Origin of the sequence: Qipengyuania sp., assembly GCF_964227205.1 — a bacterium.
Taxonomy (GTDB): domain Bacteria; phylum Pseudomonadota; class Alphaproteobacteria; order Sphingomonadales; family Sphingomonadaceae; genus Qipengyuania.
In genome coordinates this window covers 616,668-670,378 of record NZ_CAXQVB010000002.1, presented here as the reverse complement: position 1 = coordinate 670,378, position 53,711 = coordinate 616,668, and the positions used below count along the sequence as shown (strand labels likewise).

The 53,711-nt window shown below is 65.3% G+C and carries 56 protein-coding genes, 3 tRNA genes and 1 other RNA gene (2 of these 60 cut by a window edge); 31 read left to right on the top strand and 29 right to left on the bottom strand.

Features of this window, described 5'->3' with window-relative positions:
- Together ACEQZ0_RS05215 and ACEQZ0_RS05210 are read right to left on the bottom strand one after the other, a co-directional pair.
- Positions 1-960: the 5' portion of a glutamate--cysteine ligase gene (locus ACEQZ0_RS05215; protein ID WP_370189057.1), read on the bottom strand. The gene continues 411 nt to the left of window position 1, outside the view; the window shows 960 of its 1,371 coding nt (coding positions 1-960); it begins with the start codon at positions 958-960; the stop codon falls past the left edge of the window.
- A 42-nt stretch (positions 961-1,002) separates the two neighbouring features.
- A complete protein-coding gene (locus ACEQZ0_RS05210; RefSeq protein ID WP_370189055.1) occupies positions 1,003-1,758 on the bottom strand; it encodes a 16S rRNA (uracil(1498)-N(3))-methyltransferase in 756 nt (251 codons plus the stop codon).
- A gap of 39 nt (positions 1,759-1,797) precedes the next feature.
- Between ACEQZ0_RS05210 and ubiA the strand changes: the two genes are divergently transcribed.
- The 4 genes from ubiA (at position 1,798) to ACEQZ0_RS05190 (ending at position 4,192) form a co-directional block, all read left to right on the top strand.
- Entirely contained in the window at positions 1,798-2,712 is a 915-nt protein-coding gene (gene ubiA, locus ACEQZ0_RS05205; RefSeq protein ID WP_370189053.1) for a 4-hydroxybenzoate octaprenyltransferase, read from the top strand.
- Positions 2,712-3,341: an SOS response-associated peptidase gene (locus ACEQZ0_RS05200; protein ID WP_370189051.1), complete on the top strand. Its 630-nt coding sequence runs from the start codon at positions 2,712-2,714 to the stop codon at positions 3,339-3,341. The genes ubiA and ACEQZ0_RS05200 overlap by 1 nt, the downstream gene beginning before the upstream one ends.
- Before the next feature lie 5 nt (positions 3,342-3,346).
- Positions 3,347-3,799, top strand: a complete 453-nt coding sequence (locus ACEQZ0_RS05195) for a tRNA (cytidine(34)-2'-O)-methyltransferase (protein WP_370189049.1) — start codon at positions 3,347-3,349, stop codon at positions 3,797-3,799.
- Between the two features lie 69 nt (positions 3,800-3,868).
- Positions 3,869-4,192 (top strand): ArsR/SmtB family transcription factor, encoded by a 324-nt coding sequence (locus ACEQZ0_RS05190; RefSeq protein WP_370189047.1) that lies wholly within the window; start codon positions 3,869-3,871, stop codon positions 4,190-4,192.
- A gap of 17 nt (positions 4,193-4,209) precedes the next feature.
- Here the strand turns inward: ACEQZ0_RS05190 and ACEQZ0_RS05185 are convergent, their stop codons facing one another.
- Positions 4,210-4,581, bottom strand: coding sequence for a VOC family protein (locus ACEQZ0_RS05185; protein ID WP_370189045.1), 372 nt, complete (start codon positions 4,579-4,581; stop codon positions 4,210-4,212).
- Between the two features lie 128 nt (positions 4,582-4,709).
- Between ACEQZ0_RS05185 and soxR the strand changes: the two genes are divergently transcribed.
- Positions 4,710-5,147: a redox-sensitive transcriptional activator SoxR gene (soxR, locus tag ACEQZ0_RS05180; RefSeq protein WP_370189043.1), complete on the top strand. Its 438-nt coding sequence runs from the start codon at positions 4,710-4,712 to the stop codon at positions 5,145-5,147.
- Positions 5,148-5,357: 210 nt separating this feature from the next.
- Here soxR and ACEQZ0_RS05175 read toward each other — a convergent pair whose 3' ends face one another.
- Positions 5,358-5,885, bottom strand: coding sequence for a histidine phosphatase family protein (locus tag ACEQZ0_RS05175; RefSeq protein WP_370189041.1), 528 nt, complete (start codon positions 5,883-5,885; stop codon positions 5,358-5,360).
- Positions 5,882-8,623: an ATP-dependent DNA helicase gene (locus ACEQZ0_RS05170; protein ID WP_370189039.1), complete on the bottom strand. Its 2,742-nt coding sequence runs from the start codon at positions 8,621-8,623 to the stop codon at positions 5,882-5,884. The genes ACEQZ0_RS05175 and ACEQZ0_RS05170 overlap by 4 nt, the downstream gene beginning before the upstream one ends.
- Before the next feature lie 195 nt (positions 8,624-8,818).
- Here ACEQZ0_RS05170 and ACEQZ0_RS05165 point away from each other — a divergent pair, with 195 nt between their 5' ends.
- Positions 8,819-9,775, top strand: a complete 957-nt coding sequence (locus ACEQZ0_RS05165; RefSeq protein ID WP_370189037.1) for an LPXTG cell wall anchor domain-containing protein — start codon at positions 8,819-8,821, stop codon at positions 9,773-9,775.
- Between the two features lie 69 nt (positions 9,776-9,844).
- Here ACEQZ0_RS05165 and ACEQZ0_RS05160 read toward each other — a convergent pair whose 3' ends face one another.
- The gene (locus tag ACEQZ0_RS05160) at positions 9,845-11,053 is read right to left on the bottom strand and encodes a methionine gamma-lyase (protein WP_370189035.1); all 1,209 of its coding nucleotides are present in this window, start codon (positions 11,051-11,053) and stop codon (positions 9,845-9,847) included.
- Between the two features lie 117 nt (positions 11,054-11,170).
- Here ACEQZ0_RS05160 and ACEQZ0_RS05155 point away from each other — a divergent pair, with 117 nt between their 5' ends.
- Entirely contained in the window at positions 11,171-11,620 is a 450-nt protein-coding gene (locus tag ACEQZ0_RS05155; RefSeq protein WP_370189033.1) for an Lrp/AsnC family transcriptional regulator, read from the top strand.
- Between the two features lie 63 nt (positions 11,621-11,683).
- Here the strand turns inward: ACEQZ0_RS05155 and ACEQZ0_RS05150 are convergent, their stop codons facing one another.
- A complete protein-coding gene (locus tag ACEQZ0_RS05150) occupies positions 11,684-12,043 on the bottom strand; it encodes a hypothetical protein (protein WP_370189031.1) in 360 nt (119 codons plus the stop codon).
- 231 nt (positions 12,044-12,274) lie between these two features.
- Between ACEQZ0_RS05150 and ACEQZ0_RS05145 the strand changes: the two genes are divergently transcribed.
- Positions 12,275-13,903 carry a lysine--tRNA ligase gene (locus tag ACEQZ0_RS05145; protein WP_370189029.1) on the top strand — a complete coding sequence of 543 codons (1,629 nt, stop codon included), beginning with the start codon at positions 12,275-12,277 and terminating at the stop codon, positions 13,901-13,903.
- Positions 13,904-13,907: 4 nt separating this feature from the next.
- Here ACEQZ0_RS05145 and ACEQZ0_RS05140 read toward each other — a convergent pair whose 3' ends face one another.
- Positions 13,908-14,576, bottom strand: coding sequence for a prolyl hydroxylase family protein (locus ACEQZ0_RS05140; protein WP_370189028.1), 669 nt, complete (start codon positions 14,574-14,576; stop codon positions 13,908-13,910).
- Positions 14,577-14,676: 100 nt separating this feature from the next.
- Between ACEQZ0_RS05140 and ACEQZ0_RS05135 the strand changes: the two genes are divergently transcribed.
- Complete coding sequence (locus ACEQZ0_RS05135) at positions 14,677-15,234, top strand: cytochrome b (protein WP_370189026.1); 558 nt, start codon at positions 14,677-14,679, stop codon at positions 15,232-15,234.
- 67 nt (positions 15,235-15,301) lie between these two features.
- On the opposite strand, the gene ACEQZ0_RS05130 is transcribed toward ACEQZ0_RS05135, so the two are convergent.
- On the bottom strand, positions 15,302-16,342 hold the full coding sequence (locus ACEQZ0_RS05130; RefSeq protein ID WP_370189024.1) for an RcnB family protein: 1,041 nt from the start codon (positions 16,340-16,342) through the stop codon (positions 15,302-15,304).
- 188 nt (positions 16,343-16,530) lie between these two features.
- On the opposite strand from ACEQZ0_RS05130, the gene ACEQZ0_RS05125 reads away from it, so the two are divergent.
- Entirely contained in the window at positions 16,531-17,100 is a 570-nt protein-coding gene (locus tag ACEQZ0_RS05125; protein ID WP_370189021.1) for a pyridoxamine 5'-phosphate oxidase family protein, read from the top strand.
- On the opposite strand, the gene ACEQZ0_RS05120 is transcribed toward ACEQZ0_RS05125, so the two are convergent.
- Positions 17,097-17,378 (bottom strand): acylphosphatase, encoded by a 282-nt coding sequence (locus ACEQZ0_RS05120; RefSeq protein ID WP_370189020.1) that lies wholly within the window; start codon positions 17,376-17,378, stop codon positions 17,097-17,099. The two genes, ACEQZ0_RS05125 and ACEQZ0_RS05120, sit on opposite strands and share 4 nt — an antisense overlap.
- Positions 17,379-17,412: 34 nt before the next feature.
- Positions 17,413-17,850, bottom strand: coding sequence for a peptidylprolyl isomerase (locus ACEQZ0_RS05115; protein WP_370189018.1), 438 nt, complete (start codon positions 17,848-17,850; stop codon positions 17,413-17,415).
- A 248-nt stretch (positions 17,851-18,098) separates the two neighbouring features.
- On the opposite strand from ACEQZ0_RS05115, the gene ACEQZ0_RS05110 reads away from it, so the two are divergent.
- Complete coding sequence (locus tag ACEQZ0_RS05110; protein ID WP_370189016.1) at positions 18,099-18,815, top strand: PilZ domain-containing protein; 717 nt, start codon at positions 18,099-18,101, stop codon at positions 18,813-18,815.
- A gap of 86 nt (positions 18,816-18,901) precedes the next feature.
- Here the strand turns inward: ACEQZ0_RS05110 and ettA are convergent, their stop codons facing one another.
- Complete coding sequence (ettA, locus tag ACEQZ0_RS05105) at positions 18,902-20,581, bottom strand: energy-dependent translational throttle protein EttA (protein WP_370189014.1); 1,680 nt, start codon at positions 20,579-20,581, stop codon at positions 18,902-18,904.
- A gap of 278 nt (positions 20,582-20,859) precedes the next feature.
- On the opposite strand from ettA, the gene ACEQZ0_RS05100 reads away from it, so the two are divergent.
- The gene (locus ACEQZ0_RS05100) at positions 20,860-22,077 is read left to right on the top strand and encodes a GGDEF domain-containing protein (protein WP_370189012.1); all 1,218 of its coding nucleotides are present in this window, start codon (positions 20,860-20,862) and stop codon (positions 22,075-22,077) included.
- On the opposite strand, the gene ACEQZ0_RS05095 is transcribed toward ACEQZ0_RS05100, so the two are convergent.
- The 5 genes from ACEQZ0_RS05095 to ACEQZ0_RS05075 all read right to left on the bottom strand — a co-directional run bounded on the left by ACEQZ0_RS05095 (position 22,074) and on the right by ACEQZ0_RS05075 (position 26,532).
- Positions 22,074-23,432: an MATE family efflux transporter gene (locus ACEQZ0_RS05095; RefSeq protein WP_370189010.1), complete on the bottom strand. Its 1,359-nt coding sequence runs from the start codon at positions 23,430-23,432 to the stop codon at positions 22,074-22,076. The two genes, ACEQZ0_RS05100 and ACEQZ0_RS05095, sit on opposite strands and share 4 nt — an antisense overlap.
- 34 nt (positions 23,433-23,466) lie before the next feature.
- A tRNA-Pro gene (locus ACEQZ0_RS05090) sits at positions 23,467-23,543 on the bottom strand.
- A gap of 27 nt (positions 23,544-23,570) precedes the next feature.
- Positions 23,571-23,647: transfer RNA gene (locus ACEQZ0_RS05085), tRNA-Ile, on the bottom strand.
- A gap of 56 nt (positions 23,648-23,703) precedes the next feature.
- Positions 23,704-24,435, bottom strand: a complete 732-nt coding sequence (locus tag ACEQZ0_RS05080) for a WalW protein (RefSeq protein WP_370189008.1) — start codon at positions 24,433-24,435, stop codon at positions 23,704-23,706.
- 282 nt (positions 24,436-24,717) lie between these two features.
- On the bottom strand, positions 24,718-26,532 hold the full coding sequence (locus ACEQZ0_RS05075) for a sensor histidine kinase (protein ID WP_370189006.1): 1,815 nt from the start codon (positions 26,530-26,532) through the stop codon (positions 24,718-24,720).
- Positions 26,533-26,776: 244 nt separating this feature from the next.
- Here ACEQZ0_RS05075 and ACEQZ0_RS05070 point away from each other — a divergent pair, with 244 nt between their 5' ends.
- The 3 genes from ACEQZ0_RS05070 to ACEQZ0_RS05060 all read left to right on the top strand — a co-directional run bounded on the left by ACEQZ0_RS05070 (position 26,777) and on the right by ACEQZ0_RS05060 (position 28,289).
- Positions 26,777-27,238 (top strand): Lrp/AsnC family transcriptional regulator, encoded by a 462-nt coding sequence (locus ACEQZ0_RS05070; RefSeq protein WP_370189004.1) that lies wholly within the window; start codon positions 26,777-26,779, stop codon positions 27,236-27,238.
- A gap of 8 nt (positions 27,239-27,246) precedes the next feature.
- Positions 27,247-27,663 carry a GFA family protein gene (locus ACEQZ0_RS05065; protein WP_370189002.1) on the top strand — a complete coding sequence of 139 codons (417 nt, stop codon included), beginning with the start codon at positions 27,247-27,249 and terminating at the stop codon, positions 27,661-27,663.
- A 158-nt stretch (positions 27,664-27,821) separates the two neighbouring features.
- Positions 27,822-28,289 (top strand): hypothetical protein, encoded by a 468-nt coding sequence (locus tag ACEQZ0_RS05060; RefSeq protein ID WP_370189001.1) that lies wholly within the window; start codon positions 27,822-27,824, stop codon positions 28,287-28,289.
- A gap of 128 nt (positions 28,290-28,417) precedes the next feature.
- Here ACEQZ0_RS05060 and accC read toward each other — a convergent pair whose 3' ends face one another.
- The 3 genes from accC to ACEQZ0_RS05045 form a co-directional block, all read right to left on the bottom strand.
- Complete coding sequence (accC, locus tag ACEQZ0_RS05055) at positions 28,418-29,767, bottom strand: acetyl-CoA carboxylase biotin carboxylase subunit (RefSeq protein WP_370188999.1); 1,350 nt, start codon at positions 29,765-29,767, stop codon at positions 28,418-28,420.
- A 5-nt stretch (positions 29,768-29,772) separates the two neighbouring features.
- Positions 29,773-30,258: an acetyl-CoA carboxylase biotin carboxyl carrier protein gene (gene accB, locus ACEQZ0_RS05050; protein ID WP_370188997.1), complete on the bottom strand. Its 486-nt coding sequence runs from the start codon at positions 30,256-30,258 to the stop codon at positions 29,773-29,775.
- 72 nt (positions 30,259-30,330) lie between these two features.
- Positions 30,331-30,765 (bottom strand): type II 3-dehydroquinate dehydratase, encoded by a 435-nt coding sequence (locus ACEQZ0_RS05045; RefSeq protein ID WP_370188995.1) that lies wholly within the window; start codon positions 30,763-30,765, stop codon positions 30,331-30,333.
- A 251-nt stretch (positions 30,766-31,016) separates the two neighbouring features.
- On the opposite strand from ACEQZ0_RS05045, the gene ACEQZ0_RS05040 reads away from it, so the two are divergent.
- Entirely contained in the window at positions 31,017-32,291 is a 1,275-nt protein-coding gene (locus ACEQZ0_RS05040; RefSeq protein WP_370188993.1) for an amidohydrolase family protein, read from the top strand.
- Between the two features lie 57 nt (positions 32,292-32,348).
- On the opposite strand, the gene ACEQZ0_RS05035 is transcribed toward ACEQZ0_RS05040, so the two are convergent.
- On the bottom strand, positions 32,349-32,759 hold the full coding sequence (locus tag ACEQZ0_RS05035) for a holin family protein (RefSeq protein ID WP_370188991.1): 411 nt from the start codon (positions 32,757-32,759) through the stop codon (positions 32,349-32,351).
- A gap of 109 nt (positions 32,760-32,868) precedes the next feature.
- A tRNA-Pro gene (locus ACEQZ0_RS05030) sits at positions 32,869-32,945 on the bottom strand.
- A gap of 202 nt (positions 32,946-33,147) precedes the next feature.
- Between ACEQZ0_RS05030 and yajC the strand changes: the two genes are divergently transcribed.
- The 3 genes from yajC to secF are packed head-to-tail and all read left to right on the top strand — an operon-like array spanning position 33,148 to position 36,082.
- Complete coding sequence (yajC, locus tag ACEQZ0_RS05025) at positions 33,148-33,474, top strand: preprotein translocase subunit YajC (protein WP_370188990.1); 327 nt, start codon at positions 33,148-33,150, stop codon at positions 33,472-33,474.
- An 18-nt stretch (positions 33,475-33,492) separates the two neighbouring features.
- Positions 33,493-35,091, top strand: coding sequence for a protein translocase subunit SecD (secD, locus tag ACEQZ0_RS05020; RefSeq protein WP_370188988.1), 1,599 nt, complete (start codon positions 33,493-33,495; stop codon positions 35,089-35,091).
- Positions 35,092-35,104: 13 nt separating this feature from the next.
- Complete coding sequence (gene secF, locus ACEQZ0_RS05015; protein ID WP_370188986.1) at positions 35,105-36,082, top strand: protein translocase subunit SecF; 978 nt, start codon at positions 35,105-35,107, stop codon at positions 36,080-36,082.
- An 85-nt stretch (positions 36,083-36,167) separates the two neighbouring features.
- Here the strand turns inward: secF and ACEQZ0_RS05010 are convergent, their stop codons facing one another.
- The gene (locus tag ACEQZ0_RS05010; RefSeq protein WP_370188984.1) at positions 36,168-37,358 is read right to left on the bottom strand and encodes a glycosyltransferase; all 1,191 of its coding nucleotides are present in this window, start codon (positions 37,356-37,358) and stop codon (positions 36,168-36,170) included.
- Positions 37,355-37,927 (bottom strand): helix-turn-helix domain-containing protein, encoded by a 573-nt coding sequence (locus tag ACEQZ0_RS05005; RefSeq protein WP_370188982.1) that lies wholly within the window; start codon positions 37,925-37,927, stop codon positions 37,355-37,357. The genes ACEQZ0_RS05010 and ACEQZ0_RS05005 overlap by 4 nt, the downstream gene beginning before the upstream one ends.
- A gap of 89 nt (positions 37,928-38,016) precedes the next feature.
- Here ACEQZ0_RS05005 and ACEQZ0_RS05000 point away from each other — a divergent pair, with 89 nt between their 5' ends.
- A complete protein-coding gene (locus ACEQZ0_RS05000) occupies positions 38,017-38,502 on the top strand; it encodes a DUF6456 domain-containing protein (protein ID WP_370188980.1) in 486 nt (161 codons plus the stop codon).
- An 84-nt stretch (positions 38,503-38,586) separates the two neighbouring features.
- On the opposite strand, the gene ACEQZ0_RS04995 is transcribed toward ACEQZ0_RS05000, so the two are convergent.
- From ACEQZ0_RS04995 to ACEQZ0_RS04980, 4 genes are all read right to left on the bottom strand, one after another.
- Entirely contained in the window at positions 38,587-38,940 is a 354-nt protein-coding gene (locus ACEQZ0_RS04995) for a SnoaL-like domain-containing protein (RefSeq protein ID WP_370188979.1), read from the bottom strand.
- A gap of 64 nt (positions 38,941-39,004) precedes the next feature.
- Complete coding sequence (locus ACEQZ0_RS04990; RefSeq protein ID WP_370188977.1) at positions 39,005-39,574, bottom strand: uracil-DNA glycosylase family protein; 570 nt, start codon at positions 39,572-39,574, stop codon at positions 39,005-39,007.
- Positions 39,571-41,376 (bottom strand): ABC-F family ATP-binding cassette domain-containing protein, encoded by a 1,806-nt coding sequence (locus tag ACEQZ0_RS04985; RefSeq protein WP_370188975.1) that lies wholly within the window; start codon positions 41,374-41,376, stop codon positions 39,571-39,573. The genes ACEQZ0_RS04990 and ACEQZ0_RS04985 overlap by 4 nt, the downstream gene beginning before the upstream one ends.
- A gap of 42 nt (positions 41,377-41,418) precedes the next feature.
- On the bottom strand, positions 41,419-42,978 hold the full coding sequence (locus ACEQZ0_RS04980) for an amidohydrolase family protein (RefSeq protein ID WP_370188973.1): 1,560 nt from the start codon (positions 42,976-42,978) through the stop codon (positions 41,419-41,421).
- A gap of 127 nt (positions 42,979-43,105) precedes the next feature.
- On the opposite strand from ACEQZ0_RS04980, the gene ACEQZ0_RS04975 reads away from it, so the two are divergent.
- The 4 genes from ACEQZ0_RS04975 (at position 43,106) to ACEQZ0_RS04960 (ending at position 46,392) form a co-directional block, all read left to right on the top strand.
- Entirely contained in the window at positions 43,106-43,825 is a 720-nt protein-coding gene (locus ACEQZ0_RS04975) for an SIMPL domain-containing protein (RefSeq protein WP_370188971.1), read from the top strand.
- Positions 43,826-43,892: 67 nt separating this feature from the next.
- Positions 43,893-44,198 carry a PepSY domain-containing protein gene (locus tag ACEQZ0_RS04970; RefSeq protein ID WP_370188969.1) on the top strand — a complete coding sequence of 102 codons (306 nt, stop codon included), beginning with the start codon at positions 43,893-43,895 and terminating at the stop codon, positions 44,196-44,198.
- An 87-nt stretch (positions 44,199-44,285) separates the two neighbouring features.
- Entirely contained in the window at positions 44,286-44,963 is a 678-nt protein-coding gene (locus ACEQZ0_RS04965; RefSeq protein WP_370188966.1) for a response regulator transcription factor, read from the top strand.
- Positions 44,914-46,392 (top strand): ATP-binding protein, encoded by a 1,479-nt coding sequence (locus ACEQZ0_RS04960; protein ID WP_370188964.1) that lies wholly within the window; start codon positions 44,914-44,916, stop codon positions 46,390-46,392. The genes ACEQZ0_RS04965 and ACEQZ0_RS04960 overlap by 50 nt, the downstream gene beginning before the upstream one ends.
- Before the next feature lie 7 nt (positions 46,393-46,399).
- On the opposite strand, the gene ACEQZ0_RS04955 is transcribed toward ACEQZ0_RS04960, so the two are convergent.
- On the bottom strand, positions 46,400-46,696 hold the full coding sequence (locus ACEQZ0_RS04955; protein WP_221602925.1) for a chorismate mutase: 297 nt from the start codon (positions 46,694-46,696) through the stop codon (positions 46,400-46,402).
- A 65-nt stretch (positions 46,697-46,761) separates the two neighbouring features.
- Between ACEQZ0_RS04955 and ACEQZ0_RS04950 the strand changes: the two genes are divergently transcribed.
- From ACEQZ0_RS04950 to lon, 7 genes are all read left to right on the top strand, one after another.
- Positions 46,762-47,778, top strand: a complete 1,017-nt coding sequence (locus ACEQZ0_RS04950; protein ID WP_370188961.1) for a polyprenyl synthetase family protein — start codon at positions 46,762-46,764, stop codon at positions 47,776-47,778.
- A gap of 20 nt (positions 47,779-47,798) precedes the next feature.
- On the top strand, positions 47,799-50,270 hold the full coding sequence (hrpB, locus tag ACEQZ0_RS04945) for an ATP-dependent helicase HrpB (RefSeq protein WP_370188959.1): 2,472 nt from the start codon (positions 47,799-47,801) through the stop codon (positions 50,268-50,270).
- Positions 50,271-50,378: 108 nt separating this feature from the next.
- Positions 50,379-50,657 (top strand): ETC complex I subunit, encoded by a 279-nt coding sequence (locus ACEQZ0_RS04940; RefSeq protein ID WP_370188957.1) that lies wholly within the window; start codon positions 50,379-50,381, stop codon positions 50,655-50,657.
- A 124-nt stretch (positions 50,658-50,781) separates the two neighbouring features.
- Positions 50,782-50,876, top strand: an RNA gene (gene ffs / locus ACEQZ0_RS04935) — signal recognition particle sRNA small type.
- A gap of 61 nt (positions 50,877-50,937) precedes the next feature.
- A complete protein-coding gene (locus ACEQZ0_RS04930; protein ID WP_370188955.1) occupies positions 50,938-52,764 on the top strand; it encodes a DNA polymerase III subunit gamma/tau in 1,827 nt (608 codons plus the stop codon).
- Positions 52,761-53,096 (top strand): YbaB/EbfC family nucleoid-associated protein, encoded by a 336-nt coding sequence (locus ACEQZ0_RS04925; RefSeq protein ID WP_370188953.1) that lies wholly within the window; start codon positions 52,761-52,763, stop codon positions 53,094-53,096. The genes ACEQZ0_RS04930 and ACEQZ0_RS04925 overlap by 4 nt, the downstream gene beginning before the upstream one ends.
- Before the next feature lie 488 nt (positions 53,097-53,584).
- Positions 53,585-53,711, top strand: partial view of an endopeptidase La gene (gene lon, locus ACEQZ0_RS04920; protein WP_370188951.1) — the start only. The gene runs 2,261 nt beyond the window's last position; only the first 127 of its 2,388 coding nucleotides appear in the window; the start codon lies at positions 53,585-53,587; its stop codon lies beyond the right edge, outside the window.

Here is a 53,711-nt window from a genome sequence, read left to right as displayed (position 1 = left end):
GAGGAAGCTCTTCAGGCGCACTTCGGGGAATGCGGTCGACAGGTGGTCCCACCAGTCGCTTTCGGTCGGCTTCTCGCCGGGCAGGACGGAGAGCTTGCCCTCGAGGAAATCGCGGAAGCTGAGGCCTGCGGCATCGATATACCTGCCCTCGCGGAAGACGAAATACATCGGGACGTCGAGCATGTAGTCGACCCAGCGTTCGTAACCGAAACCGTCCTCGAAGACGAAGGGCAGCATGCCGGTGCGGTGCGGGTCGGTATCGCTCCAGATATGGCTGCGGTACGACAGGTAACCATTGGGTTTCCCTTCGGTGAAGGGCGAATTGGCGAACAGCGCGGTCGCCAGCGGCTGGAGCGCTAGGCCGGTGCGGAACTTTTGCGCCATGTCGGCCTCGCTCGAATAGTCGAGGTTGACCTGTATCGTGCAGGTGCGCAGCATCATGTCGAGGCCGAGGCTGCCGACGCGCGGCATGTGCCGCATCATGATCTCGTAGCGCCCCTTGGGCATCACCGGCAGCTCTTCGCGGGTCTTGTCGGGCCACATGCCGAGACCGAGGAAGCCGACCCCGAAGCGCTCGCCGACCTGCTTCACCTGGTCGAGGTGGCGCCCGGTTTCGGCGCAAGTCTGGTGAAGGTTCTCGAGCGGCGCGCCCGAGAGTTCGAGCTGGCCGGCGGGCTCGAGGCTGACCGTTCCGTCCGCACCGCGCATGGCGATGACCTTGCCGCCTTCCTCGACCGGTTCCCAGCCGAATTCGGTGAGCGCCATCAAGATGTCACGAATGCCGCCGGGTTCGTCGTAGGAAGGGGCCTTGAAGGTCTTGCGGCAATAGACGAGCTTCTCGTGCTCGGTGCCGATACGCCAGTCGGTCTTCGGCTTCTCGCCGCGCTGCATCGGGGCGACCAGCTGGTCGCGGCTTTCGATAAAGGGATCCTCTGCCCCCGAGGTCTCGCGCGTGCTCATGGCGAGTGGCGATAGAAAGCCGATCCTTGCGAGGAAAGGAAATTATTCTTCGCCAAGCCAGTCGCCCGCCTCGGCCATCCATACCGCCATGCCGGCGATCGCCGCGGTTTCGCCGCGCAGGATACGCGGGCCGAGGCTGATTGCGACCGAAGCCGGGTGGGCGCGGATTGCGGCGCGTTCGGCATCGTCGAAGCCGCCTTCGGGGCCGACCAGCAGCGCGGCCGGTCCCTCGGCATAGCAGAAGGCATCGGCCGCCGGCTCGCCGCCTTCCTCGTCGGCGAAGAACAGGTGGCGTTCCTGCGGCCAGTCGTGCAGGAGCGCGTCGAGCTTGGTCACCGGCGCGATCTCGGGCAGCGCAGTGCGCGCGCATTGTTCGGCCGCCTCGGTGACGATGGCATCGGCGCGCTCGGCGTTGAGCTTGTCGGCGACACAGCGCCGCGTGACCACCGGTGCGATCCGCGCGACGCCCAGTTCGGTCGCCTTCTCGAGCACGATGTCGAAGCGATCTTTCTTGAGTAGCGCGGGACAGAGCCAGAAATCGGGGACCGGCTCGCGCGGGCGCAGGTGCTGCTTGGGCTCGAGCAGGACGTGACGCTTGCCCGCCTCGACCACTTCGGCTGCCCATTCGCCGCTGATATCGTCGCACAGGATCACCGCATCGCCGGGTGTCACGCGCATTACCTTGGTGAGGTAATGCGCCTGGTTGCCCTCGACTTGCACGGGATGGGCAGCGGACAGGTCCTGCTCGACGAACAGGCGGGGGGCGCTCTTGGGCGGCCATGCTGGAGTTGCGGGCATGGCTTTGCAGGTGGCACGAGCGCGGTTAGGGAGCAAGCCATGAGCGAGACCGCCACCCCCGATGTCGTACCCGACAGCGAGCACCGAGGCCTCGTCGCGCGGCTGCCGCAAATGCCGCGCGACATGGCGCAGCTTGCCCGATTCGACCGGCCGATCGGTTGGTGGCTGCTGTTCTGGCCCTGTGCCTGGGGAGTTTGGCTGACCGGTGCAGGTTGGCAGGTCCAACTGCTGGCGTGGCTGTTGCTGGGCAGTATCGCAATGCGCGGGGCGGGTTGCGTCTACAACGACATCGTCGATGCCGATCTCGACCGGAAGGTCGCGCGCACAGCGCTCCGCCCGGTGGCGAGCGGGCGTATTTCGAAGAAGCTGGCTTGGGGTTGGTTGCTCACGCTCTGCGCGGTGGGCTTGCTGGTGCTGCTGCAATTGCGGCCACTGGCGCAGGGCGTCGCGCTGGGGAGCGTCGCGCTGGTCGCGGCCTACCCCTTCATGAAGCGCATCACCTGGTGGCCGCAGGCCTGGCTGGGCATGGTCTTCACCTGGGGACTGCTGGTTGGCTGGACACAGCTGCGTGCCGACAATTGGGACGCGCTCGCGGCGATGTATGCGGGCAGCGTGCTGTGGGTGATCGGCTACGACACCATCTATGCACTGCAGGACCGCGAAGACGACGCGCTGGTCGGCATCCGTTCTTCGGCGTTGCGGCTCGGCGGACACGTGAAGGGTGGGGTGGCGCTGTTCTATGCCGGCGCGGTGGGATTCTGGGCGCTCGCCTTCTGGCTCTATCGCGGCGATTGGGTGGCGCTGCTCGCGCTGCTCCCGGCGGCAGGGCATCTGCTGTGGCAGGTTGCGACGCTCGACGGCGAGGATCCGGGCAACCCGCTCGACCGCTTCCGCTCGAATCGCATGGCGGGCGCGCTGGTTGCAGCCGCCTGTTTCGTGGTGGGCAACGCCTGATGTGCAATCTCTATAAAATGACCAAGACGACGGACGAAGTCGCCAGGTGGTTCGACGCGGTCGATGCGTTGGGCGGGGCGAATTTCGGCGACGAGGTCTTCCCCGGCTATCCCGGCGCGGTGGTGGCCGAGGGCAGGCTGATGCAGATGAACTGGGGATTTCCGCTGGTGATGAAGGGCAGGGACGGGAAGCCATTGAAGCCCAAGCCGGTCAATAACGCGCGTACCGACAAGCTCGACAGTTTCTTCTGGCGCTACAGCTTCGAGGAACGGCGCTGCCTGATCCCGGTCACCGCCTGGGCCGAGGCGGAGGGACCCAAGGGCGGCAAGACACGGAGCTGGCTCTCCCGGCCCGATGCCGAGCTGTTCGCGGTTGCGGGCGTGTGGCGCGACAGCGAGGAATGGGGGCGCTGCTATGCAATGGTCATGACCGATGCCCGTCATGGCCCGGCGGCAGAAGTGCACACGCGCATGCCCGTGCTGCTGCGCGAAGAAGACCGCGCGGTGTGGACGAACGGTTCGGTCGACGATGCGCGCGGATTGTGTGTGCCGTGGCAAGGCGAGCTCGTCCTCGACCGGACCGACCAGCCATGGGTGGGCGGCGCGGCCAAAAGCAAGCGCTTGCTCTGACACCCATGCGGATCGCCCTGTTCGAACCCGAAATCGCCGGGAATGTCGGCAATGTCATGCGGCTCGGAGCCTGCATGGGCGTCGGCGTCGACCTCATCGAGCCGCTCGGCTTCCAGTGGGACGACAGGCGCGTGCGCCGCGCCGCGATGGACTACATCGATCATGTCGAGATCGTCCGGCATGCGAATTTCGAGGCTTTTCGCAAGGCGCGCAGCAATTGCAGACTGGTGCTTTTCACGACCCGCGCGACGCTGTGTTCCTACGCGTTTTCCTATCGCCGCGACGACATTCTCCTGTTCGGCAAGGAAAGTGCCGGGGTGACCGACGAGGTGCGTGCGGCCGTGGAAGAAAGCGTGCGCCTGCCGATGCGTGCAGGAGTCCGTTCGCTCAATCTCGCTACCAGCGCGGGGATCGCGCTGGGAGAGGCTCTGCGGCAAACGCGGATGCTGCCTGGCTGACACCCCGCGGTGGACAACTCATGCCGGCCATTTGGCGCGACTCGGCAAGCGCTTCTTAACCTCGTTGCCATGACCGACACATTCGCGGCGCTTTCCGATCCTACCCGCCGGCTGCTGCTCGACCGGCTGAGCGAGGAGGGCGGGCTGACCCTGTCCGACCTCGCCGAGGACCTGCCGATGACCCGGCAGGCAGTGGCCAAGCACCTCGCCGTGCTCGAGGCGGCCGAGCTGGTCGCCTCCGAGCGCGACGGGCGTTGCAAGCGGCACTATCTCAACCCGGTGCCGCTGGCGAAAATGGCGCGGCGCTGGCTGGGACGCTTCGAGGAAGTACCGCTGGCGGCAATGGCCGGTTTTCACGGCGCCGCGGGCGCGGGGCAGGCGGCGCGAACATAGGATCGCGAGGCATCGGCTCATTCATAGCTGACCACCTCGAATTCTATTCCGTCCCAGTCGAAGAAGTAGAACCGGCGGCCGGGCTCGTAATCGTCGTGCCCGAACGGCTTGAGGCCATGCGCGATCACAACCTCCTCCGCCACATCGAGGTCGTCGACCGTGAACGCGATATGGTTGAGCGGCTGGCCCTTGGTGTAGTCGCCCGACACGTGGTCGCCGGTGTAGAGCGCGATGTAGTCATGATCGGCCCCGACATGGACCGAGCGCCCGTATCTGAGCGATGGCCCGCGCCAGCGTTCCTTCCAGCCGAGCAGGTCCTTGAGTAGGGCGGCGCTGCGCTCGGGATCGGTAACCGAGATATTGGCGTGTTCGAGTCGTCCTGTAGCCATGGTGCATCTCCTTTTGGGGGAGGCCCGCGGGCCATGGCCGGCCCGGGCATCCCGCGTTGCGATGCCCGGATCTATGCAACTTCAACTTCACTTGAGGTCAAGATTCAAAACGTCTATCAGTGAAATCGATGAACGCGAACGACCCGCTCACGATCGGCGACCTTGCGCGCCGCACCGGCCTCTCGACCTCGGCGATCCGCTTCTACGAGGACAAGGGGTTGATCGAATCCTTCCGCACGGCGGGCAACCAGCGGCGCTTCCTGCGCAGCGACATAAGGCGGCTGAGCTTCATCCTCATCGTCCAGAAGCTCGGTCTCTCGCTCGAGGAGATCGGCGAGCACCTGCGCAGCCTGCCCAAGGGACGAACGCCGTCGAGCTTCGACTGGTGGAAGATCAGCGAGGCGATCCGCGAGAGCCTCGACCGGCGGATCGAGCAATTGCGCGCCCTGCGCGACAATCTCGACGGCTGCATCGGCTGCGGCTGCCTCAGCCTCAAGACCTGCAAGCTCTACAACCCCGACGACATCGCCGCCGAGGGCGGCCCGGGGCCGCGGGTTTTGCGGTGATTTAGGTGGGGTGCTAACGGCCCGGGAGTGGAAGTTTCCCAAACCGCCTTCCCAAGGGTTGGTCCCTGACACGGTCGGCGTGGGCAGTGCTACTACGGTGCGCTGTTTGGCGGGTTCGAGTTCTGCTCGTGGGTGCGTCTATTCGTCCGCTTTACGCTTAAAGGTGATCAGAGCCTAGCAAACGCACCGCTCGCGCGATGGGCGAGCCCCTCAATACTCCGGCCCCAGCTCCGGATCGAGATCGCGCGGGCGGGCGAAGTGGGCGAGCACGCCGCAGCCGTCGCGCAGCTCGGTCCAGTCCTCGATATCGAGTTCGAACACCGCATAGGCGGCGGTGGGGAACTTGACCTTGGCTTCGTCGTAGAGCGCGTTCTCGTTCTTGGGCGATACCAGTTCGAAGAGCATGTCGCCGAGGCCCGGATTGTGGCCTGCGACCAGCAACGCATCGGCCTCGCCGCCGCTTTCGCGGATCACGTCCATGATCGTGTCGGTCCCGGCGAGATAGAGCCGCTCGTCCCACTCGGGCGCCAGGGCGGGGAGGGCATCTTCGACCGTCAGCCGGACCCGCGTGGCGGGGCTGGCGACGAGCTTGTCCCACTTGATGCCGTGCCTGGCGATATGCTCGCCGATGACATGCGCGCCGCGATGGCCACGATCGTTCAGTCCCCGGTCGAAATCGCGCTTGTCGCTCTGGCCCCAGTCGGACTTGGCGTGGCGCAACAGGCCGAGAATCTTCACGATGTTGGGTTCTCCGCTGGCGAAACTTCGGGGCTAACAACACCCTCGGCGACGCGCTGTAAAGCCTCGTCGAGTGTCAGGCGTGTGACGGGGGTGCCCTCGGGGAAGGCGCTGAGCAGCCGGCTGGGGAATGCGGGCGAGAGGACGACGAAATGGCCCGCATCCTCGCGCGTGCGGATCAGCCGTCCGAAGGCCTGTGCCAGCCGTGCGCGGATGATGCGGTCGTCATAGCGTTGCGCCCCCCCATCCTGATCGGCCGCGGCGGCGCGGCGGGCGCGGTGGAGGATCGTCGGGCGCGGCCAGGGCACGCTTTCCATGACCACGCAGCGCAGCGACCTTCCGGGCACGTCGACCCCGTCGCGCAGGGCATCGGTGCCGAGCAGGCTGGCGCGCGGATCGTCGCGGAAGATGTCGGTCAGCGTACCCGTGTCGATCGGATCGACATGCTGGGCGTAAAGCGGCAGCCCGGCGCGCGCGAGCCGGTCGGCGATGCGGCCATAGACCGCGCGCATCCGGCGGATCGCGGTGAACAAGCCGAGCACGCCGCCGTCCGAAGCCTCGATCAGCCGCGCATAGGCGCCTGCCAGCGCGGGGATGTCGCCCTTGCGGATATCGGTGACGATTAGCACTTCGGCGCGGGAGGCATAATCGAATGGGCTGTCCGCCTGTGCGGTCCTCGGCTGCAGCTCGAGATGCGGGGCGCCGCTCTTGGCCACGGCATGCGCCCAGTCGGGGCCGCTCTCGTCGCGATCGGTCAGCGTCGCACTGGTCAGCATCACGCCATGCGCGGGCTCGAGCACCACCCGGGCGAAGGGCTTCATCGGATCGAGCCAGTGGCGGTAGAGCCCGACATCGAATTCGCGCGCATCGTTGCGGTCGACCTGCAGCCAGTCGACGAATTCGGGATCGGCCGGTCCGCCAAGGCGCGCAAGCAGCGCCTCCCATGCGGCGATCAGGTCGATCCGCCAGGCAAGCGAGTGGCGTGCGCCCTCGATCCGTGCGCGGCCCTGTCCGTCGAGCCAGTCGGGCGCGTCCTCGATCACCGCCTCGAGCCGCCCGGCGAGCTTGAGCAGCGGGGTGCGGATCGCAGCGAGCGCTTGCGCCGCGCTGCCCGCCGCCTCGACCAGTTCACCGGGAAGCTGCGCGCATTCGGTTTCGATGCCGTAGCCCGCCTCGAGCCCGCTCTCGTCGCGCGCGAAGGCGGTCGCACGGACCGCGGCGAGCAGTTCTTCGAGCGGACCGAGCGGCGCGGCTTCGGCCAGCCTTCCGAGCCATCCGTCTGAGGGCAACGCATGAGCCGCCTCCACCGCCGCCTCGACCGCTTCGCCGCCCGCCTCGTCGTAGCTCGCGACATCGGCGAGCCGTGCCGAAAGTCCGCGTCGCCGCCCGCGGCTGTTCTTTTCCGGCCCGATGATCCAGCGCCTGAGCTCGATCGATTCCTGCCCGGTGAGCGCGGCGGAAAAGGTGCTGTCGGCGGCATCGAAGACATGGTGGCCCTCGTCGAAGACGATCCGCGTGGGGCGTCCGTTGACGTCGCGCCCGCGCGCGGCGTTGACCATCACCAGCGCGTGGTTGGCGATGACGAGGTCGGCCTGCGCGGCATTGCGCGCGCTGCGCTCGATGAAGCACTTCCGGTAATGCGGGCAGCCGGCATAGACGCATTCGCCGCGCTGGTCGGTCAGCGCCGCGATTCCGCGCTTCCTGAACAAGGTGCCGAGCCAGCCGGGCAGATCTCCGCCGATCATGTCGCCGTCCTGCGAATAGGCTGCCCAGCGCGCCACCAGATGCGCGAGGATCGCGGGGCGGCCCGCAAACCCGCCCTGCAGCGCGTCTTCGAGGTTGAGCAGGCAGAGATAGTTCTCGCGCCCCTTGCGCACGACCACCGGCGGCGACCCATCGGGCCGCGCCGCAGGCCAGGCGCGCGCGCTCTCGCGGCGCAGCTGGCGCTGGAGGTTCTTGGTATAGGTCGAAACCCACACGGTGCCGCCCGAGCGTTCGGCCCAGAGCGAGGCGGGGGCGAGATAGCCGAGCGTCTTGCCGATCCCCGTGCCCGCCTGCGCGAGCAGGACATGCGGGCGTTTCTGTCGGTCGCGCGGAGCGAAGACATGGCCCGCGCCTTTGGAGAACTGGCGTTGCCCTTCGCGCCGCTCGGCGCCTTCGCCGGTCAGCCGTTCGAGCTGCGCCTCTATCTCGAACTCTTCGATCAGCACCTGGCCGGGCTGTGGGCGTTCGGGCGTTTCCTCCCATTCGGGTAGGCGGCTGAAGAGCCATTTTTCGGCACGCTCGGGGCGCCGGATGTGCGGCGCGAGCACGCCCGCCCAGGGCCAGCGCAGCCGCGCGAGCGATTGCAGCGCCGACCAGGCGCCTTCGCGCTCGGCCCAGTCCTCGCTCTCGCACTTGGCGACCAGCGCGCCTGCGGCCTGCTGAAGCAAGAGCGGGACCGCAGCATCGTCGGTGGGCTCTTCGAGCCCCAGCGCATGCGCGAGGCCCTTGGGCGTGGGGACGCAGAACCGCGCCGGATGAACGAAAGCGAAGAGCTCGAGCAGGTCGAGCCCCGACAGGTCCGGATAGCCCAGCCGGCTGGCTACCAGCGGCGCATTCATCAGCAATTGCGGCGTGTCGGCGGCGGCCATCACCGCCTCGCCCTTCGAACAGCCACGCGTGGCGCCGTTTGCATCGCGCAGCCAGGTGCCGGCGTGGCTCGCGTGGAGGGCGGGAAGGGGCAGGGAGGGGCTCACCGCGCGACCATGAAAGCGAGGGAACGAAAAGTAAACAGAGGCCGACGGGACTGTGCCCTGGCGGCTTCGGTTCGTCGCAAGCGATCGGCATTTAGCCGTGAAATGAAATCGTAAAATTGCGTGAAAACAGTCGATTGGCCGTTCCTGAACAACCGTTCAGCGGAACTGTGGCGAAAACATGTCCGTTTTATCGCCATGACCAAGACACGCCATATGATCGCCAGCGCCCCCATTGCGATTGCCGCGATGGCCGCGCTCCATGTCCCCGCCGCCACCGCGCAGGAAACGCCGACCATCGTGCTCGACATGCCGGCTCCTGCACCCGCACCTGCGACGTCGCAGGCTGTGGCGCCGGCACCGATTGCCTCGCCTGCACCCATCGTGCTTCCGGCCCCGACGCCTGCGCCCATCACGATCGAGCTGCCGGAACCCGTACCCGTGGTCGATGCCCCCGCGGTCAAGGAGGCCGAGCCCGTTGCGACCACGCAGACGACGCGTCGCGCAGCCCCCCAGCCACGAAGCGAACCGGCGCCCGCTGCATCCACGATGACCTCCGAACAGGCTGCGGCCGAAGCGGCCCCTCTGCCGGTCGAAGAACCCTTCGCCAGCGCCAATAACGCCGAAAGCCAGCCGCTTGCGACCGCTGAACCCGCGACCGACCCGGCCAGCGACCCTTCGAGTGCTGCCCTGCTGCTCGCCCTGCTTGGGTTGGGCGGTATCGCACTCGCAGGAGCTTTCCTGTTGGTCCGTCGGCGCCGCGAGGAAGAGGTCCCGGTCATCGAGCGACCGATTGTCTCCCAGGCTGCGCCGGTCGATGCCGAAGCGCAGGACCGCATCTATGACGTCGAGCCGCTGCGCACTATGCGCCCCGAGGCGGCGGCTCCGCTTGCGACGAATAGCGACGCTCCGGTCGAATTGCCGACCGAGAAGCCGCGCGATCCCGCTCAGCGCGACCGCCTGCTCAAGCGCATGATCGAAGCCGAGCCCGACCGGGCCAACCCGTTCGTTTCGCACAAGGCCCGAGCCAAGCGTGCCCGACTGATCCTGCAGTCGATCGGGACCCGATTCACCGATCGCAAGCCGGGTATCGATCTGAGCCAATACACCAATGTCTGGCCCGAATTGCGCGGCTGGCGACCTGCGACAGCCTAAATCCCTCCCGACCCTCGAAAGGTGTCGCAGCGGTAGGGGCGTTCCTTCGGGGGCGCCCCTATTGCCGTCTCAGGCGGCGATGGCGACCTGTGAAGAAGCGAGTGCCTGCTCGAGGTCCGCGAGGATGTCTTTGGCATCCTCCAACCCTACCGACAGGCGCAAAAGCCCTTCACTGATGCCGTGCCTCTCGCGCTCTTCCGCCGTATAGGTCGAATGGGTCATGCTCGCCGGATGCTGGACCAGCGTTTCCGCATCGCCAAGCGAAACCGCACGGGTGATCATCCCCAGCCGGTTCATGAAGCGGATCCCCTGTTCGTAGCCCCCGACGAGGTCGAAGGCGATCATTCCGCCGGGGAGCGCCATCTGCCGACGGGCAAGTTCGGCTTGGGCGAAGCTATCGAGGCCCGGATAATGCACCCCCGCGACCTGCGGCTGGGCTTCGAGCCAGCGTGCGACTTCCAGTGCGGTCGTGCTGTGCCGCTCCATTCGCAACGCCAGTGTCTTGAGCCCGCGCATCACCAGCGTCGCCGTGAACGGGCTCATCACCGCACCGGTCATGTCCTTGAGCCCTTCGAGACGCACCTTCTGCATCGTCGCGGCGGTTCCGGCGACAAGCCCCCCGACGAGATCGCCATGGCCGCCAAGGTATTTGGTCGCCGAATGGACGACGATGTCGGCGCCGAGTTCGAGCGGACGGGTGAGGGCGGGGGTGGCATAGGTATTGTCGACCACGACCTGCGCGCCGTGCGCATGCGCGACCTCGCTGATTGCGGCGACATCGACCAGTCGCATGTTCGGGTTCGCAGGGGTTTCGAAATAGACGAGCTTGACCCTGTCGTTCATCGCTTCTTCGAGAGCCGCCGGATCGGTCAGGTCTACATGGGTAACCTTGACCCCGAACTTGGCGAGGCCGTGGCCGAAGAACGCGAAGGTGCAACCGTAGAGCGTCTGGTCGGTGACGATCTCGTCCCCCGCCTGCAGCAAGGTCCACATTACCGCCGTGATCGCCCCCATGCCGCTGGCTGTGGCGACGCCTGCTTCGGCACCTTCCAGCGTGGCGATGCGCTGTTCAAGCAGGTCGAGAGTGGGGTTGGAAATCCGGCTGTAGAAATAGCCATGGCTCTCGCCCGCGAATATCGCGCCGCCCTGTTCCGCGCTTTCGAAAGCGAAGGTCGATGCCAGATGCATCGGCGGCGTCAGCGCGCCCTGGTTCTCGATCGGATCGTAGCCGTGGTGGATGGCCCGGCTGGAAAAACCGGACAAGGTGGTGCGACTCATGTGCTGGACCTCTTGATGCGTGATTGAGGTCGATATACCGCGATGAGCCTGGCATTTTCCTGCGAACTATGCCACGATATGTGTAAAAATTGGCATATTATGCCATTGGAGGTGAAGGTGGACAAGAAGGACCGGCAAATCCTCCGCGAGTTGCAGCGCGACGGTCGGCTCACCAATGCCGAACTGGCCGAGCGCGTGAATCTGTCGCCGTCGCCTTGCCTCAGGCGCGTGCGCAATCTCGAAAAGGCGGGCGTGATCGATCGCTACGTTGCCATCGTCGACCGCGAAGCGGCGGGCTATCCGGTCACCGCCTTCGTTCAGGTCACGCTTGCCCGCCATGACCGCGAGGTGGTCGACACTTTCGAGCGCCGCGTACGGGATACGCCGGAGATACTCTCCTGCCATCTGCTCACCGGCAGCTCCGACTACCTGCTGCAAATCGTGGTTCCCGGCCTCGATGCCTATGAAGACTTCATGCGCAAGACGCTGCATACGACGCCGGGAATTGCGACTATCAACACCAGCTTCGTCTACGGCACGATCAAGGAAACGGTGGAGCTGCCATAGGGTCGGGCGCAATGAAGCGAGGCCGGCACTGGGCCGGCCTCGCCATCGGTTTCAGGCCGTTCGTCAGCACTTACCGAAAGACTTGGTCACGATCGTGACCCCGCCGACCGAGATCGTCACCTTGACCCCGGTGGGAATGCCCCAGGTGGTGCAGATGCTGAGGCAGGCCTGAGCGGCGGTGCCGTCGGGCACCGAGAGCGGAATCGGGATACACACCGATCCGATCCCCAGCGGCAGGTTGAGACAGATCTTGTTGTCGCTCACCGTCACGCTGATGCATTCGGCCAGCGCGGCATATTCCCCGCCGCCGAGAATGTTCGGCGCGCCGTCTGCCGCCTTCAGCCCGACCGTATCGTTGTGCCGGCTGGCGGCTTCCAAAGCGTTCTGGACCTTCTCTTCGTCGAAGCTCGGTAAGGATGCCATAGTCAATTCCCCTTGTCTGATCGTGTCACGGCGCGGTTCGGCCGCAGGCGAATTTGTCCGCGTTGCAGAGGGGGATTTCGACTCGAACTAGGTCCACTGCGGAGCATCGCCATCTTGCAGACTTCGTTAGTGTCGCGTGGCGGGAAGCGAGCGAAGAACGGTTTCGGACCAATTGCCCCCGGTGCAACTTGCCGCTTGCGTATAGACGCCATTTTGGCGAGAGGCGCGGGCATGAGCATGACCGATCTGATCGCCGCCGCACGCGTGTCCAAGGCCTGGCCGTTCCAGGAGGCGCAGCGCCTGCTCAAACGCTATCCCGATGGCGCGAAGCGCGACGGTTCGCCGGTCCTGTTCGAAACCGGTTACGGCCCCTCGGGCCTGCCGCATATCGGCACCTTCCAGGAAGTGCTGCGCACGACGCTGGTGCGCCGCGCCTACGAAGCAATGATCGGGGCGAGGCCCGAAGACGGCAAGACGCGCCTTGTCGCATTCTCCGACGACATGGACGGACTGCGCAAGGTGCCAGACAATGTCCCGAACAAGGACCTTCTCGAGGCCAACCTTCACCTGCCCTTGAGCCGCGTGCCCGACCCCTTCGAAAAGGGCCACGAAAGCTTCGCCGCGCATAACAACGCCAAGCTGCGCGAATTCCTCGATCGCTTCGGCTTCGACTACGAATTCATCGCCTCGAACGACATGTACAATTCGGGGCGCTTCGACGAGGCGCTCCGCCAGGTCCTGCGCAAGAACCAGGACATCCTCGACATCATGTTGCCGACGCTGCGCGAGGAGCGGCGCCAGACCTATTCGCCGGTGCTGCCGATCTCGCCTTCGACGGGCCGTGTGCTGCAGGTGCCGGTGGAGGTGCTCGATGCCGAAGCCGGTACGATCCGCTTCACCGACGAGGACGGCAGCGTGGTCGAGCAGTCCGCGCTCGGCGGCATGTCCAAGCTGCAGTGGAAAGTCGACTGGGCGATGCGCTGGTATGCGCTGGGCGTCGATTACGAAATGTACGGCAAGGATCTGACCGACAGCGGCGTGCAGTCGGGCAAGATCGTGCAGGTGCTCGGTGGTCGCAAGCCGGAGGGGCTGATCTACGAGATGTTCCTCGACCAGAACGGCGAGAAGATCTCCAAGTCCAAGGGCAATGGCCTCTCGATCGAGGAATGGCTGACCTACGGCAGCGAAGAGAGCCTCGGCTTCTACATTTTCCCCAATCCCAAGAGCGCCAAGCAGCTGCACGTGGGTGTGATCCCGCGCGCGGTCGACGATTACTGGCAGTTCCGCGAGCGGCTTGCCGAGCAGGAGCTCGACAAGCAGCTCGGCAATCCTGCGTGGCATTTGCTGCGCGCCAACGGCGGGTTCGAAGCCGAGGAGGCGCCGGGTGCGGGCGACAGCCTTCCCGTGACTTACGGCCTGCTGCTCAACCTCGCATCGGTGCTCGGTGCCGAGGCAAGCGAGGCGAGCCTGCGAGACTATCTCGAAAGCTATATCGGGGCGGGGCGGATCACACCTGAGCTCGAAGTGCTGATCGGCACGGCGGTCGCCTATACCCGCGACTACATCGTCCCCACGCTGTCCAAGCGGGCTCCGACGGCGAAGGAGGCGGAGGCGTTGCGCGCGCTCGACGCCTATCTTGCCGATGCGGCCGAAGACACCAGCGCCGAGGATCTGCAGACCGAGGTCTACGAGATCGGCAAGCGCGAGGAATACGGCTTCGAGAACCTGCGCGACTGGTTCAAGGCGCTGTACCAGACGTTGCTCGGCAGCGACCAGGGGCCGCGCATGGGCAGCTTCATCGCGCTCTACGGTATCGCCAACAGCCGCAAGCTGATCGCCGAGGCGCTCGCGCGCGGCTGACGCCTCACGTGTGCTTGCGCGTGCGGTACCATTTGGTGAGCACGTATTTCTGACCCTTGATCACCGGCGTGCCCGCGTGGAGCGTGTGTTCGTTGGGTAGGCCTTCGGGCGTGGCATTGTTCCAGACCATGAGCACGCCCGGTTTGGGCTCGATCGAGGCACCGACTTCGACGAAATGCGTGTGCCCTCCTTCCTCGACCTCGTTGAGGAAGGCCATGGCGGTCCAGCAACGCTGTCCGCCGCGCTTGCGCTCGAGATTCCAGTACTCCTGGTCGGTATAGAACCAGTCGTTGTGCGGCTTGAACTCCTGCCCCGGCAGGTAGCGCTGGCCCTGGATGCTTTCACCGACCTTGCCCGGCAGGCCGAGCGTATCGTCTATTCGCCGAGAGATGGCCTTAACGAAGGGATCGTGCGGATCGAAATTGCCCGAATAGGATGTGCGGAACTTGGCGACATAGGCGGTCTCGTGCAGCTCGCTCGGCCGCGCGACCGCGTCGATCATCCGCATCAGCCGCTGACATTCCTCGGGCGCGAGGAAATTGCCGATGGCATAGATTTCCGCCTTGTCGGTGGGGATCCTGTACGCCTGCGGGTCGGCGTCTAGCCGCTTGCGCACCATGGCGCCCACGCGCCGCAGGGCATCCTGATCGGGAACGGTTTCGGTCTTGGTCATGGCCGGTCCCTGTTAGCAATCGTTCGCGCAGCATCAAGCCAGCGGCTTGCCGGCCCGAACCAAAGCGTTAGGTAGGGAAGAAGATTTCCGGGAGAAAACAATGACCGACCCTGTTGCGCGACGCTATTCCACGGGCGCCATGCTGTTTCACTGGGTGATCGCCATCGCCGTGATCTGGAACTGGCGGCTGGCCGAAAACGCCCATGACGCAAGCGACAAGCTCGAGGCGGGGGCAATCATGGGTGATCACAAGGCTCTGGGGATCGCGATCCTCGCGCTGACCGTCGGGCGCCTGCTATGGCGCTGGTCGCATCCCACGCCCCCGTTTCCCGCCACGCTTGCGCCGTGGGAGGCGAAGCTCGCGCGCGGGCTGCATATCCTGTTCTATGTCCTGCTGATCGGCCTTCCGCTGGGCGGCTGGCTGGCCAATTCGCTAAGCGGGCGCGAGATCGATTTCTTCGGCCTGTTCACCGTTCCCTCGCTACCGGTGGAGGAGAACAAGGATCTCGGCCGCACCATTTTCGACGTGCACGGGACCGCGGCATCGATCTTCATCTACCTGATCGGCCTGCATATTCTCGGGGCGCTCAAGCATACTTTCTTCGACGGAAACGGCGGCATCTTCCGCATGTTGCCTTTCGGCAAGGTGCCGAACTGAGCCACAAGAAACACCCCCGCCGAACGCTCGGCGGGGGCTTGGTAACCTCGTTGGTCGGCGTCCGGTCTTACCAGAAGAAGTCGTAGATCACGTCGACCACTTCGCCGTTGTAGATATCGACCAGCAGCACGTCGTCGTAATAGCGGACCCAGCGATAGGGGCCGTAGACTTCGGGCAGGCGATAGCGCCAGGGATCGTTGATCCAGTAACGGCTGCCGAAGAACAGGCTGCCGATCCGGATGCCGATGTTCAACCGGCGATAGCGATAGTCCCTGTAGGGCGCATAATAGCGGCCGAGGTGGAAGAGGCTGCGATTGCTGTGGCGATAGCGCTGCCAGTCGTAACGATGGTTGGCACGCCAGCGACGATGATCCCAGCGATCATAATCGTGCCAGCGGCGTCCGTCGTGATAGCGTGCGCGCCGGTGGGCATCGCGGTAGCCCTCGCGATAGGCGTCCCTGCGCGTGCGGCGATCTTCGCGCGCGTCGCGGCGACGCTCGTCGCGGCGACCGTCACGATAGGCATCGCGGCGGATTTCGCGATGGTTGTAATTGTGACCGTCGCGCCGATCCTGATGCCGCTCGAAGCGGCGGTCTTCGCGTCGTTCTGCCCGACGCTCCGCACGGCGCTCGGCGCGGTCGCGCTCTGCCCGTTGATCGGCACGGGCGCGCTCGGCGGTGTGGCGACGGCTGTGCTGCTCCATTACGCGACGTTCCGCGCGCTCGCGGGCGGCTTCAACGCGACGCTCCGCCCGATTCCAGTCGCGGTCACCGCGCGCGCGCGCGATATCGGCCCGGTTGTCCCCGCGCGCTTCCTGACGATTGCGCACGTTGATGCGTCGTTCGCTGGCCGCGCGGCGTGCTTCGCGCGCGTCATGCTGCCGCATGCGTTTGCGCGTTTCCTCCTGCCGGGCCTGCCTGCGGTTTTCGCGGCGCTCCGAGCGCTGCTGGCGCTGCGCGCGCGCTTCGCTGCGATCGCCGCGATTGCGCTCGGCGCGTTCCTGCCAGTCGCGCGATTGCGCCTGGGCTTCCGCGGGCAGCGCAGTGAGGGCCATCGCCGCAGCGAGGGCTCCCAGCGCGCTACCTTTCATGAGCTTGGTCAGTGTCATGGAGCGTGTCCTTACTTTTGGTCCAGGGCCGCTCCACCACCCGCGGCCATTGTCGATGTCGCATCTTGTATCACAACGGCCTGACGCCAATCTGAACCGGCCTGCCGGTCTTTCGTTCATGTTTTGGCGCATTAGCCTGAATATCTTGGTTCTTGGCAGGCGAGTGGCGCCCGTGCAAGCAGAATGCCATGTACGATACTCTCGAGAAGGTGCGCGCCGACCTCGACGCGCGACTGGAGGCGGCCGCAGGTGATCGTCGCTCGCCCATGCATACACCTGTGGTCGCTACCGCCGATGCAGATGCACGGGTGATGGTCTTGCGCGGTTTCGATCGCCTGAGCTGGACGCTTCGCTTCCATGCCGACGCGCGCAGCCCCAAGGTCACGGCGGTCGAGGATGATCCGCGGATCGCGGTCGTGGCGTATGACAAAGCCGCGGGGGTCCAGTTGCGTCTGCGTGGCAGGGGGCGGATCGAGCGGGCTGGCACGGCCGTCGACGCTGCCTGGGCAGAAAGCACCAATTTTGCGCGGCGCTTTTCTCTCGGCGCCGGACCGGGCGCTGCATCGGAGGGGCCGACGTCGGGCCTGCCCCAACAGTTCGAGGGGGCGGAGCCGGACGATGGCGAGCTTCTGCCCGCCAGGCTGAATGTCGCGCTTTTGTTGGTGAAGATGGAAGAGGCCGACTGGTTCAGCCTGGCTCATACCGGCCACCGTCGCGCCCTTCTGACCCGCGACGGAGGGCAGTGGATTGCCCCCTAGCGGCGCGAAAAGCCTGCGATCCCTTGCGGTGGGATCTTGCGCTGCTCGACCCGCGTCGGCGCTGCGCGGGGCGGGCCTTCATGCATCGCGGCGATCATGCGCGCGATCGACTCGTCATCGCCCTCGAGCTGCGCCTCGACCGTGCCATCGGGCAGGTTGCGAACCCACCCCGCAAGGCCCAGCTCGCGCGCGGCGGCGACGGTCCAGGCGCGGTAAAACACGCCCTGGACGCGGCCGTGGACGATGCAGTGGCGGGCGGTCACGCGCTGATCGGCCATGGGCCGGATCGCCGCGCCGCCCGCCGGACGTGCATCAGGCGGCCTGCTTGATGTCGCGCAGGGTGATGTCGAAAGTCAGGTCCTCGCCTGCCAGCGGGTGGTTGCCGTCGGCCTTGATCGATTCTTCGCCGACTTCGACGACGTAGAGCGTCATCGGTTGCCCGTCGGGCGACTGCGCCTGCAGCGCCATGCCCGGCTGCGGTGCAGGCTCGGGCGGCAGGTTCGCGCGGGGGATGTCGATGACCATCTGCTCGTTGCGCGGGCCGAAGGCCTTGTCGCAAGGGATGGCGACGCTCTGTTCGTCGCCCACGTTCATGCTGGTCAGCGCTTCCTCGATTTGCGGGAAGATCTGCCCGTTGCCGAGCGTGATGTCCTGCGGGCCGACTTGCGCGGTGTTGCCGACTTCCTGGCCGTCGGTCCGCTTGAGGACGTAGTCGATGGTGACGGTGTCACCGCTGTTGGGAGTGGTCATTGATATCCTTTGGATTTCGTGTTCGCGGCACATGCGTGCGCCGCATGGGATATGCGCCCGCGGACCGAGCGCCTTGCCCCTGAGTCTCGCAAAGGAAGGTAGGGGGAGTCAAATGGTGCGGTCCATCCGACGTGGTTCGCCTCGCGAACGGGGCGGTTAACGGGCGGGGCCGGACGTCGTTCTGATAAGGTTTTCGAAAAAGATCGGTGCTACCGATTACTTCATGGGTCTGAGTTTGGGGGTTGATTGTGGAGCGCAGGGTCGGCCACCGTGCCACAGCAAGACAGAAGATCCATGCCAGGTTAGCCGAGACACCGCTCGAGCTGACTCTGCTCGATCTTTCGATTTCCGGCTGCAAGGCGCGCAGCCGAAACCTTGCGCTGGCGCAGGGGGCGTCCATCACACTCGTGCTCTCCGAAAGCGAAAGGATTCCCGGCAAGGTCATCTGGTGCGATGCCGGCGTCGCGGGCATACATTTCGATCGGGCGCTCGATCTCGAGAGCTTTGTGCGGCTTGTTCAGAGGGGAGTGGCGCAGGCGCGTAGCGATGCCACGCTCCGCGACGCATTCGGGCGCCGCCTGCCCGATCTGTCGTCGAACAAGGCGGCGAAGGCCAAGCCGGGAGACAAGCGCCGGGAAATTCGACGCGAACTGAAACGCGAAGCTTTGCTGCGGCTGGGATTCCAGCGTGATCTAAAGATCATGATCTACAACCTGTCGGCCAATGGCTGCCTGTTGAGGCATGGCATCGAGCAGCTGGCCATAGAGGACCGGGTCGCCGTAACGCTGCCGGACTTCGAGAGCTTTTCGGGAACCGTGATGTGGAACAGCGGGCACAAGGCTGGTGTCCGGTTCGATCGGTCGCTGCATCCGGCCGTAGTCGAACTGATTCTCACGCGCCCGCCACAGGGGCATGGCACAGGCCTTGGAGAGGATAGAACAGGCAAAGTCAGCCTGCTGATCTGAGCCTTCGGACCCTCGTCCCGGGGTTTCGCCGCAACACCGGTAACGGGTCGCAAGCCCCCCTTGGGCTTACGACCCATAGTCGCCGGTCAGCGTGTCAGCTTCTTGTAAGCCAGGCGCGTCGGCCGATCTGCAGCATCTCCGAGACGCCGCCGCTTGTCTTCTTCATAGGCTTCGAAGTTGCCCTCGAACCATTCGACGTGGCTGTCGCCTTCGAAGGCGAGGATGTGCGTCGCGAGACGGTCGAGGAAGAAGCGGTCGTGCGAGATGACCACCGCGCAGCCGGCGAAGTTCTCGATCGCGTCTTCGAGCGCGCCCAGCGTTTCGACGTCGAGATCGTTGGTCGGTTCGTCGAGCAGCAGCACGTTGCCGCCTTCCTTCAGCATCTTCGCCATATGCACGCGGTTGCGTTCGCCGCCCGAGAGCTTGCCAACGTTCTTCTGCTGGTCGGGGCCCTTGAAGTTGAACGCGCCGACATAGGCGCGGGTCGACATGTCCTGGCCGTTGACCTTCATGTAATCGAGGCCGTCGGAGATTTCTTCCCACACGTTCTTCTTCGGGTCGAGGTGGTCGCGGCTCTGGTCGACATAGCCGAGCCGTACGGTCGAGCCGATCTCGATGCTGCCGCTGTCGGGTTCTTCCTTGCCGGTAAGGATCTTGAACAGCGTCGACTTGCCCGCGCCGTTCGGCCCGATTACGCCGACGATGCCGCCCGGGGGAAGCGTGAAGCTGAGGTCTTCGAACAGCAGCTTGTCGCCATAGGCCTTGGAGATGTTCTTGGCCTCGATGACCTTGCCGCCGAGACGTTCGGGCACCTGGATGACGATCTGCGCCTTGCCGACCTGGCGGCTGTCCTGGCTGTTCTGCAGTTCCTCGAACTTGCGGATACGCGCCTTCGACTTGGTCTGGCGCGCGCTGGGCGTCTGCCGGATCCACTCGAGCTCGCGGGCGAGTGCCTTCTGCTTGCCGCTTTCCTCGCGGCTTTCCTGCTCGAGGCGCTTGGCCTTCTTCTCGAGGTAGGTCGAGTAATTGCCCTCGTAGGGATAGTAGCTGCCGCGGTCGAGTTCGAGGATCCACTCCACCACATTGTCGAGGAAGTAGCGATCGTGGGTGATCATCAGCACCGCGCCGGCATATTCCTTGAGGTGGTTTTCGAGCCACTGGACGCTTTCGGCGTCGAGATGGTTGGTCGGTTCGTCCAGCAGCAGGATCGACGGCTTCTGGATCAGCAGGCGGGTCAGCGCGACGCGGCGCTTTTCACCGCCCGAGAGGTCGGTGACCGGCCAGTCGCCCGGCGGGCAGCGCAGCGCTTCCATCGCGACTTCGAGCTGGTTGTCGAGCGTCCAGCCGTCGACCGCGTCGATCTTGGCCTGCAACTCGCCCATTTCCTCCATCAGCGCGTCGAAATCGGTATCGTCCTGCGGATCGCCCATTTCGGCCGAGATCGCGTTGAAACGTTCGACGAGGTCGGCGGTCGCGCGTGCGCCATCCTTGACGTTCTCGAGCACGGTCTTGCTCTCGTCGAGCTCGGGTTCCTGCTCGAGATAGCCGACAGTGATGTTCTCGCCCGGCCAGGCTTCGCCGGTGAAATCCTTGTCGATCCCGGCCATGATCTTGATCAGAGTCGACTTGCCCGCGCCATTGGGGCCGACGATGCCGATCTTGGCGCCCTGGTAGAACTGCAGGTTGATATTGCTGAGCACCGGCTTGTTCGCACCGGGGAAGGTCTTGGTCATGTCCTTCATGACGAAAGCGTACTGTGCGGCCATCGGGCGGGAGTCCTTCGGTATCGGAAATGGGTTGGTCGGGCAGGGCGCCCGCAAGGGTCTGCGGCGCAGATAGTCGCACCGACCGCGCGGGGCAAGCATGGCGCGGGCGCAGCCAGCCATATCCCGCCCTCGCGAGGCGTAAGAATTGTCGCAATCCTACAACAAAGGCTGGACAATCGGACCGCGAAACTCGATGGCGCCGGGCACTGGGGTAATCACCTACACCAAGTCTTAACCGACCGGGTTCAAGTCATGGGTAGGAAGGGCGGGGGCAGTCCATGCGCGAACAGATTATGGGGCTGATCACGCCGACGATGTCGATCGTGTTTATCGCGGTCTTCGTCGTGATGTGGTGGCGCGGGAAGATGGAGAATTACGTCCTCGCCTTCGCCGCAGCCTATCTGTTCTTCGCGCTCGGTTTCGGCGTGACCCATCTGTTCGATACGGGCTCGCCCTATGTCTTTCATGTAACGCAGTTTTTCTACACGTTGAGCGTGGCGGCGGGGGTGTGGGGCCTGACACGCCGGGCGGGTCAGCCGCCCTATTTGGGTGTGTTGCTCACCATCTACGGCCTTGCGGCGACTACGCTCGCCGTGGCGGTGGTGACTTCGCCCGACATCGCCTCGCGGCTGATCATCGTCAATGTCGGCTACGGCTCGATGTATCTCGTGTGCATTATGTCGCTGCTCGGCGCCCAGCGACGCGAAGCGATCGACAAGCTGATCATCGTGACGCATGCCATCCTTGGCGCGCAGTTCATGATCCGTCCGGTGCTGACGCTGCTCGTCGAACGCTCGATCGCCGCCGATATCTATCGCGAGTCGGTCTATTACTCGGTCCTCAACTTGTCGCTGGCGCTGGTTTCGCTGATGTCCGCGATGGTGCTGGTGGGGGCCTGCGTCTACGACCAGATCAAGGCCGTCCGCGAACAGGCCGAAATCGACGGATTGACCGGCCTGCGCACGCGGCGCGCATTCGAACAGGATGTCGTCGAACTGCTCGAGAAGGCGAAACAGGAATATCTGCCCGTCGCACTTGTCGTGGCCGATATCGACCATTTCAAGGCGGTCAACGACGTGTGGGGTCACCAGATCGGCGACCATGCCATCGCCCGTTTCGGCGAAGTGATCCGGGGAACGATCCGCGAAACCGACATTGCAGGCCGCATCGGCGGCGAGGAATTTTGCATTCTCGCCTGGAACTGCGACGAGGAGGCCGCGGTGACCATGGCCGAGCGCATCCGCCGCAACTTCGCCGAGGCGCCGGTCGAGGGCCTGCTCGAAGATCATCGCCTGACTGCCAGCTTCGGTGTCGCCGGGCGCGGCGAGGGCGAAGGCTATGGCAAGCTCTTCGCGCGCACCGACAGCGCGCTCTATCGGGCCAAGGATGCGGGGCGCAATCGCACCGTGGGCGACCGCGAGAAGCAGCGCGGTATTGTCACCCCGATCAAGGTCGAGGCAGATGAACAGGGCGCGCAGCGCGAGGCCATCGCCTAGGCGAAGGACCGCCGCAGCAGACCCGGCATCAGCGCCAGCTGAAATCCTGCGCGCAACAGCAAGAAAGCGCAGAAGCTGACCCACAACCCGTCGTTGCCGAGCGGCCAGGTCAGCCACAGGAGCAGGCCGTAGCCCGCTGCCGCGCCGGCCATCGACACCAGCAGTGCGCGCGTCCAGCTCGCCCCCACGAAAACGCCGTCGAGGACGAAACCGGCAAATCCCGCCAAAGGCAGGGCAGCGATCCACGGTCCCAGCCGGCGTGCCTCCGCCGCCACTTCGGGCGTCGCGGCAAAGCTGTCGGTCACCGTCGCGCCGAACAGTGCAAAGACCAGCGCGACGAGGCCGGCAAGGCCGAGGCAGCGCCACAGGATGGCCCCGACATAAGCGCGAAAACCGTCCCGGTCGGCGGCTCCCGCGCGTTCGCCATTGAGCACCTGCGCGGCATTCTCGAAACCGTCGAGCAGGAGCGCGGAAAGAATGAAGAGCTGGTACACGATTCCATTGGCTGCCAGTACCACCGGCCCACGTTCTGCCCCCAGCCGCGTCAGCGCGGCGATCGCGATCATCAGGACCACGGTGCGTAGGAAGAGATCGCGATTGACTCCAAGGAAGGAACCCAGCGCACGCAGGGTGACCCCCGGTCCCTTGCGCAGCGCCATGCGGAAATCGTCCCCCGCGATGCGCAGGACCAGGGCCGCGGTGACCGCGAACTTGGCGAATTCGGCGACGAAGCTCGACCAGGCGATGCCGGCGATGCCCCAATCGAGGCCGAGTGCGAGCCACAGGCCGAGCGCGACGTTGAGTAGGTTATAGGCCACTTCGATCGCCAGCACCGTGCGCATCCGGCGCCGACCGACGAGGAAGCCTACCAGCGCGAAATTGGCCAACACGGCCGGCGCGCTCCAATAGCGGATATCGGCATAGATGACCGCCGCCGTGCGCACGCGTGCGTCCGCACCCAGCGCGTCGAGCAGCAGCGGCAACAGGACCGGCTTGAACAGGAGCAGCACCGCCGCGATCGTCAGCCCGACTGCCAGGCCCTTGAGCAGCACCTCGGCCTGGGCCTGCGACCCGTGACGCGTACCCGCCTGCGCGACGAGGCCGGTGGTGCCGGTCTTGAGGAAGTTCATCACCGTGAACAGCGCCGCGAATAGCTTTGCGCCGACATCGACCGCGCCCTGTGTCGGCGCATCGCCCAGCTGGCCGACGATCCACATGTCACCGATCCCGATGAGTGCGGTGGCCACGTTGGTGACCATGGCGGGCAAGGCGATGGCCCAGATCAGCCGGGTGTCGATGGTGGGTGAGCGCGTGATCGGTCGGCCCTTCGCTATCGCCCGGGGGTTTTCGCGCAAAACTGTCCCCCGAACGGTTCTGTCTAGCGGAAACTGGTCGGGGAGACTGGATTCGAACCAGCGACCCCTTGTACCCAAAACAAGTGCGCTACCAGGCTGCGCCACTCCCCGACCGTGTTTCCCGCAAGACGCCAGGCTTGGTGGGCCCGGCAGGACTCGAACCCGCGACCTAGCCGTTATGAGCGGCCAGCTCTAACCAACTGAGCTACAGGCCCCCAGCCACGCCATGCGGAACAGCGCGCCTAGCCCCGGTGCTCGGGGCTTGCAAGCACTAGGCGTCGACCGATGCCATGATTTCCTCGATCGTGGTCGGACGCACCCCGCGGCTGGAGAGATAGCCGAACACCGTGCGCAGCCAGTCGTAGAGCGCATCGAGATCATCTTCGCCGCGCACGTAGGGGGTGAAACCCGCGGCGAGCGAGGGGCTGTGGAAGCTCAGCACCAGCACCGGCAGGCGGTCGTCGAGCGCAATGTCGATCGCGCGCAGTGCCTCGTCCTGGCTGACCCCCTCGGGCGTGAGGCCGATCCGTTCGAGCAGGCCAAGCCGCGACAGCAGCCCGCCGAGCAGGGGAAACTTCGCGGTAAACGGGAACAGCCGGTGTCCTTGCTTGCGCAGCAGGCCCCAGAATACGGTGGTTAGCGGCAATTCGAGCAGCTTGCGTTCCGGGTCGGTCCAATACGGCGCCACCGGATGGCGGCTGTAATCGGGCCCGTGCCCTTCCGAATAATCGTAGCGTGCGCGCACCGAGCTATCGATCGCGATACCGTGTTCGCTCAGCAATCGGGCGGTCTGCGGGCCGAGGCCATAGCGACCGGCACGATAGATGCGCGGCGCAGTGCCGAAGCCTTTCTCGATCACATCGCGCAACCGACGGAATTTCGATGCTTCGAGTTCTTCCCTCAGATTGCCGGCGAAGCTGTTGTATGTGTTCACTTCCTCGTGATGCGGCGGGTTTACCCAGGGGTGCAGCTGCACGCCGACCTCGGCCTTGCCGGCACGCACTGCATCACCGATGATTTCCCGCGCCAGCGGGTCGTTGGCGATCGGCCAGTCGACCAGATAGACCGGCGAGACGCCGATCCCCTCGCAGAATTCCTGGAAGCCGGCGATCGCGCGGACGTGGCTGAGGCCGTAGCCATCGGCGCTGAAGGGGGCGTTCCAGTCGAATTCCTCCTCGGTGTCGACCGTCAGCAGGACGCGCTGGCCGAACCCTTCGGCAAACCGGGCGGTCTGCGAAGCGTGTGGGGGATGGAGGAGGTTGGCGTAGATGATTGTCGAAATGTCCTAGCCGGCCGCGCGATCGGGCGCATCGGCAGGGCTAGGCAGCGCCTCGGCGCCGGTCAAGAGCGGCAGGCTCAGCACCAGCACATTGTCTTCGCGGGCCAATTCACCGCCGGCCGCGCGCGCCTCGGCGCGAGCGAGGCGGAGCGAGAAGCCGGCCCCGAAAATACCCGAGCTGAGCGTGCTGCCGGCCGAGCGGATGTCGGAGGCGAAAATGTCCTCGCTCCCGGCAAGCTGGGCGGGCAAATCGATGCGCAGCGCGACCTGCTCGTCCGCCAGCGAGAGGCTCAGGGGCACGGTTTCGCCGGCGCCGGTCGCCCCTGCGAGCGTCGCGAGAATGCGCCAGCCGAGCATCTCGGCCTCGTGGCGGGCGAGTGCCAGCGGTGCGGCGCGATCGGCAATCCGCGCTTCGAAGCGGGCGACGCGCGGCCCGAGAACGGTCTGCAACTGGGCGATCTGTCCGCGCACGATGGCGACGAAATCGCTTTCCCCCGGATCAAGGTCGAGCGCCCCGGTTTCGAGCCGCGCCAGCCGGTCGAGTTCGTCGAATCCGGCAAGGATGCGCGCCGAATCGCCAGCGATCGAGGCCGCCAGAGCGCGGTACTCATGCGGGGTCGGGCCAAAGACCTGTTGCTGGATGACCTCAGCATAGCCCTGCATCGCATTGACCGGTGTGCGCAGCTCATGCAGCAGCTGGCGCAGGCGGTCGGCCCCGCGCTGCGCCCGATCGTCCACCGGCGCCACCGCGCGGCGGAAGCGCCCGACATAACCGAAGAAGCGGCCTTCGCCGCGGGTGAAGCGCGGCGCCGCATCGACGATCCAGTCGCCTTCGATCGCCTCAGCCCCGCGCAGCGATAGGGCAACGCCGCGGACCGGCTGGCGATTGGCGAAAGCGGTGGCGAAATCCTCGCCCGGCCGGTCCGCCTCGCGCTGCTGTGCGAGGTCGATGCCGACCACCATCGGAGCAATTTCCGGCTCGGCCCAGTCGATCCGGCCCTCCGACCCGGTGCCGAAATTGAACGCCGCCAGAGGCTTGCGCGGCGCGATTTCGTCGAGGCCCGCCATCGGAAGGGTCGGCGCTTCGTCGTCTTGCGAGGCGCTGCGGGCCTTGCGGAAGGTTTCGATCCGTTCGACCAGCGCGCGGATATCCTCGGACTTGCCCCCGGAATTGCCGACCGGCGGCGCCGCCTTCGATGGCGCTGCCGGTTGCTGCAAGCTTTTCTTGGGGGTTTCCGTTTCGGCTATCGCGCCCGTCTGCTCGGGCGCCTCGGCGGCAATCTCTTCCGGCGCGGGGCGCAGGACGAGCGGCGCGATCGGGTCGGGTGCGGTCGGTACGTCGTCCTCGCTCGTGGCGAGGGGTTCTCGCATGCTGCGGGCGGGCATCGGCAGGGCGCGGTCGGCGACGCCAAGCCGGTCGAGCACCTGCATTGCAGCGTCCGGCAGATCGCGGCGGTGACGCAGGAAGCCGCGCGCGCGGATCGGCAGGCGGGGGATCAGTTCTGCCCATTCCTCGCCGGTCAGCTGCGCACGATAGAGTGCTGCACCGGCAATCGTCGGATGCGCCTCGCCGAACCAGCGTACGAGTTCGGGGTTGCGGAAGCGCCAGCCGTTTTCGCCGACGATCGCCGCGCGCTCGGCCACAGGGATGACCTCGGCCAGCGCGATCAGCCGGAGGTAGGCGGCCGCCTTGAGTGCCGGATCGCCCGCTTGCGGTCGCTCGCCGAGCAGGTCGAGCAGCTGGCGGAACTGCGTTTTCGCCGCACGCTCGCCAGCGGCGCGGAGGCGCAGCACGGTGGCAAGGCGGTCGTCGAAATGCATTCGGTCTCCGGATTGGGGGCGGCGGGTCGTGGAATTCGCCATGACAGCGCGGCATTGGCCGGGCGACAATGGATATAGTTACCCGGCCATTTACCGCCAATGAGCCACTCTGCTGCGTTGCAAAGCGGGACAATTGCTGGCAAAGCTAATAATGTTAGCCAAGACGGCTGCATCGCGTTGTCAACATTTCGTGGAAGTTTCGCGATGCCCCGCCAGTGGCGCAAGGGTAGCAGAGGCAGTGAGTATGGCCAATCTCGACGAAATCGACCGGCGATTGCTGGGTGAACTCCAGACGGAGGGGCGAATCACCAATGTCGAGCTTGCCCATCGGGTGGGGTTGACCGCGCCGCCGTGCCTGCGCCGCGTCCGCGCGCTCGAGGAAGAGGGTGTCATCAGGGGGTATCATGCCGAGCTCGACCCGTCGAAGCTGGGCTTTTCGATCACGGTCTTCGCGATGGTCAGCCTGAAGAGCCAGGCCGAGGATGCGCTGCGTGAATTCGAGGCGGCGATGAAGGACCTACCCGAAGTGCGCGAAGTCCACATGCTCAATGGCGAGATCGATTTCATCATCAAGATCGTCAGCAGGGACCTGCAGAGCTTCCAGGAATTTCTCACCAGCAAGCTGACGCCGGCGCCCAATGTGGAAAGCGTGAAAACCTCGCTGACGATCCGCACCAGCAAGCACGAGCCCGGCGTCCCGCTATGAGCGCGGCGATGACCGGCCACTGCCTGTGCGGCGCGGTCACGGTCACGCTCGACAATCCCAAATCCGAGGTCGAAATCTGCCAGTGCGCCATGTGCCGCCGCTGGGGCGGCGCGTTCTATGCGGCGCTTACGGGCGAAGATTTCACCATCGGCGGGGAAGAGTCGATCACCGCCTACGCCTCGAGCGACTGGGGCGAACGCGCCTTCTGCTCGCACTGCGGCACGAACATCTGGTGGCATTTCAAGCCCACCGGTAACCGCAGCTTCTCAGCCGGCATCTTCGACAATGCGGCGGGCCTCACAATCGAAAAGGAAATCTTCGTCGACGAGGGCGCGGACTGGTGCCGCCTCAAAGGCGACCACCCGCGCCAAACGGGCGAGGAGGCGATCGCCGAGGCGAAGGCGGCAGGGTTCAGCTTCGACTAGCGAGGTAGGGTGCAGCACGCACTCGAGTGGGATCGTCCGGGTCCACGTAAAAACACATATATATGCGGTGGCAATCCTTACACTGCGTGCCGCTTTCGTTGCTTAACACTCTGACTCGTAAGGGCGCGGGCGGTCGCAGCCACTACAGGAAGAAATGTATGAGTTTATCAATCACGGGTGTTGCGTCCCCGCTGACGCCCAAACCTTCGCCTGCGTCGTCGAATAACCAAGCCGCCAATTCGACCAGCGAGCAGCAAGCAGTATCGGAGCCGGAACCGGCCTCGCAAGCCAGTTCAAGTTCTCAGTCGTCTGAACCGGCACCTTCGTCGTCATCGAGCGAGCCAGGCGTCGTCTACCAACCCTCGCAAGGGGCGCAGGAGCCCGCGACCTATTCGCCTACCGCTCGTGGCGAGGCCACTTCGGCGGCATCACCCGCCGCCCGGCCGACGGTCAGCGACACGGCAATTACCGATCGCGTGGCCGTTGCGCGGCAGGCGGGGGTGAGCGCGGCTCCGGTTGCCAGATCGCAAGGTGAAGCGGACCGCGTGGATGTCACACAGCTCATCGCCGCCTATGTCAATCAGTTCGCCGGCAGCCAGCGTCAGGATCTGAGCCAGTTGCTCTGAAAGGAATGTGGGTCTGCGGATTCACATTCCAGCAAAGATTGCCCGGCCAAGTTACGGTCGGGCAATCCCCGCTATTTCCGATGACATAGGGGGCGACGGCGGCTCCGGGTCCCTAGATTGGAAGCGACTCATCCCTCGCGCGTCTTGAGCCATTCCTCGAGCCATTTGATCGAGTACTGCCCGCTCTTCACATCGTCCTGCTGGAGCAATTCCTGGTGCAGAGGAATGCTCGTCTTGACGCCTTCGACGACCATTTCCTCGAGCGCGCGCTTCAGCCGCATCATGCAGCCTTCGCGGGTGCGGCCGTAAACGATCAGCTTGGCGATCATGGAATCGTAATAGGGCGGGATGCGATAGCCCGCGTAGAGCCCGCTATCGACGCGCACATGCATGCCGCCGGCGGCGTGGTAATAGGTCACTTCGCCGGGCGAGGGGGCGAAGGTCCACGGGTCTTCGGCGTTGATGCGGCATTCGATCGCATGGCCCTTGAACTCGATCTCGTCCTGCTTGACCGATAGCGGGTGGCCCGCCGCGATGCGGATCTGCTCGCGCACCAGGTCGACGCCGGTGATCGCTTCGGTCACCGGGTGTTCGACCTGCAGGCGGGTGTTCATCTCGATGAAGTAGAATTCGCCGTTTTCCCACAGGAACTCGATCGTGCCTGCACCGCGATAGCCCATGTCGCGCATCGCTTGGGCGCAGACTTCGCCCATGCGCATGCGGTCTTCCTCGCCGAGCACGGGCGAGGGCGCTTCCTCGAGGACCTTCTGATGGCGACGCTGGAGCGAACAGTCGCGCTCGCCCAGGTGGATGGCATTGCCATTGCCGTCGCCGAAGACCTGGAATTCGATGTGGCGCGGATCGCCGAGGTATTTCTCGATATAGACGGTGGCATCGCCGAATGCGGCCTTCGCCTCGCTGCCGGCCTGCTTCATCAGGCTTTCGAGTTGATCCTCGCTTTCGCAGACCTTCATCCCGCGGCCGCCGCCGCCGCTGGCGGCCTTGATGATCACGGGGTACCCGATCTTGGCTGCGATTTCGCGCGCTTCGCCGATCTCGCTCACCGCGCCGTCGCTGCCGGGGACGAGGGGGAGGCCCAGTTCGCCTGCGGTCTTCTTCGCCTGCACTTTGTCACCCATCGTGCGGATATGCTCGGGCTTGGGGCCGATCCACTTGATGTCGTGCGCCTCGACGATTTCGGCGAACTTGGCGTTTTCCGAGAGGAAACCGTAGCCGGGATGAATCGCGTCGGCATGGCTGACTTCGGCCGCCGAGATGATGTTGGCGATGTTGAGGTAGCTGTCGGTCGCGGGCGGGGGGCCAATGCACACGGCATGGTCGGCCAGGCGAACGTGCATGGCATCGGCGTCGGCGGTCGAGTGCACCGCGACGGTCTCGATGCCCATCTCATGCGCCGCGCGGTGGATGCGCAGCGCGATTTCGCCGCGATTGGCGATCAATATGCGCGAAATCGTCATGGAAATTATCCGACGACGACGAGCGGCTGGTCGAATTCGACCGGCTGGGCGTTCTCGACGAGGATCGCCTTGACCGTCCCGGCCTTGTCGGCGGTGATCGGGTTCATCACCTTCATCGCCTCGACGATCAGCAGCGTCTGGCCTTCCTTGACGCTGTCGCCGACCTTCACGAAATCGGCCGCTCCCGGTTCGGGGGCGAGATAGACGGTGCCGACCATGGGCGACTTGATCGCGCCGGCGACATCGGCACTTGCAGCGCTTTCAGGTGCAGGCGCGGCCGCAGCGGGTGCAGGTCCTGCCGGAGCCGGCATCGGCGCGGGCGCCGCGGCCATTGCCACGCCGCCGCCGCGCGAAACCCGAATCTTCCGATCGCCATCCTCGACCTCGATCTCGACAAGCCCGGTCTCGCCCAGCATTTCGGCGAGCTCGCGTACGAGAGCGGTATCGACGTTCATGCCGGACTTGCCGGCGCTGCCCTTTTGGTCGGCCATGGAACCCCTTGTGTGTTGTTTGGCCCGCCTATGCTCCGCGCGGGACGATAGGGCAAGGGGGCGGGGCGCGTTTTAAAGCGCGGCTGCTTTCTCCAACGCTACGGCATAGCCGCGCGCGCCCAGGCCCTTGACCTCGGCCACCGCGCCCAAGCCGACATAGGAGACATGGCGGAAAGGTTCGCGCGTTGCCGGGTCGGACAGGTGGACCTCGATAACCGGCAGTTCGATCGCCTTGATGGCGTCGAGCAACGCGATTGAGGTGTGCGTATAGGCCGCCGCATTGAGCAGCACCGCTTTCGCTCCGGCTGCGCGCGCCTCGTGCAGCCAGTCGACCAGCACGCCTTCGTGATTTGTCTGGCGGAAATCGATCGCCAAGCCCAGTTCGCGGGCCTTGCCCTGCAGCATCGCCTCGATGTCGGCGAGCGTGCCGGTGCCGTAGATCCCCGGCTCGCGCGTGCCGAGCAGGTTGAGGTTGGGGCCATTGAGGACGAAGACGGTGTCGGTCATGCGACGTGGTTAGCGGTGGTTGCCGCAACTAGGAAGAAGAAGGTCGCCCGACAGCCCTAGGCCCGCCAGTCCGAGCTGCTAGAGAAGCGCGGACCCCCTCGATGATGCGTGATAGCGCGTCCCTTGGGGGCGCTTCGTATCCGCTAATCTGCGAACCGCCGATACGATCCGGCGGGCGTCGGCGAAGTCCTTGTCTATCGGTGATTTTTCTCGCAGTGGAGCGCGCCCAGCACTCCTCATGAGACCGATACATGACCCTTCTGGCGCGCGCGCTAACCGCTCTCTCCTTCTCCTTGTCGCTTGCCTTTTCTCCGGCTGCAGCAACGGGCGAAGGCGGCATCATCGCTCCCACTCTGAAGCTCGAAGGGGGAATGTGGTTCGATGGCCAAAAATTCGTGGGAGCCGATTGGTACGTGGTGAACGGACGTTTTACCGAGAGTGAGCCTGAGCGAATCGACGCAACCGTCAACCTCGAGGGTCGCTTTGTCCTGCCGCCGCTGGCCGACGCCCACAATCACGACGCGCAGAACATCTGGTCTGCCTCTCGTTCGATCGACAAGAACCTGGGTTCCGGCGTATTCTACTCGGGCCAGATGTGTGCCAGCCCGTCCTCCGTGGCGGGATTCAGGGATTTGCTGAATCGGCCTGCGACGCTCGACGTGACCTTTACCGGAGCCTGCATTTCGTCGTCGGACGGTCATCCCCTGGGCCTTGTCATGAGGGACCAGCCCGACGCCGACCCGGACGACCTCCGTGCCGGGTGGACGGTCGTCGATACGCTCGAGGATATCGAACGGGTTTGGGGTAGCATCTCGGAACAGGGGCCGGACCTGGTCAAGCTCATCCTCGTGAATTCCGAGAACTTCGCAGAAAATCGCCGCAATCCGGCGCTGTTCGGCTTCAACGGACTTGACCCGAGCCTGATCGCACCGCTGGTCGAACGGGCGCATCGCGATGGAGCTCGCGTTGTCGTGCATACGGATAGTGCCGCCGATTTCGAAGTTGCCGTCATGGCAGGCGCGGACATCATCGGCCATCTTCCCGGCTATCGCTTCGCCGGGGATATGCAGCCCGACGATTACCGAATTTCCGATGCCACGATCGCTGAAGCCGCCAAGCATGGAACGGTAGTGATGACGACTGCTGGTGTTGCCCGTTACTTCCTGCAGGCAAAACCCGAGCATGCCGATGCACTCAAGTCGGTCCAGATCGACAACTTGCGGCGATTGCATGACGCAGGCGTCAGGCTGGCCATAGGAAGCGACCAGTTTGCTGGAACCGCAGTCGACGAAATGCTCTATCTCCACGCACTGGGTGTCGTTCCGACTACGGAACTTATCAGGCTGGCGGTGACAGATACGCCGCGCTTACTGTTCCCCGATCGCAAGATCGGGCGCTTCGAAGAGGGGATGGAGGCCAGCCTGGTCGCTTACGATGCCAATCCCATCGACGACCCGGCGGCTCTCCGATCCCCCTCCCTGATCATCAACCAGGGCAACCTGCTGGCGATCGGGACGGCGAAATAGGGCATTTGCGCGGGAGAGCGGATTACGCGACCCGCCCAGCAGCTGATCTGCCGCTGCCTAGTCCACGCCCTTGACCTTCCCCCACTGGCGGGCGGCGGTGTAGCCGAGGTAACCGGTGCCGAACAGCGCGTAGAGCGCTTCGGGCAGGGCGGAGAGATAGCGGGTCATGCCTTCGCCGATGGCGCGCGCGGCGGTGGGGTCGAAGGCGGCGATAACGCCCATCGGCACGCTGAACAGGATCAGCGCGTACATGACATAGAGAAAGCTCGGTCGCGCGCGGCTGGTCCAGGGATCGCGGCTCTGCGCCTCGGCGACGATCGCCGACAGGCGCGCCTCGATCTGTTTCAGTTCCTGCGTGCCCTCGAGCGCGAGCAGTTCGAGCTTGGCCCTCGCGCGCGCCTGCTTGTCGGGGATCACCTTGTCGATGATCGAAGCGATGGGGGAAATGAGCGATTCGAGGAGCGGCATGGGGCGTCTCCGGTTTGCGAAGCCGAATCACCTAACCATATCGGTTCGTGTAGGAAAGCAGGCGCGCTGCGTCGCGCTCCAGGGTCCGTCGAATTGCGAGGAATACCACTGGTCGGGATGACTGGATTCGAACCAGCGACCCCCACACCCCCAGTATGGTGCGCTACCAGGCTGCGCTACATCCCGAAACCAGTGGAGGCGGCCCTATAGGGCGCGCGCCTGTGCATGGCAAGCACCCTTCGCAGGCAATTCGTTGCCCCGCTCCCGCATTGCTGCTAACCGCGCCGCACTTTCGCAGGAAGGAGCGCGCGGACCGCTTGAACGGGCGCCGTGCGCCACCCACCTGCGGGCCCGACAGAACACAAATTTCCCGACAGGAATTCCATCGATGATCGATCTCCTCGCCGCCGCTGGCAGCGCCGCAGCCGAGCCTCCCGCCTGGACCGGCTGGGTCCTGCCGCTGGGCATGCTGCTGATCCTGTGGTTCCTCATCCTGCGTCCGCAGATGCGCCAGCAGAAGCAGCACCGCGAACGCGTCGCCGGGCTCGCCAAGGGCGACGAGGTGGTCACCGCCGGCGGTCTCGTCGGCAAGATCACCAAGGTCGAAGAGCATTTCGTCCATGTCGAGCTTGCCAAGGGCATGACCGTCAAGGCGGTGCGCAGCACCATCGGCGAAGTGCTGTCCTCGCGCAGCACGCCTGCCGCCAACGATTAATCAGGGACGCCATCTTCCATGCTCGATTTCCCCACCTGGCGTAAGGCATGGCTGTGGCTGGTGACGGCGCTGTGCTGTCTCGCCGCGCTGCCTTCGTTGCTTTCGGCGACCAGCATGCGCTGGCCCGACGCCTTGCCCGATCCGATGGTCAACCTCGGTCTCGACCTTGCCGGGGGTAGCCACATCCTGCTCGAGGCCGATTCCTCGCAGGTCGCGGCGCAGCGGCTCGAGAACATGGAAGAAAACGTGCGCAACACGATGCGCCGCGCGGAACCGCGTATCCGCATCGGCGACGTCTCGACGCGCGGAGGGCGGCTGAGCTTCGTGCTCGATGATCCGAGCGAGATCGATCGCGCGCGCGAACTGCTGCTGCCCTCGATCAACGGCACCGGCCTGGTGCGCGAGTGGAACCTGACTGTCGAGGATGGCAATCGCATGATCCTTACCCCCACGCGGGAGGGGATCGACCAGGCGGTAAGCGATGCGATGGAAAGCGCCACCGAAGTGGTGCGCAAGCGTATCGACGAACTGGGCACGCGCGAGCCGACCATCATCCGCCAGGGCGAGACCCGCATCGTCGTCCAGGTGCCCGGCTTGCAGGACCCGGACCAGCTCAAGGCGCTGCTCGGCCAGACCGCCAAGCTCGAATTCAAGCTCGTCGACCAGCAGGCATTGCCGAGTGACGTGCAGCAGGGCCTCGCCCCGCCGGGATCGGAAATCTTCCCCTATGCCGAAACGTCGGACTACGCCGGTACTTCGGTGGCGGTGCGCCGGCTGGGCGGGATTCGCGGCGACAATCTTACCGGCGCGCAGCAGAGCTTCGACCCGCAGACCAACGAGCCGGTGGTGAACATCCAGTTCGACAGCGATGGCGGGCGCCGCTTCGCCAAGCTGACCACCGAGAACGTCGGCAAGCCCTTCGCCATCATCCTCGACGGCAAGGTGCTCTCCGCGCCCAACATCAACGAACCGATCCGCGGCGGCACGGCGCAGATTTCGGGTGGCTTCTCGGTCGACACCGCCAACCAGCTGGCGATCTCGCTGCGCTCGGGCGCGCTTCCGGTCGACCTCGCGGTGATCGAGGAACGCACCGTCGGGCCAGACCTCGGCGCCGATTCGATCCGCCAGGGAATGATTGCCATGGCCATCGGTTCGCTGCTGGTGGTGCTGCTGATGATCGCCACCTACGGGCGCTTCGGCGTCTATGCGACGGTGGCGCTGGTGTTCAACGTGCTGATGCTGCTCGGCGTCATGGCCTTCCTCAACACCACGTTGACGCTGCCCGGTATCGCCGGCTTCGTGCTGACAATCGGCGCGGCGGTCGACGCCAACGTCCTGATCAACGAGCGCATCCGCGAGGAACGCAAGCGCGGGCGGCGTGTCGTCGCCGCGGTGGAAACCGGCTACAAGGAAGCCAGCCGCGCGATCTACGATGCCAATGTCACCAACTTCATCGCCGGCGTGCTGCTGTTCCTGTTCGGCAGCGGTCCGGTGCGCGGTTTTGCCGTGGTCCTGGTGATCGGCCTGTTCACTTCGGTGTTCACCGCCGTCACGCTGACCCGCATGTGGGTTGCCGACTGGCTGCGCAAGGCCAAGCCCAAAGACATCGTGCTGTAAGGAGGCGGGACCCATGAAACTGCTCAAGCTCGTCCCCGACGATACCAATATCAAATTCCTCAAATGGCGCGTGCCCTTCTTTGCCGTCAGCATCCTGCTGATTGCGGCGAGCTGGGCGCTGGTGTTCACCAAGGGGCTCAATTACGGCGTCGATTTCGCCGGCGGCCTCGAAGTGCGCGCGACCTTCACCCAGAGCGTCGAGGCGCCGGTGGGCGAACTGCGCGAGAAGGTCGCGACGCTCGGTTACGGCGATCCGGTGGTGCAGCGCTTCGGCGAGGACAACCAGGTATCGATCCGCGTGCGACTGCCCGACGAGGTTTCTTCGGACAAGGAGGCCGCGCAGGCCGCCGCCAACGAGATCGTCGATACGCTCAAGTCCGACTATTCGGACTTTCGCCTCGACGGCAACGACAACGTTTCGGGTAAGGTGTCGGGCGAGTTTCGCGAGACCGCTCTTTACGCCCTGCTGGCGGCGATGGGGGCGATCGCGCTCTATATCTGGATCCGCTTCGAATGGCAGTTCGGCGTCGGTGCGCTCTTTGCGCTGTTCCACGACGTCAGCCTGACGCTGGGCATGTTCTCGCTGTTCCAGATGGAGTTCAGCCTGCAGATCATCGCCGCGATTCTGGCGATCATCGGCTATTCGCTGAACGATACGATCGTGGTCTACGACCGCATCCGCGAGAACCTGAAGAAGTTCCGCAAGATGCCGCTGCCCGAACTGCTCGACCTGTCGGTCAACGAGACTCTGGCGCGTACGGTCATGACCTCGCTGACGCTTCTCATTGCGCTGGTCCCGCTGCTGTTCTTCGGTCCGGCCAGCCTGTTCGGCATGGTCGCGGGGATCACGCTGGGCCTGTTCGTCGGGACCTACAGTTCGGTCTACATGGCCGCGCCGTTCCTCGTCTGGCTGGGTGTGACGAGCGACAGCTTCGTGCCCACCGAATCCGTGGCCGACCAGCAGGAAAAGAAGGCCCGCGGGCTCGTCTGATTGGTGCGGGGGAAGCGCTTGGCGCTTCCCTTGCGGCCGGTGCCGTAAGGGCAGGACGGAGGTCCTGACCGCACCCCGCGCAATCTCACACTATCTCGTCGTAATGGGCGGCCAGCGCTGCCCCGTTCGCTTCCCAGCTGAAGGCCTCGACCGTCTCCGCCACCGCTTCGGGCGAGTGGGGGCGGGCGGTGACCGCTTCGATCCCCTCGCGAATGGCTCGGCAATTGCGTGCCACGATTACCCCTGCTTCGGGCGAGGTCACCACTTCGCGGGCGCCGCCCGCATCGGTGATGACGATCGGCGTGCCGCAGGCGAGCGACTCGATCCAGGCGTTGGCGAGCCCTTCGCTGGCCGAAGGCAGCACCATGGCATCGGCGGCCGACAGGATCGGCGGCAACATCGAGGGATCGAGACTGCCGAGGAAGTGGACGCGACCGGCAACCCCCAACTCTTTCGCCAGCGCGCGCAGGCTTGGCTCGTCCTCGCCCTTGCCGACGAGCAGCAGTCGTCCCTTGGGAAGATCGGCGAGCGACTTAACGACATAAGCCTGGCCCTTGCGCTCGATCAGCGCGCCGACCGTAACCAGCAGCAGATCGTCACGCGCGATCGGGATCGAAAATCTTTCCGCAAGACGCGCGCGCAGCCCGTTATGGTCCAGCGGGCGGAACAGGTCGCGGTCGAGTCCGGTGTAGTGGATTCCGATCCGGTCGCGATCCATGCCGAGCGTGGCCATGTCGTCGGCGAGGGCCTCGCACACTGCCAGGACACCTGCCGCTTCGCGGGCGGTCTCGATCAGCGCTTCGCGACCGTATCCCCGCGCGCCCCAGTAATGGATGTCCGCTCCGCGCGCCTTGACCGAGAAGGGCAGGCCGAGTTCGCGCGCGATCATCATCGCGGCAGGGCCATCCGGGTAGAAGAATTGCGCGTCGACGAGGTCGAAGGGGCGCCCGGCGTGGAGGCGGCGGGCGAGCGGCAGGACGGCGCGCGCGATCAGCCTGGGGTTGAGCCGGCCCCCGACCTTGGGCAGCAGGCGAAAGATCGGACGGTGAACGTCGAAGCCGAATTCGCGGCCATTTCGTGCCGCGCCTGCGAGCATCTTGTAGCGCCCCAGCGCCAGCGGCGGCAGGCCGATCGGATTGATCAGCGTGACGTCCCAATGCGTGTCGCGCTGCAGCGCTTCGAGCGACCTGGCGACGAAGATACCGAAGCGCGGGTGGGCGGTATTGGGAAACAGCGTCGAAAGCGACAGCACGCGGCGAGTCTTGACCGCACTCACAGCGGACGCACCAGCATTTCGGCCAGCGCGATCCACGGCGGATTGTCCACCACCTGCTGCTTTTGGCCATGTCCCGGCGGCAGCAGGCCGACAAGGCTGCCCTGCCGGTCGATCAGCCGCCCGAAGGCGAAGCGGCCGCCTTTCTTCGGAACAAGGACGTCGCGATTGATCGCGCGGGCGGCATCGGCCGGATCGAGCTGGCGCAGCCACAACAGGTCGCCCGGGCGGTATTCGCCGTGCGGATAGTCGATTTCGAGAACCATCAGTGCGCCGTCGCCGCCGAGGTCTGTAGCGAGGATCGCGTCGCGCGGCGCGGAGAACGCTTCGGGTCCGTCCTTGGCCAGCCTCGCGACGACCTGAGGCGGTTCGGTGTGCTCGCTGCGCACGAGCTTCTCGGCATCGACATCGAGCGCGGCGGCGATCCGTTCCATCCAGTTGAGCGAGAGGTTGCGCATGCCCGTCTCGAGCCGACCGACGGTTTGAGGGGTCGTCGGCGGATCGCACGCGGCGGCCAGATCGGCCAGTGTCATGCCCTTCTGCTTGCGGATGTCGCGGATGCGGTTGATCATCGGTCGCCCCCCAAATAACCGATTTGGTTTTATCACTTTCCTACATGAACCGCACAGAGGCAAGGGAAATCGTCCAGCCAGCCAGGGAGATGCCCATGCCCCACCGCCATTTGGTCGAACGCGAGCTCACCGAAGAAGGCCCGCGTCGCGGCGCCGACGCGCGCGACAGACGCCGTAGCGTAACGATCAATCTCGCCGAGAGCCCGCTCGGCTGGCTGCACGCACGCGGGCATCTGACCGACCGACAACTCGATGCGGGCGAGCGGCTGCGGGCAGATTACGAACGCGCGCAGCTCGCACCGTCGGTGACCATGCGCTGGGACCCGGTCCGTGTGGATGGGGGAGCCCGCGACCATGGCCTTACGTCAACGGAACGCCAGATCGCGGCCAAGAACCGTTTCGATGGTGCCATGGCCGAGGTGGGCCCGGGCCTGTCCGACATTCTCTGGCGTGTCGCCTGCGCGGGCGAGGCAATTCCGGCAGCCGAGAAGGCACTCGAATGGCCCGTGCGCAGTGGCAAGCTGGTGCTGAGGCTGGCACTCGATCGAGTGGCTACGTTCTATCGCATTCGGTGAGGATGATTTTTGCGCCAGGACCGTGGTCCATGCGGTCCATGTCTGGGGAAACGCTCTCGGCCAATCCTCTTTCGGACGCGCAGCCTATTGCTGACCGTAGAGAAATCGTTCCTCGGCGATTTTCCCGTCCTTCACCGTGTAGAGGCCGACTTCCTTCATCTGGCTGCGCTCGCCATCGAGAGTGACGTCCATCTCGTAATTCACTGCGAACTGGTCGCCGAAGACATAGGGGCCGTCGGTACTGCTCGAATGGACCTCGGCATTCTCGTTCCACCAGGCATGCTTCTGCAACAGCGCCTCGCGCCCCTCGACGCGCGACATCGGTCCTTCAGTGGGTTCGAGGCTGACGATGTCGTCGGCCCAATAGGCTTGGTAGTCGTTGGTGCGCTCTTCTGCGACCGCTTGGGTGAAGTCCTTCGCCATCTGTTCGATTGCCATGACAAGCTCCTCTCTCGCCCCGTCCGCGAGAGAGCGTATCACACGTGGTGCGAGTCGGCGCCGGCTATTCGAGGCTGTCGGACACGAGTCGCCGCAGCTCGGGCAGGACCTCGTCTTCAAACCACGGATTCTTGCGCATCCAGATGGTCGAACGCCATGCGGGGTGCGGCAGGGGCAGGAAGCGCGGGAGATAGTCGCGGAAGGCTCGGACCCGATCGGTCATCGATAGCTTGCGCGCGCCGGGTAGGTAGTGGGCCTGGGCATAGGTACCGACCAGCAGCGTCAGCCGGTCATCGGGCAGCACATCGAGAACACGCGCGTGCCACTGGGGCGCACACTCCCGGCGGGGCGGCTTGTCGCCTCCGCTGGCCTTGCCGGGATAGCAGAACCCCATCGGCACCAGCGCGACTTGCGCGGGATCGTACATTTGCGCCTTGGTTAGACCAGTCCATTCGCGCAGCCGGTCGCCGCTGGCATCGTCCCACGGGATGCCGCTTTCATGGACCTTCGATCCGGGGGCCTGACCGACGATCAGCAACTTCGCAGTTGCTGAAAAGCTGGCGACCGGACGCACACCGTGCGGCAGGTGATCTGCGCAGATCCGACAAGCCGCGATCTCGGCCTGCAGGCTCATCCTTCGACCAGCTCGGCGAGCGCCAACCAGCGCTCCTCCGCCGCGTCCTTCTCGCTGCGCGCGTTCTCGATCCCTTGCGAGATATTGGCGAAGCGCTGCGGATCGGAAGTGTAGAGATCGGGATCGGAGAGGATTGCCTCGCCCTTGGCGATCGCCGCTTCGAGTTCCTCGATTCGCGCGGGCAGCAGCTCGTAATCGCGCTGGTCCTTGTAGGAGAGCTTGGTCGATTTGGGGGCAGGCGGCGGGGGCGGGGCGGGCTTGTCGGCCTGCTTGTCGGCCCTGGCCTTGCCCACGACGGGCTGGCGGCGCTTGGCTTCCCAGTCCTCGTAACCGCCCGCGACCACATCGACCTTGCCCGTCCCGTCGAGGCCGAGCGTGATGGTGACGGTGCGATCGAGGAAGTCGCGGTCGTGGCTGACGATCAGCACGGTGCCCTCGTAATCGGCGATCACCTCCTGCAACAGGTCGAGAGTCTCGAGGTCGAGGTCGTTGGTCGGCTCGTCGAGCACGAGCAGGTTCGAGGCCTTGGCGAATTCGCGCGCCAGCAACAGACGGCTGCGCTCGCCGCCCGAGAGCACGCCGACGCGCATGTCGACGATCTTGGGATCGAAGAGGAAGTCCTTGAGATAGGCCTGCACATGCTTGCGATTGCCGCGTACGTCGATCCAGTCGCCCCCCTCGGCGAGCACCTGCCGCACGGTCTTGTCGGCGGTGAGCAGCTGGCGCTGCTGGTCTATCATTACGCCGGTCAGCGTCTTGGCGATTTCGACGCTGCCGCTGTCGGGCTCGAGCTCGCCAGTGAGCATCTTCAAGAGGGTAGTCTTGCCCGCGCCATTGGCACCGACGATGCCGATGCGGTCGCCGCGCTGGATGCGCAGGCTGAACGGCTTGATGATCGTGCGGTCGCCATAGGACTTGGTGATGTCCTGCGCGACGATGACCGACTTCGACTTGAAGTCCTCCTCGGTCGCGAGCTTGAGCTTGGCGGTGCCGCCGGCGCTGATCATCGAGGCCCTCTGCGCGCGCATCTGCCACAGCTTCTCGAGCCGGCCCTGGTTGCGCTTGCGCCGCGCGGTCACACCGCGTTCGAGCCAGTGCGCTTCGAGCTTGAGCTTGGCGTCGAGCTTCTCTGCCGCGCGCGCTTCCTCGGCATAGACCGCCTCTTCCCACGCCTCGTAGCCGCCGAAGCCGACTTCCTTGCGGCGCAGGTTTCCACGGTCGAGCCACAGCGTCGTGCGCGTGAGGCGCTTGAGGAAGGTACGGTCGTGGCTGATGACGACGAAAGCGCCTTTGTAGCGTTCCAGCCAGCCTTCCAGCCAGTCGATCGCGCCGAGATCGAGATGGTTGGTCGGCTCGTCCATTAGCAAGAGGTCGGGGTCCTGCGCCAATGCCCGGGCGATCGCGGCACGGCGCTTCTCGCCGCCGCTCGCGCCCTTGGTCTCGCGGCTCATGTCGATGCCCAGCTGGCCCGCGATCGCCTCGATTTCGTGCTCCTGCGGCGCATGCTCGCCGGCCAGCGCCCAGTCCATCAGCGTCGCATGGCCCGCAAGGTCGGGGTCCTGCTCGAGCAGGACGATACGCAGAGCGGGCTTGGTCTTGCGGATCCCTGCATCGGTTTCGACCCGCCCGTCGATCATGCGGAACAGTGTGGTCTTGCCGACTCCGTTGCGGCCGATCAGCGCGATCCGGTCGCGCGGACCGATATGCAGGTCGAGCGGGTCGTGATCGGGCCCGCCGAACAGCCATTTGCCGCCCTGCTGCAGGGCCATGCCTTCGAGGCTGAGAATGGGGGGCTGTGCCATAGGCCGCGCGAGGTAGTCGCGCGCGCGGCCTATCGCAAGCGCCTAGCGCGCGGCGCGCTGTTCCTCGGCCATGCGCGCGACATCGGCGAGCAGCGCATGCGCGTCGTAAACGATCCCGTCTTTGACCGTCCAGCGCACCCCGCCGACCTGCTCGACCGCGCCGGTTGCAGGGTTCATCCGCGTATGGCCGGTGCCGTAGAGGACCTTGAGGTTGGCGAGCGGGTTCTCGGGCACGATCACGAGATCGGCCAGCTGGCCCACCGCAATCCGCCCCATCGGCGGCTCCTGCCCGCGCGGCTTGTAGATCTCGCGCGCGCCGTCGAGCGTGGCAGCGCGGATGACCGCGAGCGGGGAAAGGCCCGCTTCGCGCAGCATTTCGAGCTCTCCGATGTAGGCAAAGCCCCAGGTCTGGTAGATATAGCCCGGGTCCGATCCCGCGGTGACGCGTCCGCCGCGGTCGTGGAAGTCCTTCGTCAGCGCGAACCACTTGGCGTAGAAATTGCGCCAGGCCACCTCGTCCTCGCTGGTCCAGTCCTTGTAGTAGCTGCCGTGATTGGTCGCGCTGGGGGCGTAGAAATCCATCAGCGAGGGGGTGGTGTATCGCGCGTGCCAGTCGCGCGTCTTGGCGGCCATCACGTCGCGGCTGGCCGAATAGATGTTGAAGGTCGGGCTCAGCGTCACCCCGCTCTCGACGAGGAAGTCGACATAGTCGTCCCATTTCTCGGTGCCCTGCTCGACCGCCTGCGGCGCCAGCCGCGCGACCCAGGCGAAGCGCGACTGCTCGTCGAAGTAGTTGTAGTCCTCGGGGTAATAGGGGAGCCCGTCCTTCAGCAGGCTTTCGAAATGGCCGTAAAAATGGGTTACCCCGCCAAGCCCGAGTTCGACGGCCTTGCGCGCATTCACCTCTGCCACGCCGGTCTGCGCAAGATGGGCGACGGTGCCCATCTGCTGCTTCTTCGCTTCATCGAGCGCGGCTTCGAGAACATCGGGCGTGGCGGAATTGAAGAATTTCACGCCCCAATAGCCCTGTGCCTTCGCCCAGCGCACCCATTCGCGTGCCTTGGCGGGCGTATCGGGCGTGCCGCGCGACCATTTGTCGCCGAACACAGCATAGGGGATCAGACGCGGCGCGGCGATCGTGTTGGCGGCGCTTCGGGCTGCATCCGACAGGTCGGGCGTGTCGGGACCGAAATAGAAGCTCACCCCGCGCACCGTCGTGACGCCGTGCGCGAGCCAGAGCTTGTAGCCGTAGGATGGCTGAGGGGCCTTGGCAGCATCACCGTTGTGGCCATGGACATCGACGAAACCGGGCAGCACATACATTCCGGCGGCATCGACCACCCGTTGCGCTGCCTGCACTTCGTTTGCCGGGGCACCGCCAGGATAGGTCGCGGCGATGCGATTGCCCTCGATCAGGATGTCGACCGGTCCCGCGGGTGGTGCGCCCGATCCCTCGATTACAGTCGCGCCGCGGATCAACAGCTTGTCGAACGGCCCCTGCCCTTCGCCCGCCACGCGATCGGGGACGCGCTCCATTTGCGCGACGAGCGGCGGCGCCGCGATCGTGGCCAAGGCCGCCAGTGCGAATGTCCAGGCTTTCATGCAATCCCTCTCGATCGGAGCCATAGGCTGGCCACCGCTACCGCGCCAGCAAAGCGGGAACGGAACCATTCAGCAAGCCGTAAAGCTGGCAAGGCGATAATCCGTCGAACCAATGAGGAGCAAGCCCATGATCCGTTTCGCAATTCCCGCACTGGCTGCGGGCGTCGTCGCCAGCAGCGCACAGGCCGCCGAAGTGCAGATCGCTGCCCAAGCGCCGGTGGTGGAGCTGTCGGTCAGCGAAACGGTCGACGCCAAACCCGATATCGTCGAGATCGGCGCGGGTGTCACCAGCCAGGCCTATACTGCGGTCGAGGCGATGCGAATCAACGCGCGCGAAATGACTGCGGTGATCGAACGGCTGAAGGCGCTCGGAATCGACAAGGCCGATATCCAGACGACCGGAATAAACCTGAGTGCGCAATATGACTACGACCAGGCCGAACGCCGCCAGGTGTTCCGTGGATACCAGGCATCCAACCGGGTCAGCGTGACGCTGCGCGAAGTCAAGCGCGCCGGGGAAGTGCTCGATGCGCTGGTCGCCGCCGGCGCTACCGACCTCAGCGGACCGCGCTTCGCGCTCGACGACGACACCGAGGCACGGGCGCAGGCGCGCAAGGCCGCCTTCACCAAGGCCCGCGCGCAGGCCGAGGAGTACGCGCGCTGGTCGGGCTATACCGGCGTACGACTGCTCGAAGTCAGCGAATCGATCATGACGAACCGGCCGATCGCCTATGCCGAGGCCGACATGCGCCAGTCGATCAAGGTTGCTGCCCCGCCGACCCCGGTCGAACCGGGGCTCGTCGGGACCTTGGTTTCGATCACTGTCAAATACGAAATGACCCGCTAGGCTGAATGGTGCTCCCCGGCCGTATTCACACCTTGTTCAATGCCTTCTACCTAGGCAGGGACGTATCATGACGCGCCTTTTCGCCTCCTTGCTCGCCCTCGGTCTGCTTGCCGGTCCGATCATGGCCGAACCCGCCTTCGCACAACGTCGCTCGGAACAGGGTGAGGCGCGTCGCGAAATGAATGCGGGCAATATCATGCAGTTGCGCGATATCGAGGCGCGGATCCTGCCCTCGATGAAGGGGGCCGAGTATCTCGGCCCAGCTTATGATTCGACCGCGATGGCCTACCGCCTGAAGTTCATCAAGGACGGTCGCGTAATGTATGTCGATGTCGATGCGCGCACGGGCAAGGTGCTGCGCCGCAGTCGCTGAAATCGCTCCCCGGTGAAACGCCGTTCCGGTTGACGCGTTCATCTACATGAACGAAACGCGCCAGACACAATTCAAGGACGGACATTCATGAGGATCCTGATCGTCGAGGACGAGCCCACGTTGGGCCAGCAACTCAAGTCGACGCTCGAACAGAACGGCTATGCGGTGGACCTTTCCACCGATGGCGAGGACGGCCATTTCCTCGGAAGCACCGAGGATTACGACGCGGTGATCCTCGATCTCGGCCTGCCCGAAATCGACGGGCTCACCGTGCTCGGCATGTGGCGCCGCGAAGGTCGCAAGTTCCCCGTGCTCGTGCTCACTGCGCGCGACAGCTGGAGCGACAAGGTCGCGGGGCTCGATGCGGGTGCCGACGACTATCTTGCCAAGCCCTTCCAGACGGAGGAACTGATCGCGCGCCTGCGCGCGCTTATCCGTCGTGCTTCGGGCAATACTTCGAGCGAGCTGACCGCAGGCGATGTCCGCCTCGATACGCGTTCGGGCCGCGTCACGCTCAAGGGAGAGCCGGTCAAGCTGACCGCGCAGGAATACAAGCTGCTGAGCTACCTCATGCACCACAAGGGCAAGGTGGTCAGCCGCACCGAACTGATCGAACATATCTACGATCAGGATTTCGACCGCGATTCGAACACGATCGAGGTCTTCGTTACCCGCATCCGCAAGAAGCTGGGTGCGGAAGTGATCACGACGATCCGTGGACTTGGATACAGCCTCGACGACCCCGCCGACCAGCCGCGCGCCTGACGAGGACTCCGGCGAGGCGGCGGCGGTCGGGGGAAGCCCGCCTGCCGCTGCGCCGGTGGACGACCCGGTGACTATCGCTACGCCGCCTGCGCGGCGCAGCCTTGCGCGGCGCATGATGGCGATCGCCGCGCTGTGGATCGGCGTGCTGTTATTGGGTGGCGGTTTCGCGCTCGACCGAACGCTCGTCCGCCTGGTCGAGAACAATTTCGACGAACAGCTCGAATACGTCCAGACCGCGCTGATAACCTCGGCCGAGATCGACAACTTCGGCGATGTGCAACTCTACCGCTCGCTCGGCGATCAACGCTTTCTCGAACCGAACAGCGGCGTCTACTGGCAAATCAGCGGGAAGGGGCACGATCCCTTTCCCAGCCGCAGCCTTTGGGACCGCAGCCTGAAGATCGAAGGCGACCACATCGACAACGAGCCCCATTTCTATAACTCGGACCAGTTCGAGGGTGAGCCGCTGCGAATTGTCGAGCGTACCGTCATCCTGCCCGACAGCGACACACGCTGGACCTTCGCCGTCGCTTCGGCGCGAGGCGAGCTCGATTACCAGATCAGCCGCATCCGTTCGATCCTGGTGTGGAGCTTTGCCGCGCTAGGGCTCGGCCTGATGACGCTGGCGATGCTGCAGAGCTGGTACGGCCTGTCTCCGCTACGCCGCGTACGCAACGCGATTCAGGCTATGCGCAACCAGGGCACCAACCGCATTACCGAGCCGCTGCCGCTCGAAGTCGAACCGCTGGTAGAGGAAATCAACGCATTGCTGGCGCATACCGAACAGCAGGCCGAAGAAGCCCGCATGCATGCCGGCAATCTTGCACATGCGCTCAAGACGCCGCTGACAGTGCTGACCAATGCCGCGACCGCGCACGATCCCAAGCTCGCCGACCTGGTCTTCCGCGAAACGCGCACGATGCAGCGCCATGTCGAGCACCACCTTGCCAGGGCCCGGGCCGTCGGGCGTCGCGCCAGCGGGCATGCCCGCGCCGAGGTCTGGCCGAGCGCGGAAAGCGTGCTGCGCGCGGTCACGCGCATCTACGAGGACACACGCTTCGATCTCGACGGCAACCGCGACGCGTTGGTCTCGATCGAGCGCCAGGATCTCGACGAGATTCTCGGCAATCTGATCGAGAATGCCGCCAAATACGGCGGGGGCAGTGTCTTCGTCACCATCGATGCCGAGCGCGAGAGCGACGCGTGCATCATCTGGGTCGAAGACGATGGTTCGGGCATTCCCCCTGCCGAACGCACGCGCATCTTCGACCGCGGGGCGCGGCTCGATACGGGCAAGCCCGGCACCGGGCTGGGGCTTGCGATCGTACGCGATGTGGTCGCGATCTACGGCGGCTCGGTCGAATTGGACAGCAGCGAGGATCTGGGCGGACTGCTGGTGCGGCTGACGCTGCCCCGCGCCACGGCCTAAAGCGCTGTTACAGCCCCGCTGCCTGCTCGTGGTGGCGGATCACCTCGTCGATGATGAAACGCAGGAACTTCTCGCTGAACTCGGGGTCGAGCTCGCTTTCTTCCGCCAGCCGGCGGAGCCGTGCGATCTGCTCCTGTTCGCGCGCCGGGTCGGCTGGCGGCAGGGTGACCCTGGCCTTGTAGGCACCCACCGCCTGGGTGATCCGGAAACGCTCGGCCAGCATATGAATCAGCGCGGCATCGATATTGTCGATGCTCTTGCGAAAGCCGGCGAGGACGGGATCGGGCTGGGGCGTTTCGGTCATGCGATCACGCTAACAAGAAATCCCGTCTTGCCAAGAAAGCTTGGGCAGACCATGGCCAAGCCGAAATGTCTGCCGACGTAATTCCCCTGAAACGCGCCGAACCCGAAGGCTCGATCGAACCCATGCTGGCGCTGACGGCACCGGGCATGAACCAGGTCAACCAGGTCATTCTCGACCGGATGCAGAGCGAAGTGCCGCTGATTCCGGCGCTTGCGGGGCATCTGATCTCGGGCGGCGGCAAGCGCCTGCGGCCGATGCTGACGCTCGCCGGAGCGGAACTGGTCGGATATTCGGGCACCCGCCATCACAAGCTCGCCGCGGCGGTCGAGTTCATCCATACGGCGACGCTGTTGCACGACGATGTCGTCGACGGCAGCGATTTGCGGCGCGGCAAGGCGGCGGCCAATATCATCTACGGCAATCCGGCGACGGTGCTGGTGGGCGATTTTCTCTTCAGCCGCAGTTTCGAGCTGATGACCGAAGACGGCAGCCTCAAGGTGCTCAAGATCCTCTCGGGTGCGAGCGCGATTATCGCCGAGGGAGAGGTCGATCAGCTCACTGCGCAGCGCAAGATCGACACCAGCGAGCAGCGCTACCTCCACATTATCCGCGCCAAAACCGCCGCGCTCTTCGCCGCCGCCAGCCGGATCGCGGCGGTGGTGGCCGAATGCAGCGATGCGCAGGAACAGGCGCTCGACGAATACGGCCGCAACCTCGGCGTGGCCTTCCAGCTTGTCGACGACGCGCTCGATTACGATTCGAATGCCGCCGCCATGGGCAAGGACCGCGGCGACGACTTCCGCGAAGGCAAGATGACGCTGCCGGTGATCCTCGCCTACGCCCGCGGGAGCGAGGAGGAGCGCGAGTTCTGGAAGGCCGCGATCGGCGGATTCCGGACCGAGGACAAAGACCTCGAACATGCGATTGCGCTGATCGACCGGCACGATGCGGTGGCCGATACCAAACTGCGCGCGCGCCATTTCGCCCAGCGCGCGATCGATGCGCTGTCGATCTTCCCCGACAGCAAGGCACGCCAGGCGATGACGCAGGCCGCGCTCTTCGCAGTAGCGCGCGTGTACTGATCCGTCCTAGGGGCGCTGTCGTGCCCGAGCTACCGATCCAATCCGTCCTGCCCGACCTGCTGGGAGCCCTGCGCGGGCGAACCGGTGCGGTTCTCGTCGCGCCGCCCGGGGCGGGCAAGACAACGGCCGTGGCGCCGGCCCTGCTCGACGAGAAGTGGTGTTCCGCCACGATCATCCTCACCTCGCCGCGAAGGGTCGCGGCGCGCGCGGCGGCCGAGCGCATGGCAGAAATGCTCGGTGAAAAGCCGGGAGAGACGATCGGCTATCTCACGCGTCTCGACAGCAAGCGTTCGGCGAAAACGCGCGTGCTGGTGGTGACCGAAGCGATCTTCGTGAACACGATCCTTGGCGATCCGGAGCTAGCCGGCGTGTCGGCCGTGCTGTTCGACGAGGCGCATGAGCGGCATCTCGACAGCGATCTCGGCCTCGCGCTGGCCCTGGAGAGCCGGGCGGTGCTGCGCGAGGATTTGCGTGTGCTGGTAATGTCCGCGACGATCGACGGGGCGCGCTTCGCGAGCCTGCTGGGTGGGGACACTCCGGTGATCGAGAGCGAGGGGCGGGCGCATCCCCTGTGCATCGAATGGCTCGGCTCCGCGCCGCAAATACCGATCGAGGATGCCACAGCGCAGGCGATTGCCACGGCCTGGTGCGACGAGGAGGGCGACATCCTAGCCTTCCTGCCTGGCGTGCGCGAAATCGAGCGGGTGCGCGAGAGGCTCGAGGCGCGGTTGCCCTCCGCGCTGGTCCTGCCGCTCCACGGGCAAATCGACCCGGCCGGCCAGCGTGCCGCGATCCGGCGCGATCCCGAGGGACGGCGCAGGATCGTGCTGGCGACGGCGATCGCCGAGACTTCTTTGACGCTCGATGGCGTGTCGGTCGTCGTCGATGCAGGGCTCTCGCGCCGGGCCGAATTCGACCGCGCAGCGGGCACGACGCATCTCGTGACCCACCGCGCAAGCCAGGCGGCAGCGGCGCAACGCGCCGGGCGCGCGGCGCGCCAGGGGCCCGGTGTTGCCTATCGCCTGTGGGAAGAGGCCGGCCATGGCGGGCGGCCGCTCTATGATCCGCCCGAAATGCTCACTTCCGATCTTGCGCCCTTGGTCCTTGCGCTCGCACAATGGGGCTGCGGCAATCCTGCGGAACTGGCGTGGCTCGATCCGCCGCCGAATGCATCGGTAAGTGCGGCCCGGCAGACACTTTTCGCCCTCGACGCGCTCGACGCGGAGGGGCGAATTACCGAACGGGGAAAGGCGCTTGCGCAGCTGCCACTCGACCCGCAGGGCGCGGCGACCGTGCTGTTTGGCGCGGAGCATGGTGTGGAAGGGGAGGCAGCGCGGATCGCCCTTCTGCTCCAGGAAAGGGGGCTGGGCGGCCGCGGCGAGGATCTGGAAGCGCGGCTTTCGCGCTGGAACGCCGATCATGGTGCATGCGCCGAAGCGAGCCGGAAGCTTGCCGGCCGATGGGCCAGACTGGCGCGTGGCCTTCGGCAGGCTGAGGCTGAGCGGAACTCGAGAAACCACACCACATCCGCTCGCCCTGAGCCTGTCGAAGGGCCGTCACCGCCACTAGGCATCCTCCTTGCCGCAGGCCGTCCCGAGTTCATTGCGAAGCGCCGCGATGCGAGCGGCGAGCACTGGGTGACCGCCGGGGGCAGGGGCTTCGTGCTCGACCCGGCGTCGCCGCTGGCAAGGGCAGTATTCCTCGTCGTCGGCGATGCGAAGGGACAGGCGAAGGGAGCGCGGATCACTTCGGCCATCGCGCTCGAGGAAAGCGATCTCGAACGCTGGCTGCCCGAGCGGATCGAGCGCCGACAGGTACTCCGCTGGACCGGCGAGCGGGTCGAGGCGCTGGTCGAGCGAAGGCTCGGCGCGATTACGCTGACCCGCGGCCCCGACCCTTCGCCCGATCCGCAAGCCATCGTGGACCTGCTTGTGGAAAAGGCTCTGGATAATGCGGCAAAACTGCTTCCTGCAGAACTGCTTGCGCGGGCAAGCTTTGCCGGCGTCGAGGGCCTGACGAGGGAAGTGCTGGCTGAAAATGCATCGCTCTGGCTCGCGCCGCTGCTCCATGGGAGGCGCGATCTCGACCTTCCCAAGGGCAAGCTCGTCGATGCACTGCTCGGCCAGCTCGACTGGGACAGCCGCCAGAAGCTCGACCGGCTGGCGCCGCGCGAATTCACCTCTCCTGCCGGCACGACGCATCGGATCGACTACACCGGCGACGAAGCACCCAGCGTGGAAGTGCGCGTGCAGGCGCTGTTCGGCCTCGAGCGGCATCCGATGGTCGGCGACACCCCACTGCTGCTCAAGCTGACCAGCCCGGCCGGACGCCCGATCCAGGCGACGCGTGACTTGCCCGGCTTCTGGCGCGGCAGCTGGGCCGATGTGCGCAAGGATATGAAGGGGCGCTATCCCAAGCACCGATGGCCCGAGGAACCCTGGGCGGAAGAGCCCAGTTTGAAGACCAAGAACGCCTTCCACCGTTCGGAATAGTTGACTTCCGAGCCGAAGGCGAGGCAAGGGCGACCGCCCGCCCGAGCTCATGCGAGGTAGCCAAGGCGGACGGATGTCCGCCGCCCGGCGTCTGAGGGACGAAAGAAAATGTCTGCGAGAATCTACCAGCGACCGAAAAACGCCATGCAGTCGGGCAAGGCCCGCACCGACGAATGGGTACTCGAATTCGAGCAGTCCGAAGCGCGTCATGCCGACCCGCTGATGGGGTGGACCGGCAGCGGCGACACGCAGGCGCAGGTGCAGCTGACCTTTCCGAGCAAGGACGAGGCGAAGGCCTATGCCGAGAAATACGGCATCGCCGCCCGCGTCCACGCAACGCCGCCCAAGGCGCTCAAGCTGCAGGCCTACGCGGACAATTTCAGGTAAGACCAGGTCATTGCGAGGAGCTACAGGCGACCTGGCAATCCAGAGACCATCGGACTGGTTTGCTTCACTTCGCTCGCTATGACTGAGGGCTTGAAACCTCTACCACATCCCTCCATATGGCGCGCCGGGAGTCGGTCGGACGTTTGCGTTCGCTCACCGGGTCAGGTCCGGAAGGAAGCAGCCCAGGTGGATTGCGGCGGGTCGGCCGGCTCCTTTTTCACCCACATTTCGTGACTGCGACGGCATGACTTTTGCCGCGCCAGTGCCTACCTAGTCGGGCATGGGTGATTCACCGGACAATGCAGACGGTCTGCCGTGGGAGACCGAGGCTGAGGAGGAGGCTGCGCCGAGCGCGGCGGAGCTCGAAAAGGCCGGGCAGGAATCGATGTTCGGCGCGCCGCCGCCACCCGAGCCAGCGCCGAGCCCGACGCCTGTACCCGCGTCCGAAGCCGCACCTGTAAATTCCGATCCCGCGCAGCCCTATCGCGTGCTGGCGCGCAAGTATCGTCCGCAGACCTTCGCCGAGCTGATCGGGCAGGAAGCGATGGTCCGTACGCTCGCCAATGCCATCGCGCGCGACCGGCTGGCGCATGCCTTCCTGATGACCGGCGTGCGCGGGGTGGGCAAGACTTCGACCGCGCGCCTGATCGCCAAGGCGCTCAACTGCATCGGGCCGGACGGAACCGGCGGGCCGACGATCAGCCCTTGCGGCGTGTGCGAACCCTGTCAGGCGATCGCCGAGGGCCGCCATATCGACGTGATCGAGATGGACGCCGCATCGCACACCGGTGTCGACGATGTGCGCGAGATTATCGAGGCGGTGCGCTATGCCGCAGTCAGCGCGCGCTACAAGATCTACATCATCGACGAAGTTCACATGCTCAGCCGCAATGCTTTCAACGCGCTGCTCAAGACGCTCGAGGAACCGCCGGCGCATGTAAAATTCCTCTTCGCGACGACCGAGGTCGAGAAGCTTCCTGTCACCGTGCTCAGCCGCACGCAGCGCTTCGACTTGCGCCGCATCCCGGTCGAACTGCTCGAAGCGCATTTCGCCGAAATCTGTCACAAGGAAGGTGTCGAGGCCGACCCGGAGGCACTGCATATCGTCGCCAATGCCGCCGAAGGCTCGGTCCGCGACGGCCTTTCGATTCTCGACCAGGCGATCGCCCATGCCGATCTCGATACCGAGGGCAAAGTCACTGCGGCGCGCGTACGCGACATGCTCGGCCTCGCCGACAAGGGGGCGCAGCGTCGGCTGTTCGGCCATATCCTCGAAGGCGAGGGCAAGGCGCTGCTCGAGGCGGTCGACGAGCAATATGCGCTCGGTGTCGAACCGCTGGCGCTGATGCGCGCGCAGATGGATCTGGCGCACCGGATTACCGTTGCGCAGGTTTCCGGGGACGAACCGGCAGGGGCCAGCCCCGACGAGCGGGAGCAATTGGCGGACTGGGCTGCGCGCCTTCCCGCTGGGCAACTCCATCGCCTCTGGCAACTGCTCCTCCGCGGGCACGAAGAAGTACGCCTTGCCCCCGATCCGCTGGTGGCCTTGCGCATGGCGCTGTTGCGCACGCTGCACGCGGGGCAGATGCCCGATCCGGGGAAACTGGCGAAGAAGATCGAGGCGTTGGCCGAGGCGGGGCCGCTGGTATCGGCCGGAAGTTCGTCTGGCGGCACGTCTGCTTCGGCGCCCGCTGTCGGCCCCGCGAAATCCACCCTCGACTGGCAGGATCTGGTCGAATCCATCGACGCCTCGGGATTGATGCAGGAGGCCAGCATCATGCGCCTGCAGGTGCGCGTGGTCGAACTGGCCGACGGCACCCTTCGTTATGGACGCGATGCGAAGTTCACCGACGATATCGCGCCGGTCCTGCGCGAGGCGCTGCATCGGCATACGGGCAAGCGCTGGACCGTCGAGGAAGTCGCAGGCGGGGCGGGAAGCCCCTCGCTGGTCGAGACTATCGAAGCCGAGCGCGAGGCCGCTGCCGCGGCAACGCGTGCTCACCCGCTGGTGAAGGCGGCCTTCGAGGCCTTTCCCGAAGCCGAACTGATTGACGATGGCGGCGCCTCCCCCGCGCGCCGCGAGATACCCTGGAGTAGAAAAGCATGAATATGGAAGAGATGCTCGCGCAGGCCCAGAAGGCCGCCGAAACGATCCAGAAGCAGATGAGCGATGCGCAGGCCAAACTCGACGAAATCGAGGTCGAAGGCACGGCTGGCGGTGGCCTGGTTAAGGTCCGCGCGACGGCGCGCGGCCGCATTTTGAGTGTGACCATCGACGACAGCCTGATGAAGCCCGAAGAAAAGGCAATCGTCGAGGATCTCGTGACCGCCGCCTTCAACGACGCGCGCGATCGCGCCGATCGCAAGTCGGCCGAGGAAATGGGCCGCATTCAGCAGGACGCGGGCCTGCCGCCGGGCTTCAAGCTCCCCGGAATGTAAGCCCATACAAAACGGCAGGTCCAACCGATAGGCGGCCTGCCGCCTGCCGGGATGAGCCGAGGCAAGCGGATAGTCGCGCGTAGCAGGTCAGGGCGCGCAGAGGAGCGCTAGGCGTGGCGCGGATTGGCTTTGGAGGATCCGCGCTGGTCTTGATCTGTGTCGAACAGGCGCCAGCCATCCAGATCGCGGATGAGCGGTTTGCGGCAACGCTCGCAATTCGTGCGATAGCTGATCCCGTCGTCCCATACCCGACGGCGATTGACCCGATGGCCACGCGCTCTGCAAATGACCGAACCCAACATCTGTCTGACTCCAAAGGAAATCAAAATTCGTCGCGCCCCGGAATCGTGTTCTATATAGTTTGTTTACCATGATTGCACGGTAATTATGCGTCATCCACATGACTTTCCCGTCTGGCGTTGCGCCATCGGGGTGGGCTCACCATATTCGTTGCGAACGACCGCACCCGGTCCCAACGGAATTTCTCGATGACCCAAACCTATCCCCTGTTGCCCCTTCGCGACATCGTCGTGTTCCCCGGAATGGTGGTCCCGCTGTTCGTCGGGCGCGACAAATCGGTCGCGGCGCTTGAGGCCGCGATGGAGGGCAGCAAGG

What these genes read in the sequence shown, in the direction of transcription:
- ACEQZ0_RS05045 (WP_370188995.1), bottom strand. Translation starts at nt 30,765, where the DNA reads ATGACCGACACCGTCTTCGTCCTCAATGGCCCCAACCTCAACCTGCTC.
- accC (WP_370188999.1), bottom strand. Translation starts at nt 29,767, where the DNA reads ATGACGATTTCGCGCATATTGATCGCCAATCGCGGCGAAATCGCGCTG.
- ACEQZ0_RS05210 (WP_370189055.1), bottom strand. Translation starts at nt 1,758, where the DNA reads ATGCCCGCAACTCCAGCATGGCCGCCCAAGAGCGCCCCCCGCCTGTTC.
- accB (WP_370188997.1), bottom strand. Translation starts at nt 30,258, where the DNA reads ATGGCCGACCAAAAGGGCAGCGCCGGCAAGTCCGGCATGAACGTCGAT.
- ACEQZ0_RS04950 (WP_370188961.1), top strand. Translation starts at nt 46,762, where the DNA reads ATGTCTGCCGACGTAATTCCCCTGAAACGCGCCGAACCCGAAGGCTCG.
- ACEQZ0_RS05200 (WP_370189051.1), top strand. Translation starts at nt 2,712, where the DNA reads ATGTGCAATCTCTATAAAATGACCAAGACGACGGACGAAGTCGCCAGG.
- ACEQZ0_RS04965 (WP_370188966.1), top strand. Translation starts at nt 44,286, where the DNA reads ATGAGGATCCTGATCGTCGAGGACGAGCCCACGTTGGGCCAGCAACTC.
- ACEQZ0_RS05075 (WP_370189006.1), bottom strand. Translation starts at nt 26,532, where the DNA reads ATGCATTTCGACGACCGCCTTGCCACCGTGCTGCGCCTCCGCGCCGCT.
- ACEQZ0_RS04990 (WP_370188977.1), bottom strand. Translation starts at nt 39,574, where the DNA reads ATGAGCCTGCAGGCCGAGATCGCGGCTTGTCGGATCTGCGCAGATCAC.
- ACEQZ0_RS05145 (WP_370189029.1), top strand. Translation starts at nt 12,275, where the DNA reads ATGAGCATGACCGATCTGATCGCCGCCGCACGCGTGTCCAAGGCCTGG.
- ACEQZ0_RS04995 (WP_370188979.1), bottom strand. Translation starts at nt 38,940, where the DNA reads ATGGCAATCGAACAGATGGCGAAGGACTTCACCCAAGCGGTCGCAGAA.
- ACEQZ0_RS05040 (WP_370188993.1), top strand. Translation starts at nt 31,017, where the DNA reads ATGACCCTTCTGGCGCGCGCGCTAACCGCTCTCTCCTTCTCCTTGTCG.
- secF (WP_370188986.1), top strand. Translation starts at nt 35,105, where the DNA reads ATGAAACTGCTCAAGCTCGTCCCCGACGATACCAATATCAAATTCCTC.
- ACEQZ0_RS05185 (WP_370189045.1), bottom strand. Translation starts at nt 4,581, where the DNA reads ATGGCTACAGGACGACTCGAACACGCCAATATCTCGGTTACCGATCCC.
- ACEQZ0_RS05190 (WP_370189047.1), top strand. Translation starts at nt 3,869, where the DNA reads ATGACCGACACATTCGCGGCGCTTTCCGATCCTACCCGCCGGCTGCTG.
- ACEQZ0_RS05135 (WP_370189026.1), top strand. Translation starts at nt 14,677, where the DNA reads ATGACCGACCCTGTTGCGCGACGCTATTCCACGGGCGCCATGCTGTTT.
- ACEQZ0_RS05160 (WP_370189035.1), bottom strand. Translation starts at nt 11,053, where the DNA reads ATGAGTCGCACCACCTTGTCCGGTTTTTCCAGCCGGGCCATCCACCAC.
- ACEQZ0_RS04955 (WP_221602925.1), bottom strand. Translation starts at nt 46,696, where the DNA reads ATGACCGAAACGCCCCAGCCCGATCCCGTCCTCGCCGGCTTTCGCAAG.
- ACEQZ0_RS05035 (WP_370188991.1), bottom strand. Translation starts at nt 32,759, where the DNA reads ATGCCGCTCCTCGAATCGCTCATTTCCCCCATCGCTTCGATCATCGAC.
- ACEQZ0_RS05005 (WP_370188982.1), bottom strand. Translation starts at nt 37,927, where the DNA reads ATGATCAACCGCATCCGCGACATCCGCAAGCAGAAGGGCATGACACTG.
- ACEQZ0_RS05125 (WP_370189021.1), top strand. Translation starts at nt 16,531, where the DNA reads ATGTACGATACTCTCGAGAAGGTGCGCGCCGACCTCGACGCGCGACTG.
- ACEQZ0_RS05120 (WP_370189020.1), bottom strand. Translation starts at nt 17,378, where the DNA reads ATGGCCGATCAGCGCGTGACCGCCCGCCACTGCATCGTCCACGGCCGC.
- ACEQZ0_RS05070 (WP_370189004.1), top strand. Translation starts at nt 26,777, where the DNA reads ATGGCCAATCTCGACGAAATCGACCGGCGATTGCTGGGTGAACTCCAG.
- ACEQZ0_RS04980 (WP_370188973.1), bottom strand. Translation starts at nt 42,978, where the DNA reads ATGAAAGCCTGGACATTCGCACTGGCGGCCTTGGCCACGATCGCGGCG.
- ettA (WP_370189014.1), bottom strand. Translation starts at nt 20,581, where the DNA reads ATGGCCGCACAGTACGCTTTCGTCATGAAGGACATGACCAAGACCTTC.
- ACEQZ0_RS05060 (WP_370189001.1), top strand. Translation starts at nt 27,822, where the DNA reads ATGAGTTTATCAATCACGGGTGTTGCGTCCCCGCTGACGCCCAAACCT.
- ACEQZ0_RS04940 (WP_370188957.1), top strand. Translation starts at nt 50,379, where the DNA reads ATGTCTGCGAGAATCTACCAGCGACCGAAAAACGCCATGCAGTCGGGC.
- ACEQZ0_RS05065 (WP_370189002.1), top strand. Translation starts at nt 27,247, where the DNA reads ATGACCGGCCACTGCCTGTGCGGCGCGGTCACGGTCACGCTCGACAAT.
- ubiA (WP_370189053.1), top strand. Translation starts at nt 1,798, where the DNA reads ATGAGCGAGACCGCCACCCCCGATGTCGTACCCGACAGCGAGCACCGA.
- yajC (WP_370188990.1), top strand. Translation starts at nt 33,148, where the DNA reads ATGATCGATCTCCTCGCCGCCGCTGGCAGCGCCGCAGCCGAGCCTCCC.
- ACEQZ0_RS05150 (WP_370189031.1), bottom strand. Translation starts at nt 12,043, where the DNA reads ATGGCATCCTTACCGAGCTTCGACGAAGAGAAGGTCCAGAACGCTTTG.
- ACEQZ0_RS04930 (WP_370188955.1), top strand. Translation starts at nt 50,938, where the DNA reads ATGGGTGATTCACCGGACAATGCAGACGGTCTGCCGTGGGAGACCGAG.
- ACEQZ0_RS05195 (WP_370189049.1), top strand. Translation starts at nt 3,347, where the DNA reads ATGCGGATCGCCCTGTTCGAACCCGAAATCGCCGGGAATGTCGGCAAT.
- ACEQZ0_RS04925 (WP_370188953.1), top strand. Translation starts at nt 52,761, where the DNA reads ATGAATATGGAAGAGATGCTCGCGCAGGCCCAGAAGGCCGCCGAAACG.
- ACEQZ0_RS05100 (WP_370189012.1), top strand. Translation starts at nt 20,860, where the DNA reads ATGCGCGAACAGATTATGGGGCTGATCACGCCGACGATGTCGATCGTG.
- ACEQZ0_RS04985 (WP_370188975.1), bottom strand. Translation starts at nt 41,376, where the DNA reads ATGGCACAGCCCCCCATTCTCAGCCTCGAAGGCATGGCCCTGCAGCAG.
- ACEQZ0_RS05165 (WP_370189037.1), top strand. Translation starts at nt 8,819, where the DNA reads ATGACCAAGACACGCCATATGATCGCCAGCGCCCCCATTGCGATTGCC.
- ACEQZ0_RS05130 (WP_370189024.1), bottom strand. Translation starts at nt 16,342, where the DNA reads ATGACACTGACCAAGCTCATGAAAGGTAGCGCGCTGGGAGCCCTCGCT.
- secD (WP_370188988.1), top strand. Translation starts at nt 33,493, where the DNA reads ATGCTCGATTTCCCCACCTGGCGTAAGGCATGGCTGTGGCTGGTGACG.
- ACEQZ0_RS05140 (WP_370189028.1), bottom strand. Translation starts at nt 14,576, where the DNA reads ATGACCAAGACCGAAACCGTTCCCGATCAGGATGCCCTGCGGCGCGTG.
- ACEQZ0_RS04975 (WP_370188971.1), top strand. Translation starts at nt 43,106, where the DNA reads ATGATCCGTTTCGCAATTCCCGCACTGGCTGCGGGCGTCGTCGCCAGC.
- ACEQZ0_RS05000 (WP_370188980.1), top strand. Translation starts at nt 38,017, where the DNA reads ATGCCCATGCCCCACCGCCATTTGGTCGAACGCGAGCTCACCGAAGAA.
- ACEQZ0_RS05115 (WP_370189018.1), bottom strand. Translation starts at nt 17,850, where the DNA reads ATGACCACTCCCAACAGCGGTGACACCGTCACCATCGACTACGTCCTC.
- ACEQZ0_RS04970 (WP_370188969.1), top strand. Translation starts at nt 43,893, where the DNA reads ATGACGCGCCTTTTCGCCTCCTTGCTCGCCCTCGGTCTGCTTGCCGGT.
- soxR (WP_370189043.1), top strand. Translation starts at nt 4,710, where the DNA reads ATGAACGCGAACGACCCGCTCACGATCGGCGACCTTGCGCGCCGCACC.